This window comes from Mesorhizobium sp. 01N446 (genome assembly GCF_056399285.1).
Genome location: NZ_JBFTRA010000019.1, coordinates 1 through 42955, shown reverse-complemented (window position 1 = coordinate 42955; position 42955 = coordinate 1). Strand labels below are relative to the sequence as shown.

The following is a 42955-nucleotide window of genomic DNA, read 5'->3' as shown; positions in this document are numbered from 1 at the left end:
ACCCGTGAATATCTCAAGCCGTCGAACCGGCTCCTCGTCCCTGGACTTAAGCGTAAGCTCTGAAATCGTCATGTGTCGAAGCCCTCAAAGGCACCGAGCATCGTCGCTCACGACAACGCGCGAAAGGTGCCAACGGGACAGCGCTTACGCTAAACCGCCAATTGGGTACCGATCTCCACGACGCGACCGGTCGGAATCTGGAAGTACTCAGTGGCATCGGCAGCAGTGCGCGCAAGATTGATAAAAAGCTTGTCCTGCCACAGCGGCATTCCGGAATTGGGCGAAGCCTTGAGAGAGCGACGCGATAGGAAGAAAGACGTCGTCATGATGTCGAACTTCCAGCCCTGCTTACGGCAGATCGCCAGGGCGCGCGGAATGTTGGGCTGCTCCATATAGCCGAAGGTCAGGCTGACCCGCATGAACAACTCGTTGACCATTTCCATTCTGACGCGTTCGCTGTCGGGCACGACCGGCTGCGGCGCTGTGACCACAGAAAGGATGACGTTCTGCTCGTGCAGCACCTTGTAGTGCTTCAGGCTGTGCATCAGCGCCGTCGGCGCGCTTTGAGGATCGCTGGTCAGGAATACTGCCGTGCCCGAAACGAGATGAGGCTTTTTCTTCACGAGGTTGCCGGCCAGCAAATCGAGCGGTATTTCGTTCCTGCGGGTCTTGTCAAACAGATAACGGCTGCCGCGTATCCAGGTTGCCATGATCAGTCCCATGATACCGGCAGCGGTGATCGAGACCCAACCCCCCTCGAGGATTTTGGCGACATTGGCGAGGAAAAACCCTGTGTCTATCGTGGCGAAGACAATGATGAGTGCTGCCGCCACCCTGAGCTGCCAGTTCCACATCCATCTCATCACGACGAACAACAGGATGGTCGTCATCAGCATCTCTCCGGTCACCGAGATTCCGTAGGCTGAAGCCAGTGAGCTGGAGCTGCCGAAACCAACCACCAGGACCATAACCGCCATGGCGATGAGCAAGTTGACGCGTGGCATGTAAATCTGCCCCGACTGCATCTCCGAGGTATGTTGGATCTCGATTCTGGGCAAAAGATTGAGTTGCACGGCCTGTCTGGTCAGCGAAAAAGCGCCCGAAATCACCGCCTGGCTGGCGATCACGGTAGCAGCTGTTGCCAATCCGACCATGGGCATTAGCGCCCATTCGGGCAGCATCTGGAAGAACGGGTTGTGGGTCTTCCCGCCATTGGCCAGAACGAATGCGCCTTGCCCGAAGTAGTTCAGCAGAAGGCATGGAAACACAATGGAGAACCAGGCAAGCACGATAGGCCTGCGCCCAAAATGCCCAAGGTCGACGTAAAGGGCTTCGGCGCCCGTCACTGCCAGGAAAACTGCGCCAACCGTCACGAAAACACCTGCCGGCTCGCCGGCCAGATAGGCCACCGCATAGTATGGATTGATTGCCAGCAGTACCGATGGGTCCTCAATGAGATGCGAGAGCCCTGCAACACCAAGGGCTATAAACCAAACCGCGGTCACGGGACCGAACACGGCTGCCACTTTGCCGGTTCCAAAGCGTTGGATCGAAAACAGGATGGCCAGGATGACCAGTGTAATGGGGACGACATAGGCGTCGAGGGCAGGGGTTATCACTTCCAGGCCTTCTACGGCGGACAGTACCGAGATTGCCGGCGTTATGATGGAATCGCCGAAGAAGAGAGCCGCGCCACACAGTCCGATCGCAAGGATGATGCGTGCACCCTTGGGATAAGCACTGCGAGCAAGCGACATCAGCGAAAGCGTTCCGCCTTCGCCCTTGTTGTCGGCGCGCAGCACGAATGCCACATATTTGATTGTCACAATGATCGTCAGCGCCCACACGATAAGCGACAACACACCGAGTACGTCGGCGCGCGATACGGGTCCGTCAGCGGCATGCAGCGCCTCGCGAAACGCATAAATGGGGCTGGTGCCGATATCTCCGTAGACGACGCCGAGGGCTCCCAGCATCAACAGTCTGGTGCTTTGTACCGCAGGTTTGGGCGGGTCGGCGTCTTCTCCTGGTCCCATGCCGTGACCCGTGTTGGCAAAATCCATGAAGTTGGGTCCCTAGCGTTTGGTCGCTGCTCAGAGAGCGGCTGACTGGTCCGGCCATGCGATACGCGGGACTGTTCGCTGTCAACCCATTCTGCACGGTGGCTTCCGCCGAGAAACGCTGTCCACGACCGAGCGTTTGGAGGATGAAGCGGCCGCGCTGCGCCGAACCGCCACCTGCCTCAACTCACCTTGCCATCAATCCCCAAGCTTGAGGTCCTGATGCTTGTTTTGAGTGATAATTCCGAGGATTTGCTCCCTGACGAGTTCGCACGATTCTGGCCGGACGAATGGCATTAGGAGGTCTACGGTTTCCTCCAGCTTCTCACGATCGCCTGCGTGAGGATCGGTCAGGTAATGACCGTGTTCGTAGATATTGTCCGATAGCCTTTTGTTCAGGTCAGAAAAAAATCCCATCACCGTTATCTCCACATCGACTCATGGGTCCGTCCACCCCTACCTAGTCCGTGAGACCATAAAATCCACCGGGCTTGCCAGGCCATAATGGGCAACGAAATTTGCCACGTGCCTAGATGACACGACGGCCTTTGGCCGAAATTCGGAACGTCCTGCAGGTTCTGCGTTGGCCGATGGTCCACGCGTACAAGCAGCCGATGCGGGAGCGGCGATGCTCTCAACAATTCAGTTGTTTTGCGCCTATGCGTACCCCCATTCGATTATCCCCGTCCAAGCCGCAGCCGCAACCGCGCGAGCATTACGATCGATCAGATCGCCGTGCGACAACACAATCCGCTGAAAGTCCCAAGCCAGAATGCGCCGCAGCGATTTCGCCAGTGCCTGGCGATCATTCCAGCCTATCCGGTATTCCGGCGCGGGGCGGGGATTGTCCCACATGCGCAACACATGCTTGAACCAGAACTTCAATGCTGCTCCGGTATGAGGCGTTTCGTCGGTGAAGTTCTCTATGAGGTCAACAAGGATCAGCGTCCTGCTTGCGCGATGAAACATCGCGACCTCACGCATGATGCGCGTGCCTTTCACGAGGACCTGGTCGATTTCACCGACCCAGTCGGCGGGAGCGACGTCACCGAGCAAGCCATCATATTTCAGGCTGGGGTTTTTGCTCTCGATGCCGGGACATATCCATGTCTTCGCACTCGGAAACGCCGCTTGCGCGCTCGTTGCGTACATGTGGTGGAAGTTTCCGGGAGCAACTATGTGAGCAACAGGTCCGAGCGACGAAATTTCTTCGGCAATCGTCGATGTGATGTTGCATGGCGAGTGCAGCATGATCTGGCCAGAGGCGAGGCGCAGCACCGTCATTCGTGCCTCAAACCTCGTACATGCCAATCGGACAGGATATGGGCAGAGCCATATCTGATCTGCGACATAGGGCTTGAGGTGCATCTCTTTCTTTCGGTGGGCCGGTGGCAGAGCCGGGTATGTGCAACGCTACCTGGAGCCGCTCATGTGTGGCCTTCGTTCGCGCACGCCACGACCACAACCGGCAGCCCGTTGGATGCTTGCTGCCGCGCCTGCAAAAGCCACAAATTCCGAAGTTCCTGCGACATGCCTTTCATTGCGGATCGCGCGGCCGCCGTGATTTCGTATGCACCGCAGGTTGCGCATTGGTATTCGACTTTCCGGGGCAAAATGTCGGCCTCGAGCGCCATACCTGCGCAAACCGGGCACGTTGCGGGGTAGTACCTTCTGCCTTTCTCAAATGGCAAAATGTTCATTGGTCGAGCTCCTCCTGCTTCAGGAGAAGTGGACCCTCCAAGTGCCCATTTTGGTATGCGTTCTGAAAAGCAAGCTGTAACTGGCAACCCGAAAGACTTTTGAGGTCCAAGCTGGCGGGCATTCTGCTTCTCCCTTCTCGTCACTATGGTTGCGGCCCCAATCACCCTCTTATCTTGGGTGTGGCGTTCCTGCGTGTAGCGACTTCGATTTCCTTGGCCTCCTTCTCGAGCCGATCGGTCGCGGCAGGCCCCATCAAGGCGTAGGCGGTACCGCCCGATTGCCAGTATACGGTTGGCACGCGGCCGTCCGTGGCGGGCGTGGGAGGAACGGCGTCTTCGCCGCTCATCGCCACGGCCACAAGCGTGATCCGTCCGACGCTTGGCGTGTCGGCCGTCACGACAAGGCTCTGCCTTCCATTCCAGGGCTGAACCTGAACATCTTTCACCACCCAGACCGCTGGGAGGGCCGGCATGCTGATGTTGATGGCGCCGACCAGTCGTTCGATCTTGTCTTGCTTGGGCTCACTGCCCTTTTCCGGGCCGGCATTCAGTTGCGCCACACGTAAGGCATCGCGCGCAGCCAGAATGAAAGTCTGATCCGTGGTCTGACCTCCCTGGCGAAGCGGCAGCGTCAACGAGTTGGCGGACCAACCCAGCAAGACCAGGAGAGCAGCCGCCATTTGCAGTTTGAGTGCGGTGAATAGCCTCCGCCGCCGAAACGCACTCTCCAGCTGTTTTGCCTTGTCCAGGCTCGCACGGGGCGGGAAAAGCCGCTCGGGTTGAGCGACGCGCAAAGCTTCCATGCGCTGGGCTTGCGCAAAAACCTCCGCTGCCAGTTCCGGCTCCAGTGCGAGACGGGCCTGGAGGTCAGACCTTTGAGCCTGGGTCAGTTCGCCATCGAGAAAGCGGCTGATCTCATCCTCGGAAATGCGGTTACTGGGCCACATCACGGCCTCCAACAACTTTCAACTGGGCAGGTGCGCAGTCGCTCATCTTTTCCATACTCGTCTTCAGGGCAGCCCGCGCGCGGCTCAGGCGTGACATCACGGTTCCGTGCGGTACGCCCAGCACCGCCGCGGCATCCGAATAGGTGAAGCCCAGCACGCCAACCAGATGGAGGACTTCGGCCTGCTCGGTCGGCAATACAAGCAGCGCCTTCCGCACATTGGAAAGCTCGGCGCTATGCTCCTGCGATGGCAGCAAGAGAGGATCACACTGCTGTGCATAAGCGGCAAGACGACGCTTCTCGGCGGCCGCGCGAACCGTACTGGTCAGAAACGTGTTCCGCACGATGGTGATCAGCCACGGCATCAGCGGCCGCGACGGATCATAGCTGCGCGCCAGCGTGAGGGCGCGCACAAGCGCCTCCTGCACAAGGTCATCCGCATCCGCGTCGTTGCGCGTCAGCACCCGGCCATAGCGCCACAGGTCCTCCAAATGCGGAGTGACGTCGAAACTCGCTTTCATGCGCCATATACTGACCTTGACACCAAACTATTCCAAGCCGGTCGCTTTTCCCGAGGAGATCGGCCGCGTTTTGGTTGAGGCCTTGATTTGGCCACCCCGGGCTCAGCATCGTAGGCTTGCGACAACGTCCAATAGCGGAAGCAGTCTCAACTGTTGGTGGCGGCCAGTCGCGCCTCAACCCACTCCCGCAACGCCATCCGAATGAGGTCCGATCGACCCATACTCATCTCGGCGGCGATAGCTTCCAAAGCATTTTCTATTGTTGCGTCCAGCGGGATGCTGCCGACATTTCGCAGCATCAAGGCGGCTCGAATATTCGGGCGCGACTCGCCAGCTTCAGGCTCTTCGTCGGCGGATAGCGAAGACATAGAAGGGTCCTTTCCGGGGCAGGGGCCCAGCAGTTAAATGGGACAGGGAACGAGACTGCTGGGCCATGCAGGCAGACAAGGACGTCGAATTCGCCTGCATCACCGTATACTGAACGCGACTTGAAACTATTCCCGGCCCCCCTGAGGTAATCGAAGGGGCAGCAGTCGGAGTCGTCCCTCGGCGCCTTGCTATGGCAGCACATGGCAGGTCAGAGTCGATTGGTGGAGCCGAATGCGCCGACTTTTGCGTGAGGCCGGCGACCGGATTGGCTGCAGCGGGACACGCTAAAAGGATGTCCTCGTTTTTCCCGTATTTGGGGTTGGCATGCAGGGCGCGACGTCGCAAACTGGATACCATGTCCGGTTGCGGGCAGATGAAGTCCCCACGGAGGAAACCATGATACATCAAACCAGAAATCTGTTCACCGTTGGCGCGGTCGCGCTGAGCCTCGGCCTTGGCGCCGCAACCGCCAAGGCCGATGAATTCATCAACGTGCTGACGGGCGGAACCAGTGGGGTCTATTATCCGCTCGGCGCGGCGCTGGCCAAGATATATGGCGAGAAGATCCCTGGGGTGCGCACACAGGTGCAAGCGACCAAAGCTTCTGTTGAGAATCTCAATCTGTTGCAGCAGGGCAAAGGTGAAATTGCATTCGCTCTGGGTGATTCAGTTCGTGATGCGTGGGATGGAAATGAGGAGGCGGGGTTCAAACAGAAACTGGACAAGCTTCGAGCCATAGCCGCGATTTACCCGAACTATATTCAAATTGTCGCTTCCAAGGAGTCTGGCGTGATCGATCTGGCCACGCTGAAAGGCAAGCGGCTGTCAGTCGGTGCACCAAAGTCTGGCACCGAACTCAACGCTCGCGCCATCTTCAAAGCGGCCGGAATGAGTTATGACGATCTCGGCAAGACGGAATATCTGCCGTTCGGCGAGTCGGTTGAGCTGATAAAGAACCGTCAACTGGATGCGACGCTTCAATCCGCAGGATTGGGTGTTGCTTCGATCAAGGATCTGGCGTCGACCCAGCCGATCACGGTGGTGGCGGTACCGGCCGACATTGCTCAAAAGCTTGGCGCACCGTTCCTGGCCGCCACGATCCCTGCGGGCACTTATGATGGCCAAACCACCGATGTGCCGACCGTGGCCATAACCAACATGCTCGTGACCCGCGCCGACGTTTCCGACGAGGAGGCCTATCAGATGACCAAGCAGCTGTTTGAGAACCTTCCTGAACTTGTCGCCGCACATAAGGCAGCCTCGGTCATCAAGCCGGAAAACGGACCAAAGGGCTTGCCGATCCCTCTCCATCCGGGCGCCGAGCGCTATTACAAGGAAAAGGGTCTGCTATAGCCCGGGGCAAGAAAAGACGATCAGGACCCTGGGAGGAGCAATGTCCGACAACGGAGGGGCGCCCGAAGCCGGCGACAACATTTCTGATTCAATTCACGATCCGCTGGCGGAGACATTCCCCGCCACGGCGGRAGGACGTGTGCTGTTCTGGATTGCCGTTGCCTTTTCCGTCTTCCAGCTGGTTACGGCCGCCGGCCTGATCAGCCTGCCAAGCCAGGTCGTTCGCTCGATCCATGTCGGATTCCTGCTGCTTTTGGTGTTTCCGCTGATCGCCGTGCTGCGTGGCTCAAGTCCCTTGTTGAAGGCAATCGGCTGGAGCCTGGGCTTTGTTGGAATGGCGGTTGCCCTCTATCAGTTCGCGGAATATGAACCGCTGATCCAGCGCGCCGGCGAACCGCTTGCGATCGACACGTTTGTCGGCGTGGTATCGCTGGTCACCATATTCATCGCGGCCTACGTCCTTATGGGTCCGGCGCTGCCGATCATCTCGGGTTGCTTCCTCGCCTACTGCCTTTGGGGCGAATATTTGCCTTCTCCCCTCAACCATCGTGGCTATGAATTTTCTCAAGTCATCGACCACATGGCGTTCGGTACTGAAGGCATCTACGGCACGCCGATCTATGTCTCGTCCACCTATATTTTCCTGTTCATTCTATTCGGTTCGTTCCTCGAACGCGCCGGGATGATCCGATTGTTCACGGATGTTTCCATGGGTCTCGTAGGCCATGCTCGCGGCGGTCCGGCCAAGGTCGCGGTTATCTCGTCTGGCTTCATGGGTATGATCTCGGGGTCCGGCGTTGCCAATGTCGTGACTGTTGGGCAATTTACGATCCCTTTGATGAAACGCTTTGGCTATCGTGCCGCCTTTGCTGGCGGTGTCGAGGCGACCGCTTCGATGGGTGGCCAGATCATGCCGCCGGTAATGGGCGCTGTCGCCTTCATCATGGCCGAGACACTGGGCATCGAATATCGCGAGGTGGTGCAGGCGGCGGTCATTCCAGCTGTACTCTACTTCGCGTCCGCCTTCTGGATGGTGCATCTGGAGGCGGGTCGTGCCGGCCTCGTGGGCCTGCCACGTTCGCAACTGCCATCACCAGTCGCCGCGCTTAGAGAGCGCTGGTTCCTGATCCTGCCGCTGGCGGCGCTCGTCTATCTGTTGTTCTCCGGTTACACGCCGCTTTACGCCGGCACCATTGGTTTTGCGATGACGGCGCTGCTGATCCTCGGCGGCTCGGTTGCACTTGGCTTGCCTTCACAGACCTTGCGGGTCATCTTCTGGGTGCTGCTAGGGGTCTTGGCCGCCAGTTTCTTCAAGCTCGGCATCGGCATCGTGCTGGTGACGGCCGCGGCGCTCATCTTCGCGAACCTGTTCGTCAAGGGTGGCACGGACACGCTCAATGCCTGTCGGGATGCATTGGCTGAAGGCGCAAAGTCCGCGCTACCGGTCGGCATCGCCTGCGCCATTGTCGGCATAATCGTCGGCACCATGACGTTGACCGGCATCGCCAACACGTTCGGCGACTACATCGTCTCGGTCGGTCGCAACAGCCTGATCCTGTCGTTGATATTGACGATGATCACCTGCCTCATTCTTGGCATGGGCATTCCGACGATCCCCAACTACATCATCACGTCGACGATTGCCGGACCGGCATTGCTGGCGCTGGGTATTCCGCTGCTGGTCAGTCACATGTTCGTCTTCTATTTCGGGATCATGGCCGACCTCACGCCGCCTGTAGCACTCGCATGCTTCGCCGCGGCACCGATCGCAAAGGAAAGCGGGCTAAAGATTTCGATTGAGGCCATCAAGGTCGCTGCCGCAGGCTTCGTGATTCCCTTTATGGCCGTCTATACACCGGCCCTGATGCTGCAGCCCGGCGGGGCGTTGGCCGACAGCATCGGGTTCTACCCGGCCGTTGTCTACATCGTGTTCAAGACAGCTCTTGCGATCTCGCTTTGGGGCGCTGCAGTCGTCGGCTTCCTGAGGACACGCCTGGCTTGGTGGGAAAGATTTCTTGCAACTGCTGCGGCGTTTGCTCTGGTTGCGGCAATCCCGGTTTCAGATCAACTGGGATTTGCGCTCGCTCTGATCTTCCTCGTCCAGAACTGGTATCGCAACCGGCTAGCCGTCGGGATCGCGCAGCGATGAGCCTGTGCATCCTTGCTGCCGGCAAGATCAAGGTGCTGGCTGTCGCAGCCTTCACCTTGTCATGGACGCATTCGGTGGAAAAGACGCGGTGGGAGGAAGACTGGCGCATAACATCGGCTGGACTTCAAATCGTAGAGGCCCGCATCCAGGGCTCTGGCGCCGGGATGGAGCCGCCAGAAGGGGCGAGGCTGGTGAGGGGCTGGTGGGTCTATGTGCCCGACGTAAAAGCACTGACAAGCATCATGCTCGCAGCATCCGGAGCGACAGGCGAGGGGTGGACGATTTGCGACAAGGGTTCGTGCTTGGTTGTCGGGGCTGCGGCCGATGACGCTGTCGTGTTACGGGCGTGCGAGAACTCGACCCCGTAAAATGCTCGCCGATCTTGCTGGCCGCCTTCACAGAAGTCTTTCACGTCCAATCCGCAAAGGGTGCCGTTGTTTCGATCAGTCGAGAAAATCGGCGCGGTGTGGCGTAAAGCTGTCGACCAGCCGCCCCGCTTCCAGCGCCTTGACGCCGTGAACCAGGCCGGACGGCACGATGAAGCTGCCGCCGGTCTCGAGGATTTCGGTCCGGCCGTCAATGGTCACCTCGAAGCGGCCTTCGGCGACGTAGCTTGCCTGGACATGCGGGTGCGAATGCAATGCGCCGACGCCACCCTTGTCGAAGCCGAATTCGACTAGCATCAGCTCATCGGTGTGCAGGAGAACCCGCCGCCGATTGCCGTCCGGTGTCGGCGTCCAGGCGTCCTCGCCGGTATGCGCGAAAATCTTCGTCATCGTTGTCTCCTCATCGCGCCAGCCAGCCGCCATCCACCGGCACCACCGCGCCATGCATATAGTCGGAAGCCCGCGCCAGCAGGAAGACGGCGGCGTCGCCGATGTCGCCCGGCTCGCCCCAGCGGCCGGCCGGGATGCGCGCCAGGATGGCGGCACTGCGGTCGGGATCGGCGCGCAACGCCTGCGTGTTGTTGGTCTCGATATAGCCGGGCGCGATGGCGTTGACGTTGATGCCTTTTGCCGCCCATTCGCAGGCGAGCAGCCTTGTGATGCCGAGCACGCCATGCTTCGAAGCGGTGTAGGACGCAACGCGGATGCCGCCCTGGAAACTCAGCACCGAAGCGATGTTGACGATCTTGCCGTGGCGTCCACCGGCAAGCGTGCGTCTGGCGAAGCTCTGGCAAAGCAGGAAGGCGGTCTTCAGATTGACGTCCATGACGTCGTCCCAGTCGGTCTCGGTCAGATCGACGGCATCGGCACGCCGGATGATGCCGGCATTGTTGACCAGCCCGTCGAGCGGCCCGCTTTCGTCCCAGACCCGGTCCAGCATCGGACCGGCGGCCGCCGTGTCGGCAAGATCGGCGCTCACCGCCTCGAACCGGCCACCGACGGCCGCGACCTTGCTCGCCGTATCGTCCATCGACGAACGGCCGACGCCGATCACCGCACCGCCGGCACGGGCGATCGAAATCGCGATGCCCTGGCCGATGCCGGTGTTGGCGCCGGTGACCAGAATGCGCTTCCCGGCGAGGCTGAAGGCGGAGAAATCACTCACCGCAACTGTTCCATCGCCACCGGGTCGACGTCGGTGTAGTCGACATTGTCGCCGGCCATCGCCCAGATGAAGGCGTAGTTCGAGGTGCCTGCGCCCGAATGGATCGACCAGCCCGGCGACAGCACTGCCTCCTCGTTGCCCATGACGATATGGCGTGTCTCGCCCGGCTCGCCCATGAAGTGGAAGACGCGCGCCGTCTCGGCCAGGTCGAAATAGAGATAGGCCTCCATGCGCCGGTCATGCACATGGCATGGCATCGTGTTCCACACCGAGCCTTGCGCCAGCTGCGTCATGCCGACGACCAGCTGGCACGTCTTCACGCCCTCGGCATGGATGAATTGGAAGATCGAGCGCTCGTTGCAGCTGTCCTTGCTGCCGAGGTCGAGGCGCTTGGCGTCACCGATGCGGATCAGCCGGTTGGGATGGGCCTGATGCGCCGGCGCGCTGAGCAGATAGAATTTCGCCGGCTCGTTGGAATTTGCGGAGGCAAACGACACGTCCGTCGTGCCCATGCCGAGATAGAGCATGTCGCGCGCCTGCAACTCGAAGGATTGGCCACCTGCCTTCACACTGCCGGGACCGCCGATGTTGACGACGATCAGTTCGCGGCGCTCGAGAAATTCCGTGGTCCCGGTCGGCTTGATCGCCTTCAGCGGCAGCGGCATCGCCACCGGCACGGCGCCGCCGACGATCATACGGTCGTAGTGCGTATAGGTCAGGCTGATGCGGCCGGGCTGAAAAAGATCCTCGATGTGGAAATTATGGCGCAATTCATCGGTTCCCATCGTCGCGGCGGCGGCCGGGTCGATGGCAAAGCGCGATGTGTAGTCGGTATGGTTCTGGCTCATGGCTGTCCTGACTTGAATTGGATCACTCGCCGGCAGCGGCCTTGACCGAACTGGCATAGAAAACCTGCCTTGCATGCAGACGCTCGCGGTAGCGCTGCTGGCTGGCCGAGAGATGCGCGCGCATCGCTTCGCGCGCGGCCTCGGCGTCACCTGAGGTGATCGCATTCAGGATCACCAGATGCTCACGCTGCAGCCCGCGCTGGTACGTGTCGGACTGCACCAGCTCGGTCGACCAGGGCGAGGTCACGTCGCACGGAATGGCGCGCCGGCCGAGTACGTCGAGCATTTCGACATAGAACGGGTTGTTGGTGGCGCTGGCGATGGCGCGGTGGAAGGCAAGATCGGCCGGACCGGTGGGCTCCGAGGCTAGCAGCAGCCGTTCGAATTCGAAGAAGGCTTCCTGGATCGCGGCCTCCTGCGCGGCGTTGCGGCGGGTGGCGGCGAGCCCAGCCGACTCGATCTCGATCGCAAGCCGCACTTCGAGCACGTTGAGCGCGATCGAATCCTTGGCTCCCATGTCGGCGGCCAGCGCCCCGAACATCGTCGAGATGTGCTCGGTGACGAAGACGCCGGCGCCCTGGCGCGGCTCGACGAGACCGTCGGCGGCCAACTTGGCCAGCGCCTCGCGGATGACGGTGCGGCTGACACCAAAAGTCTCGGTCAACTGGCCTTCGGTCGGCAGTTTGTGACCGGGCCGGATCTCGCCCGCCTGCAATTGCTTGCGGATCGCCGCGACCACGGTCTCCGACAGCTTGGGTTTTCTCTCGACCCGGAGGTCGGTTGCGGCAGCGGACACGTGGCAAACTCCTAGTGGAAGAGGCTCGGCAGCCACAATGAGATTTCCGGTACGTAGGTGACAAGCATCAACACGACAAAGGCCGCTCCGTAGAATGGCCATATAGAGCGCATCGCCGTCCAGATCGGGATGCGGGCGATTGCGCAGCTGACGAACAGCACCGCACCGACCGGTGGCGTGCACAGGCCGATGCCGAGATTAAGGATCAGGATGACACCAAAGTGTACGGGGTCGACGCCATAGGCCATGACCACGGGCAGGAAGATCGGCGTGGTGATGATGATCAACGGCGACATGTCCATGAACGTGCCAAGAATGAGCAGGACGATGTTGATCAACAGCAGGATAACCAGCTTGTTGTCGGAGACCGACTGCAGGAACGCGACAAGGGCCGCGGGGACCCTGAGATAGGCCAGCAGCCAGCCAAAAGCAGCCGCGCAGCCGATGATCATCAGCACCATAGCTGTGGTGCGCACGGCCGCGTTTGTGGCGGCGACAAAATCACTCCAGCCCATTGAACGATAGACCAACAGTGTCACCAGGAAGGCGTAGACAATGGCGATGCAGGAGCTTTCCGTGGCGGTGAAGATGCCTGAGCGGACGCCGCCGAAAATGATGCCGATCAGGATGAGGCCGGGAATGGCGGCGACAAGCAATTGCAGCGCCCGCCCAAAGCCGGCGAAGGGCTCCGTCGGATAGCCGCGGCGGCTGGCAACCCAATAGGCTGTGATCATCAGCGATAGTGCCAGCAGCAGGCCCGGTATGATCCCTGCGGTGAATAGGTCGGCGATTGAAATCCGTCCGCCGGCCGAAATCGAATAGATGATCATGTTGTGCGAAGGCGGGATCAGGAGCGCAATGATGGCGCCCACCGAAGTTATATTGACTGCATAATCAACCCCGTAGCCGCGTGCCTTCATCTGAGGGATCATCAGACCTCCGACCGCAGAGGCATCTGCTACCGCCGATCCTGAAATACCGCCGAAAAGGGTCGACGCGGCGATATTGACCTGGCCCAGCCCGCCGCGCAGGTGGCCGACCAGCGAGCCGGCCAACGCCACCAGCCTGGCAGCAATGCCGCCGCGCACCATCAGGTCGCCGGCAAAGATGAAGAATGGAATGGCCATCAGTGAAAAGACGCTGACGCCGGAATTGAGGCGCTGGAACACCACCAGCGGTGGCAGGCCTAGGACCAGAACCGTCGCGAAGCTGGCAACGCCGAGGCAAAACGCGATCGGGGTGCCGATGATGAGGAGGAAGACGAAGGTGCCGAACAGAACCGTCAGCGCCATCACAGATCCTCCTCGCCCGTGGCGTACTGATCGGCGTCCACGGGCAGGCCGGCAAATCGCCCGGCTAACCGCTCGAGCGAAAACAGGCAGACCAGCGCGCCTCCTAAAATAACAGGCAGGAAACTCACGCCGCCCGGGAGTGCGAGAGATGGCATCACAGTGTTCCAGGTCAGCCTCGTGAGCTGGATTCCGTAGACGATCATCCCTGCGCCGAAGGCGAGCACGACGACGTCCGAAATGCTTCGCAGCACAGCCTTGGCGGCTGGGGGCAGGAAATAGAGCAGGACGTCGAAGCCCAGATGGGTGCGCTCGCGAACGCCGACCGCCGCGCCGAGGAAGATGAACCACCCCATCAAGAGCACCGAGAAAGATTCGGTCCAACTCGGCGAGCGGTTGAGGATGTAGCGGGAAAACACCTGCCAGAAGATGATAATCGTCATCAGTGTCAGCCCGGCGCCGCTGACCCACAACGCAAGCCTTGCAAGCCGTGACAACAGTCGCTCTATTGCCAGCCAGAATGGTTTCATGCGCGTCTTCCCCAGGGCGGTGGCGTGGATGATCGCGCCACCGCTGTCGCGGATTACTTGGTTGCCTGGATTTTGGCGGCGAGGTCCTTGAGTTCAGGCGTCGACAGATACTTGTCGTAGACCGGCTTCATGGCATCGATCAGCGGCTGCTTGTCGATCTCGCTGACCTTTACGCCGGCAGCTTCGACGATGTCGCGCGACTTCTTCTCCTGCGCGTCCCACAACTCGCGCATCTTGACGACGCTATCCTTGGCCGCTTGCCGCACGATCGCCTGGTCTTCCGGCGTGAGCTTGTCCCAGCTCGATTTTGACATCACCAGCACTTCCGGAACGATCTGGTGCTCGTCCATCGTGTAATGCTTGGCAACCTCATAGTGCTTGGCGGACTCGAAGCTCGGCCAGTTGTTCTCGGCACCGTCGATGACGCCTGTCTGCAAAGCCGAATAGACCTCGCCATAGGCCATCGGCGTGGCGTTGGCGCCGAGCGCATTGACCATGTCGACGAACACGTCGGACTGGATGACGCGGAACTTCATACCCTTCATGTCGGCCATCGAGGTGATGTCCTTCTTGGTGTTGTAGAAGGAACGGGCACCAGAATCGTAGAAGGCGAGGCCGACCAGGTTATGCGCTTCGAAGGCCTTCAGGATCTGATCGCCGATCGGGCCATCCATCACATGACGCATGTGTTCGACCGAGCGGAAGATGTAAGGCAGCGACGGCACCGCCGTCTCCGGGACGATGCCGTTGAATGGCCCCATTGAAACACGGTCGAGGTCAATGACACCGGATTGGGTCTGCTCGATCGTGTCCTTTTCCTCGCCCAGCTGCGCCGAGTGGTAGACCTCCACCGAATAGCGCCCATTCGTGCGCTGCTTTATCAAGTCGCCCATGTATTTGACCGCTTCAACCGTCGGATAGCCGTCCGGATGCGTATCTGAAGACCGAAGCACGGTTTGCGCGTTGGCGACGCCGATCATCAGTGCACCGAACGCGAACGTGGCTGCCATCAATTTCGAAAAATGCAACATGACTTCCTCCCTTTAAAATCAAGGCGCCCGGCTCAGAGCCGGTACGCCTTCTTGGCAAGCGTGTAGGCAAGCTCCCTGGCCAGCTCGTGCGCCTCGTCCTCGCGCAGCCGATGCTCGGCGACGAGACGCGCCAGGAAGGCGCAATCGACCCGCCGCGCCACGTCGTGACGCGCTGGTATCGATGGAAAGGCGCGGGTGTCGTCGCTGAAGCCAACGGTGTTGTAGAAGCCGGCCGTCTCGGTGGTCATCTCGCGATAGCGGCGCATGCCTTCCGGGCTGTCGTGGAACCACCAGGCCGGTCCGAGCTTCAGTGCTGGGTAAGTGCCGGCCAGCGGCGCCAGTTCGCGCGCATAGCTGGTCTCGTCCAGCGTGAAGAGGATGATCGTCAAATCCCGTTCCAGGCCGACGCAGTCGAGCAACGGCTTCAGCGCCGTCACATAGTCGGTTCGCGTTGGGATATCGAAACCCTTGTCGCGGCCGAACTTCTGGAAAATGGCAGGCGAATGATTGCGCCAGGAGCCAGGATGGATCTGCATCACCAGCCCGTCGTCCCGGCTCATCTTGGCCATCTCGGTCAGCATCTGGGCGCGAAACAGTTTGCGCTCGCGTTCATCGTCCGAGCCTCGACGGATGCGGCTGAACAGCTCTTCTGCCGCCGCATCCGAGAGATTGGCGGTGTCCGCCGTCGGATGGCCATGGTCGGACGAGGTCGCGCCAAAACTCTTGAAGAAGGCGCGCCGCTGGCGATGCGCGTCGAGATAGCCGGCCCAACTGCCGGTGTTGCAGCCGGTGATCTCGCCCAGCCGATCGAGATTGGCCGAAAAACCTTCGAAATCGGGATCGACAACCGCGTCCGGCCGATAGGCGGTGATGACACGGCCTTCCCAGCCGCTGTCGCGGATCATCTTGTGCCATTTGAGATCGTCGAGCGCGCCTTCCGTCGTCGCGATGACCTCGATGTTGAAACGTTCGAAGAGCGCGCGGGGCCGGAAATTCTCCCACTGCAGCAGCGTCGCGATCGTGTCGTAGTGACGGTCGGCGGTGGTGGCGTTCAGCGGTTCGTCGATGCCGAACAGATCGGCGAGCACATGGTCGAACCACAACCGGGTAGGCGTGCCGCGAAACAGGTAATAGTGCTCGGCGAAACGCCGCCAGATCATTCGGCCGTCGGTCTCCACCGGCGCGCCGTCCAGCGTCGCCACACCGAGGTCCTCGAGGCGGATGCCTTGGCTGAACAGCATGCGGAAAATGTAGTGATCGGGCACGATGAGCAATTGCGCCGGATCGGGGAACGGCTCGTTCAGCGCATACCAACGAGGATCGGTGTGGCCGTGCGGGCTGACGATCGGCAGGTCCTTGACGCCGGCATAGAGATCGCGGGCAATCGAGCGGGTCTGAGGCTCGGCGGGAAACAGCAAATCCGCATTGGTCAGTGCCACGATAGTCCTCCCAGGGTTGCTACCGGTAGGGTTGACAACAAATAATGTCAACATACAAAAACTGGATCATTGTATGATGACTAGTCGCACTGTGTCGGGCGGAATTCTTAAGCGAGCGGAGCGCGGAGCTGACGTTCGGACGTCGACGACCGAGATATTGGAAGCTGCGGTATGAGTGTGTTGATTGGTATGTGCGGATCACAGGATCCGCATTCGCGGCGGCTTCCTCGATAGCTCATGATCGTCCCATGTTTCTCAGCCGCCGCAGAGATTCCGCCAGAAGCGGTTCGTGTTTGAGCATTTCGCGCAGGTGATCGGCGGCAAGACTTTCCAGCAGCACAGCGCCTTGGAGAGTCATGGCGACAAGCACGCTGCGACGATCGGAAGGGGACGGTCGGCGTTCGGCCAGACCTGCTTCGACAAGCCTGTCCACGAGTTGCACCGCCCCATTTGGTTGGAGCAAAAGCTGATGAGCAAGATCCTTGATCATCATGGCTTGGTCGGGATGGACCTTGATCGCGAGCAAGGCCTGATATTGTTGGGATGTAATGCCGACCGCTGATGCTGCCACCTCGCTAAAGGCCAGAAACCGACGCAATGCAAATCGGAACCCTGCCAACCCCTTGTAGGCGTCTTCGTCCAGCGGACTTGCCACATCTGGCTCTCTCATGCCCGGCGAACCCTTGGCATTTCGAGGCGACAAGGCAACCTTGGCCGGACCGTCTCCGGAAACCGGAGACGCAGCACCAACTGCGTCTGTTTTCGACACTCTCTTAAGCCCTTCACTTTTATGTCATCTCGTGATGTATATCAGGCCTACGTTCGGTAATCGAGCGGCTCAGCATCTTGTTCTGATTGGTCATGCCTGTCCGAAAATTGCGGTCTGCGCAACTGCCCATGCCAGCAAGCTGTCAGGGCGTTCGGAGGGAAGGGGCCTTATGCAAGATCAAACTGGCGCGAATGAGACAATCTTGATCGTGGAGGATGAGCCTGTCATCCGGTTGAACATCGCCGACTATCTTCGAGTGCAGGGGTTCCGTGTCGTCGAGGCCAATAGCGCTGTGGAGGCTCTCGAGATCGTGCAGAGCGGCGTGGTCCAGGTGGATCTCGTTTTTTCCGACGTGCAGATGCCCGGTGACATGGATGGTTTTGGACTGTCGCATTGGCTGCGGGTCAATAAGCCCGGCATTCCTTTGATCCTTACGTCGGCTTATGCCATCGCCGTTGAAACAGAAGCTATTGTCGACGCGCGGCGTCCATTTGTGGCCAAGCCTTACGATGAGCAGCACGTTGTTCATAGGATCAGATCGCTATTGAGCAATGCGTAGAGCCCGCCGCGTTGAGCCATGTGCCGCCAAGGGCGGCGCAATGTTTCTATGGCAAACAGGAGCCTGATTCATTTTTGCAATGCGCTTTCCGCAACAGGCGCGGAGGTGGTCAAAACCTCCGGCCATCACCTTGATGGGAATTACGCAAAAGTGGCGGAAACAAATTCTGAATGGTTTCAACAGCAGGGGGCCAAAGTTTAGCTGCCAAGGTCGGACCGCTCGTCGTCCTTGAAAAAATGCAACGCCCTGCCAAGAACAGGCAAGTAGAGGCCATTCGGCGCCCGGGCCGGCATTGGCCCTTGGTCTTGAGCCTCTGCATGAGCGGTTGCGTGTGTCCGTTACTGTGGGACCCGTGCGCGAGGGCAAACGGAGAAAACCCAGCCATGATTGCGATCCATGCTTCAAAAGACGCTGGCCAGGGATGCCTTTTGAAGTGGTCGGACCTTGGTGATGAAAACCCGCCGGCATGCACCGGCGGGTTTTGCGTAACACCTCGTTACATCGCCATTTTTTCACATTCGGCTTGAGCCTTCTTGGTGGACGTATCGATCATGTAGGCTTTGCCCTTGGCGTCGGTCATCATCATCATGCAATGCTTGATTGGCTTGGCCATCTTCATCATTTCGGCGCTCATCTTCGCATCCGGCATCATTGTTCCCATGTGGCCATCGGGCATGATTGCCGTCACTTCTCCGCCCTTCATCATCGACATTTTGCCCATCGTGTCTTCGGCAAGAGCTTGCGAGGTGGAAAGACCGATGAGGCCGATAATGGCAACGAGCTTGATCGAGTTCATTCACTTACTCCCGTTTTGGGCACAATCGCCCTTTTTTGAATTCGGAGATTGTGGCCATATAGTTACGCCATCACGAACACGTGACCGTCAGGAAGCGAGCAGAAGTTCAATCCAGCTGGCAGCAGCTCACCGCCCTATTTTCGAGCAGGAAGGTGGCCTGGTCATGTGAGAACGCCCGCTGGATCGCTGCCGGTTTCTGCTGACGCTGTTCTCGTCTTTCGGGCAGACGTTTTTATCGGTCTGTCGGGAAACGAACTTCGTAGTTCCTTCCATCTGTTAGGAGGAGGATTCGGCCTGCTTGACATTGTGGCAACCTTGGCCAGCGCTGCCACCTTGCCGTGGCTTGGGCGCGCGCTCGACCTCATGCCCGCCTGGAAGGTGGTGCGCTTCAGCATGCCCGCGCTCGCAATCGTCTGCGAGACAGCGCGCTCTTCGATGTGGCGATCGATAGCAAGTTGCGCGGCTGCGATGTCGTCAGCGCCGCAGTGCCAGTCGTGACGGATGTCGGCCTTGACGATCGTCAGTTTCGGATGCGGTTTTGCTCGGTGTGCGCCAACGGTTCGCCGGCGAGCCACGGGTCGGGTTTGAATTTCGAGAGCGGCAGGTCGTCCAGCCGCTTGTCGATTTCAATTTCGTGCACGCGGATTCCCTCGCCACCGAACTTTGCCAGTATGTCCTGTGCTTCGGTCTCTCTTTCGGGGTTGCGCACGCGCACCCACAGGACGATGCCGCCTGACATAAGCTGCAGTTCCAAGTCTTCGGCCTGCTTCCTTCCAAGCAGGTGTATGGCCGTCGCGCCGAATCCCGCGCCGACGGTCCCGGCTGCGACTGCTGCAGCGGCGACGAGCGCCAGGCTGCCCCCCGAGGCGATCACGCTCATAGCGGCGCTTGCAGCGCCCAGATAGAACAGAATGCCGGCGACGCCGGCGGTCGCGGTCGTGATATCGTCGCGGGCGATATAGGCGCGCCGCGGCGTTCCTGGAACGTCGGCGATTTCGTCAGACGGCACATAAACTGAGCCCAGTCGCTTCCGAACGGTTTCGATATCGCCCATGACGTCGATATCACCGCGGTCGAACCCGGCTTGGAGCAATGCCTCGATTGCGTTTTCCAGTGTTTCCTGGCTCTGGAAGACCGCTGCCACCTCCCGGACCTTGTGTTGTGCGATGACATTGTCGTTTGGATCCATGGCGGCGTCTCCCAATCAATCGGCGGACTGCCGAGTAAAACTAGCGAACGAGATTACGGCAGCAGCGCGCGGCGCGCTTTGACGGTCGTCATTTTGCTTATGGAAAATTGTCCCAAATCTATCGAGGGACTCCTGGGACTTCGGCGATAAGCGGAAAACCTTCGGATGGACGGTCGCCGGTCCACCGGGGTTGCTCTGTTCGCGGCTACGCGGAGCGGCCGATGCAAAGATTGGCAAATAGCGAGATGGGAAAGGCTTCGGCGCAGATCGCAGCGCTGAGCCCGCGCGAGCGCGACGTTCGAACAGCCGCTTGCCACCGCCATCCCAAAACGGATCGCCTAAGACCTCGTATCAGCGTGCGTATGGTCGAAGTCCACCGCTCACATGATGCGCCGGCTGCGCGTGCGTAGTCTGGCCGCAGGCAGTGACCCTTCTGGTGCTGGCCCGGTTCCGAGGCGAAGAATAGCGTTAACATACCGTTTTATCGGCAGCAGAACAACTGATCACCGATCGACGCGCCGGGTCAGTCTCACCCGCCTCGGGCCTTGCAAGGAAATGGCACCACGCTGCTGTAGCTCCGTAAAAACACGACACACCGTTTCGACGGAGATTCCAAGCAGATCCGCCATGTCGTAGCGCGAGATCGGAAGCGCAACCCCTTCGTTCTGGGCCTTGGAAATCCGTTCGCAGAAATAGATGAGAAAGGCGCGCACCTTTTCCTTGGCGGTCATCGTGCCGACGATCAGCATCTGCTCCTGGAGCCTCTCGATTGCTTCGAAGCTGCGCATCCGAAGCTCACGCGCTAGAGCGGGATTCGCATCGGCAAGCGCCTCGAGACGCTGGCGCGGATAGCACTCTATTGATGTTCCGTCGATTACGGACTGGACCCCGAACCGATGACGGTTGTGGGGGGTGAAACCGAAGAAGTCGCCCGGCAGGTGGATCTCGACGATTTGCCTGCGCCCGTTGGCGTGTATGATATATTTTCGGGCCGCTCCAGACACGATGCGGTACCAGGTGTCGCTCCTATCTTCCTGACTGTAGATTTCCTGCTCGCGCCCAAATCTCCGTACGCGGGCGATGGAAGGAAGCGCCTCCGGCTCGCCAGCGTCGCTCTGCTGCTGGTCCCGCCAAGCGAGTGACTGTCCAGTGTATTCCGAATTTTGGTGCTCAAGCATTACGCGAGTCCCTTTTTGCTTGGCCCTGCGACCCTCAAAGAAGCATCACGATCGGCAATAATCTTTACAAAGGAAATTCGGGGACTTCCCGTATCGTAATATCCCTTAATCCGAGGCGAGCGCCCCGCTGTCCTCCGGCACGAACGCCGGTCAAGGACTCCTCGCGATTGGTCCCTCAGATAACAACATGCTCCTTCGCGGCACATTTCGCGAAAGGGCAGTTTCGTCGGCAAGGCGACGTCGCAGCGCATTTTGAAACATCAGCGACCGTCGCCGGCTTGCTGGGCTCGGCATCGATTAGTATCAGGCTATCGATGGCAGGGCCCCGGAAGCGCAGTACCCCAGTCGAAGCACGTCCAATGGCAAGGAAGTCCGGCATGCCATCAGCGTCGCGTGGTCACCCTCGACCGCAAGATGATCGGCTTTGGCCATCTGTGGCGCGGTGCAGCGTAGGCCGGCACCGAGCTGGTGCTGAAGTGGGGCAAGGACGGCATGGCGATCGACGTTGCGGCCCAAGCAATTGCACTACCGTTCCTTTCGCTGGAACGCGCCGCGGCTTCTTGGCAGCCACAAACTGGCAGGCCCCCTACCTGACGATCGGTCCCAACGCTGCCGGTCCGCTTACGGCCCCGACGCCTCCAAACCGCAATGTGCCTCAAGTCGGTCATAGTCAGGACGATCTGCCCAATCCCGAACCGGACATAGTGATCTGGGCTTCTGAAGATTGAAAGCCGGTGGAGGCCAGTTCGTTCTTACAGCATGGCGCTGATTGACCGTGATGCGCAGGGCACTCATCACAATCTTGTCCAGACGCCTCCTGCAATCGACGAACGAATAGCGGCGTCGATGAAAGCCAGGCCCTTGACGCCATCGTCGACGGTTGGGAACAGCGTTTCGGGCGCAAGCGACCTGCCCGGGCGCATGGCGACGATCGCCTCGGCGACTTCACGATACAAGGTGGCGAAAGCTTCAAGGTAACCTTCAGGATGGCCAGCCGGAACGCGCGAGGCACGTCTGTTTGATTCATCTGCGCCGGCGCCGTTGCGGGTAATGATTTGCCGGTTCTGGTCGAGCGATGACCAGACCAGCTGGTTCGCGTCGCGCTGCGTCCATTCCAACGATCCCTTCGAGCCATAGACGCGAAGACTGACCTCATTCTCGTTGCCGATGGCGACCTGGCTGCACCAGAGACTGCCACGCGCGCCGTTTTCATAGCGCAGCATTATCTGGGCGTTGTCGTCAAGCCGCCGTCCCGCCACGAAGGTGGTAAGCTCGGCACATAATGCGTCAGGCTCGAGCCCGGTAACGAAACCTGCAAGATTGAAAGCATGGGTGCCAACGTCGCCAATTGAGCCGCCCGCGCCCGAGCGTGCTGGATCCGAGCGCCACTCGGCCTGCTTGTTGCCGCCGTCCTCGAGTTTCGTCGCCAGCCAGTCCTGCGCGTATTCGACCTGGACGATGCGGATCTCGCCCAGGTCGCCGTTGCGGACCATGGCACGGGCCTGCCGGAGCATCGGATAACCGGTATAGGTATGGGTCAGCGCCACGACCAGCCCAGAAACCCGCGCGGCCTCCCGTAGCGACAGTGCCTCGGCCAGCGTCGTCGTCAGCGGCTTGTCACAAATGACATGGATGCCGGCGTCCAGAAAGGCGCGGATGGCCGGCGCGTGCATGTGGTTCGGGGTGACAATGGAAACCGCTTCGATGCCGTCGTGGCGGACGGTTTCGCTGCGCACCATGTCAGTGAAATCGGCATAGCTGCGGGTCGCGTCGAGGCCGAGCAGCGCAGCGGATCGTGCCGCGCGCCCCGCGTCCGAGGACAACGCTCCCGCGACCAGGTCGTAGCGGTCGTCGAGGCGGGCGGCGATGCGGTGCACCGCGCCGATGAAGGCTCCTTCGCCGCCGCCTACCATCCCCAGACGGATGCGGCCACGCCTTCCAGCGAAACGGTTGCCGCTCATGGCGCTCTCCATTGCTGGGGTCGACCGGAGACGTGGCTGGGGGCAGACTTTGGCGGCCTCCAGCAGGCCATCACGCAGCCGCGCCCCGTTCGGCGATGATCTTGTCGGCGACGCGCCAGGCATTGGCCATGATGGTCAGCGTGGGGTTGGCGCCTGTGCCTGTCGGGAAAGGCGATCCGTCCACTGCGTAGAGGTTCTCGACTTCGTGCGCCCGGCACCATCTGTTGAGCACCGACGTTGCCGCGTCATCGCCCATACGTGCCGTGCCGTGCTGGTGCGAGCAATTGCCGGTGACGCGGTCGGCATAGACCTTGCGGATGGTCAAAGCGCCACTGGCCTCCAGAATGTCGGCACCGCGATCGATCAGGTAGCGTCCTTGGTCGAGATCGTTCTGGTGCGGCTTCAGTGTCACGCGCGCGACCGGCAGCCCCCAGGCGTCGACCACCGTTTCGTCGAGGTCTATGCGATTGTCGTGCTGGGGCATGTCATGCAGCACCATGGCAATCGCCAGCGAATGGCTGAAGTGGTCGCGGTCGTTCTTCTTGGCCTCAGCGCCCCAGGATGGCGTGCCCGGCATGCGCCAGTTGATCGGCAGCGGGATGCCGACGCCCGCCACCGCAATGTGCCCGCCGGAGACGAAGCCGCGCGATGCGTCGTGCTCGTAATGTTGAAAGGTCGAAGCGCTGACATAGCCGCCGCCGGCCCAGGCATAGACCGGATCATCATAGGTCCCGACCGCAGCCGAGTATTCGTGAAAGGTAACGTTGCGCCCGACCATGTCGCTGCCATTGGCAACGCCGGTCGGGAAGCGTCCGGACTTCGACAGCAGCATCAGGCGTGCGGTTTCCATTGCGCCGCAGGCAAGGATGAAGAGATCGGCCTCCTGCTCTATCGTGTCGCCATCGGCGTCCTGGTAGATCGCTGCCTTGATGTTGCCTTGGCTGTCCAGAGTGAGTTCGCGAACCACGCAGTCCGGCCGCAGCTCGAAATTGCCGGTTGCAACGGCGTCCGGAATGAAGACGTTGAGCGCCGACGAGCGCGTTCCGGTCGGGTCTCCGTGCTGCTGTGCAAAAGCGCTAACCACCGTCGCCTTGCGACCGTTGAAAGGGCGCGACAAGGCGGCCTGCGGCGTCGGGAAGGCGTTCCAGCCAAGCGCGTTGCAGCCCTTGATGAACTTCTGTGCATAGCGCGACATCGGCATTGGCGGACACGGATAGCCGCCCGAGCGGTGCGACTCGAATTTGTTGGCGCCGGGCTGGCCGGACACGCCAAATGCCCATTCAACTTTGAGATAGTAAGGCTCGAGCTCGCGGTAGGTGATCGGCCAGTCGGCAAGGCTGGTGCCCGGCAGGTCGCCGGCCACGGTGCGCAGGCGGAAATCGTTCTCGGTGAAGCGCGGCAACCAACCCTGCCAGTGGACGGTGCCGCCGCCAACCATCTGCGGCACCGGGCAGAACATTTCGGAACGCGCGTCGTCTGAGGCGGTCTCGCGCCACGTGCGCGGATTGAGGATCGGGTCCGGCCAAAGATTGTAGCGATTGATGTTGGCGAGTTCGTCACCGCCAAAGCTTTCCTTCTTCCGCCACGGCCCCTTTTCGAGGGCCACGACCTTGATACCGGCTTCGCAAAGCACCTTTGCTGCGGCGGCGCCGGACGCGCCGGCGCCAATGATCACGACGTCGGTTCTCGCGGGTTTAGTCTTATAGGCCATCGTGGAACTCCCTGACCTTATCGGCTTCGCCTTCGGCGAAATACTGCAGCGTGGTGTAGCGGCCCGTGTGGACATCTTTCAGCGAGGCGGGGCCAGGAAAGCCGATTACCTCCCAGCCGATCCGGTTCCTGTTGCCGCCATAGATGGGGTCGGCATAAAAACCCTGGCGCGTGTGGGTGACCAGCAGCGGCAGGAAATCGAGGTCGACCTCTGTCGAGGTCTGCTGCAGCGCGGGTTGGGGCGAAACCGGGCCAGCGAGCGCGTCGTTGACGGCGAGCGTCGTCGGCGCACCCGTGCCGGCCTGCTCCAGTTCGTGGAGGATATCGTCCTGCTGCTGTGCCGCCAGCGCGACGAAGTCGGCCGAGAATCTCTCGTGGGCACGGGCATCGAGGTCGAGCAGTCCGGCGACATAGCGTTCGCGCATGATTTCGATGCGCTGCATCCACGCCTTGGCCGATGCGCCTTCGAGAACTTCGAAGCCTGAGCCGTCGGGCTTGGCGAAGATGTAGCCGATACCGGAGAGATAGCGGTCAACGAAGTCCACGCAGCCGGCTTCGCGTGCGCCCGGCGTGTCGTCGGTTGGAATTATGCGGGCCATAGCGGCCTCCACCGTGGCGCGCTGATGCGGATTGAAGAAGGTGTCAGACATAGCATGTCCCTTGCTGCAATTATCTTTTCGGGCCGACACGTCCGGCCAGCGCGCCACAAGCTTGCTGCCTGGCAAAGCCCGCCTGCGTTCTTCCGCACTCCGCCTAACGCTTGCGCGTTTGGCTGATGGCGACTGCGATGATGATGATGGCGCCGCGGGCGATCAGCTGCTGGCTGAATTCCAGTCCCATCAGCACGAGGCCGTTGTTGATCAGGCCGATCATCAGCGCGCCCATGATAGAGCCGACCACCGTGCCGGCACCGCCGAACAGGCTGGTGCCGCCAAGCACGGCCGCGGCGATCACCGAAAGCTCGTCGCCTTCGCCGAACTGGAAGCGGCCGGAATGGAGACGGCCCGCATAGAGCATGCCGGCAAAGGCGGCCGCCACGGACGACAGCATCAACACGCGGAACTTGATAGAGGCGGTGTTGACCCCGGAGTAGCGTGCCGATGTCTCGTTGCCGCCGGTGGCCAGCACGCGCCGCCCGAACGTGGTGCGTCGAAGCACGATGTGGCCGGCGATGCCGATGATTGCCACCCAAATCAACAGGCTTGGTATCGGGCCGAGGTTACCGGCGCCGAAGATCGCCGCGTAGGGCTTGCTCAGTATGGGGATCGCCGCCGTGCCGCTGATCCACATGGCGACGCCGCGTGCGATGCCCATCATGGCCAGCGTGGTGAGGAACGAGGGAATTCCGATGCCGGTGGTCAGCCAGCCATTGACGGCGCCGACGACGACGCCGGTGCCCAGGCCGTAAAGGATGCCGCCGGGGATGCCGAACTGGTCGATGCCTATTGCAGTGGCGACGGAAGCGAGGCCTGCGACTGCCCCGACCGACAGGTCGATCTCGCCGGTGCTGAGCACAAAGGTCATCGTCACCGAGACCACGGCGATGATCGCGGTCTGACGGATAATGTTCAACAGGTTGTTGGGGTCGAGAAAGCCCCTGTCGCCCAGCGTAGCGGCAAAGACGAGGAAGATAACCACGAAGCCGATATAGATGATGTATTCACGCCAGTTGGCCAGTGCCGAGAATTTGCTCGCTGATGCGGCCGTGTCGGTCATTGGATAATTCCTCCGCGGGCTTCCTGCATGAATTTGTTGAGTTTCTGTTCGGCGTGCTGAAGACTGTCGATCGAGTCTACCTTGGCGGCGTCGTCGAGATCGTGACGGGCGATGTCGCGCACGATGCGGCCTTCCGACATCACCAGGATTCGATCGCAAGCGGCGAGCAGTTCCTGCAACTCCGACGACAGCACCAGGATTGCCTTGCCGGATTTGGCGAGGTTGCGGATCAGCGTCACGATCTCCGATTTCGAACCGATGTCGATGCCGGCGGTTGGTTCGTCGAGGATCAGCACCTCCGGTTCGGTCGCCAGCCATTTGGCGATGACGACCTTCTGCGCATTGCCGCCCGACAGCGTCCTGATGGTCGCTTTGCGCGAGTCGGTTTTGATGCGCAGGCGCTGGATCGAGCTTTCCGCCAGTGCCGCCGACTTGGCGCGATCGACCCATGTCTTCGTCGAAAGGCGATCAAGGTTGGGTAGGTCGATGTTGCTTTCCACCGAATGGAAGGCGACGAACCCCTGACGGGCGCGGTCTTCCGGCACCAGCGCAATGCCGGCGTCGATGGCATCTCGCGGCTTGGCGATCGAAACCGCCTTGCCTTTGATCCGGATCTCGCCACTAGTCATCGGCTGGACCCCGGCCAGCACGCGCGCCAGCGACGAGCGGCCACTGCCCAGCAGGCCAGCGACGCCGACCACTTCACCGCGGCGAAGCGTCAGATCGATACCGATCGGCTTGCCGGAGCCCGAAAGGCCGCGTGTTTCGAGCAGCACTTCGCCGATAGTCGCCGTCTCACGCACCACGTCGGAGAAGCCGCGAGAGCGTCGGCCGATGATATGGGCGATCATCGATTCCAGCGTGAATTCCGACATCGGCGCGGTGATGATGTGCTTGCCGTCGCGCAAGATGGTAGCGCGGTCGGCTATGCGGAAGATCTCGTCCATGCGGTGCGAGACATAAACGATGGCGACGCCCTGGCCGCGAAGCTGGCGCACATATTCGAACAGCCGCTCGACTTCGTTCTGCGACAGCGCAGTGGTTGGCTCGTCCAACACCAACACCTTGCACGGTTGCGAGGTCGCCTTGACGATCTCGGTAAGCTGTCGGTGTCCAGCCGGAATGTCGGAGACCTTGGCGTTGGGGTCGATCTCGACGCCCATGCGCGCGAAAAGCTTTCGCGATTCGGCCGCCGCGGTTCTGTCGTCGATGAGCCCGGAGTTGGTCCTGATCTCACGGTTGAGGAAGACATTCTGCGCCACCGTCAGCGTCGGAATCAGGCTCATTTCCTGGAACGCCATAGCGACACCGGCATTGCGCGCTGCCTCGGCGGTGAAGGTGGCTAGCGGCACGCCGCCGATCTCGACCGTGCCGGAGCTTGGCGGTTGCACGCCGCGCAGAATCTTCAGGATTGTCGACTTGCCGGCGCCGTTCTCACCGAGCAGTGCGTGCACTTCGCCCGGGCTAACGTCGAGATGAACGTCGTCAAGCGCCCGGACACCGCCGAAACGCATGCTGACATTTCGCATTCGGACGGCTTCGGCTGCGTTGGCAGTGTTCATGACAACACCTAGGGCAAAACAAAGGTTGCGTCGGGTGGGACGAATGGTTCGGCCTGCCGGACAGAAACGTTGCGCTTCTGCTCGAACTCGGCCGAACCCATCTCCACCGGGAGGACCTGTCTGCGAAGCCTACTGCATGCTTTGCTTGATCTTGTCGGTGACCGGCTTGTGGTAGACCTGCTGCCAGGCATCGGCGAGATTGGCCTTGGTTACCGGCAGTGCCGGCAGCGCGACATAGGCCGGCGCCTGCTTGCCAAGCAAACCGTAGCCGGCCAGCATTGCCTCGGTCACGCCCTGGTCGTAGGGCCGCTGCGCTGACAGGCCCTTAACCGGACCGCCGCTCGCCATGTTGATGGCGACGTTTTCGCCGAGGTCGCAATTGACAATTACCAGGTCGTCCCGGCCATTGGTGAGAGCGGCGGAGATGACGCCTTCTGCGGGCACATCCCACACTGCCCAGATACCCTTGATGCTGGGATTGGCGACGAGCAGGGCGCCTGCCGCCTTCTCGGCATCGCCTGAGAAGTCGGGACCGCCGATGCCTTGCTCGGCGACGACGTGGATGTCCGGATAGTTCTCGGCCAGCGTCTTCTTGACGGCGTCGTAGCGCTGTTTGGTGACGAAGAAATCGGCTGCATGGAAGATCAGTCCGACATCGCCCTTGCCGCCAAGAGCCTGTGCCAGCAGGTGCGCGGTGGCGACGCCGTTGCCGTAGTTGTCAGCCGAGACGGAGCTGACGTAGTCCTTGCCGGCTACGAAGCCTTTCGGCACGTTGTCCATGAAGACGAGCTTGGCGCCTGCGTCGGCCGCCGCTTTGTAGGCCGCTGCGGTCGCGACCGGGTCGGTCGGAATCGACACGATGATATTGGGCTTCTGGGCCATTACGGTCTCGAGGTCGGACACCTGCTTGTCGGGCTTGAAGCCCGCGTCGGTAACGGCGACGACTTCGATACCCATGGTAGCGAACTGCGCCTTTAGGCCTTCGATTTGCGCCTGCGACCAGTCGTTGCCGGCATAGTGCATGACAATGGCGGCCTTTGCGTGCATGTCCTTGATCTTGGCGAGTTCCTCATCGGTGAACTTCACGCTCGAGGCGGCTTCCGGCTTCTCGCCGTTAGGTCCGAGGCTCATCACATGCTGGCCGATCTCAGTCAGCGCCTGGGCAGGATCGATGGCATAGGCGGCGTTCGAGGCGAGGCCCAGGCCGAGCGTCAGACAGATTGCCGTCGACCGAAGCAAGGTTTTCATGCGCATGGTGTTTTCTCCCTGATATTGTTTGGTTTTCGTTATTGCAGTTACAGACGCCTCCCGGCGGCAACGCCGGTCGGCAAATTCAGACTTTCGCCAGTTCCGCTTGCACAAAGGCGTGGCTTTCCCGCGCTCCGGCGGCAGGATCGGCCCAGGCGTCGAGTTCGTTGCAGATCCAACCCGTGTAACTGATGTCCTTCAGGGCCCGGATCACGGCGCCATTGTCGCAATCGCCCCGGCCGACCGGCACGAAGGCGAACGGGTCGCGCTGCCATCCCTTGAGGTGGACGTAGGAAATGCGTGACGCGTGCTCGCGCACCATAGCTGCCACGTCGCCTCCGGCAGCGGCCAGATGCGCGGTATCCGGACAGAACCCGATCGCGGTCTTGCCGAAGATCGTCCGAACCTCGTCCGGGTTCTCGACGATGGTGGAAAGGTGGGGGTGGTAGTGAGCTTTCAGGCCGTGCTGCGCAGCGATTGCCATCACCTTGTCGAGCGCCGATGCCAAAGCATCGTAGTCGCTTTGGCGCGTCCCGTCGTGGCGCCGCGCGCCGCCGCCAACAACCAAATGCTCGGCGCCGAGCGCCCGCGCTGCGTCCGCCGCCTTGGTGACGCGCGCCAGTTCTTCGTCAAGGATGTCCGTGAAGATGAAGTTGCCGCCGGCATAGATCGAGACAAGCGACAGGCCGGTGTCGGCGAGGATATTGCGCATGGCGGCGTAATCGTCGCCTTCGTTTTCGACGACATTGCCGTCGAAGAACTCAATACCATCATAGCCCGCTGCTGCAATATCGCGCGCGGCCTCTGCCATGTCCCCGAACGTCCGGTAGGCCAAACGGTTGATGGAGGTCACACCAACGGCGTCGCCCCCAAGCGGACCCCAGCAATTGGCGTGATAGGCCAGCTTCCAAGCAGTCATGGCGTCTCCTCCCGACACGGCCCAAATGCTTTTGTATTTGCAAACGTATCTTTAGTTGATAAAATGCAAAAGTCAATTAAGTTTTCTGTGTCAGCGACAAAATAGGCATTGCGTCTTCCGAAAACGCTCGTCCATGGTGGACAAGAAGGAGCAATCGGCCGTGGCAAGGACTGGTTTGGGAGGCACCGCAGTTGCGGATGCAGATCGATCCGGGGAGACTGGTTCTCCAGCGGCGGCCGACCGCGTGAGGGCCCTTGAAGCCGAACGCCAGAGTCTTGTTTCGCTTCTTAACATTCTGCGCTCCAGTGAACCTTGCACGCGTCTCGACCTCGAACGAGAGGCCCGGCTCGGCCGCGCCGTGGTCACGGACCGGCTGTCGACGCTTGCTGCCTTCGGCCTTGTTGACGAAGGCGGTGTCGGGCGCTCAATAGGCGGGCGCGCGCCGCGTCTGGTGCGGTTCCGATCGGAGGCCGCGCGCATTCTGGTCGCCAACATCGACGGCGACACCATCGGCCTTGGTCTCGCCGATCTGGACGGGCGGCTCATCCTTGAGCACTACGAGGATTTCGACGCCGCTTCCCCAGCGCAGGCACTGTTCGATCGGCTCGAGGCGCTGTTCAACTGGTCGCTCGGCAAGGATGGTGCTCCGCTGTGGGCGATTGGTCTGGGAGTGCCGGGCGCGGTAGAGCAGAAGGACTCGAACAGCCTCGCGATCCCTAAGCTTGGCGCTATGCCTGCGTGGGACGAGGCGAAGCTTCTGGAGCGTTTGATACAGAGGTTTCAAGCGCCAGTCTGGGTGCGGGGCGCCGTGCAGATGGAGACGATGGGGGAACTAAGCGCCCTGTCAGCGGAATCCGGGCGCGACATGCTCTATGTCGACCTTGGCTCGGATATCACCGCCGGCATCGTCGTCGACGGCCGCCTGCATCGTGGCGCGCAAGGCATAGCCGGACAGATAGGGCATGTTTACGCCGGCGAGCCGCACAAACGCATTTGCGGTTGCGGCAATGTTGGCTGCCTGCAAACCGTCGCCGGCTGCGATGCCATTGCTCAGGCCGGCCTGCTAGCGGCAGAACAGGGGCAAAGTCGCCTTCTCGGTGAAACGCTCGCCGCTACCGGGACGGTGACGGCTGCCGACATTGGCACAGCGGCGCGCCTTGGCGACCCGTTCTCGGCCGATCTGTTGGCGCAATCCGGACGGCTGATCGGCACCGTCCTGGCGACGCTGGCCAATATCCTCAACCCGTCGATGATCGTTCTTGGCGGCGAACTGTCCCAGACGGGAGACATCTGCCTGGCTGCGATCCGCGAGGGAATATACGGGCACGCGCAGCCTCTCATCAGCCGCGATATCCGTATTGTCCATTCGCGCATGGGGCGGTCGGCTGGACTTGTCGGCGCCGCAGCTGTCGCCGTGACTGAACTGTTCGCCCCCGCGTTCCTCGGTGAATGGATCGTATCGGGCACGCCGCTAGCCCACGCCGGAGTCACCAACTTGCTGGCTGCTGTCGAGAAGACGGCGACAACAGGCAGTTGAGCGTGCAGCCCACCCGACTGGCTGTCGCGCGGTCGCCGCGATCAGCCGCGGCGCTTGCAAACCCCAACCCCTGCGGTAGGTTGATTCAATACAGCTGCCCGCAGAGGTGGCGGGCGGGAGGAGCAACGGGATGCTGAGAACTGATGTGGCAATGCCACCCGGATGTGTGTTGCCGGTTTCGTCCATCGCGCGTCCGCTGGTGGCAGGCCTGGGGCCACATGGCGAACGGCCGGCATCTCCCGAATTGCTGCGCCTGTCTGCCGACATGCTGGAGCGCGCCAGGGAAAGAGCCTTCCGCGTGGCGATCGTGCTGCATACGACCGCTTCGGACTGGGCCCAGCGTCAGATCGCGGGCATCAAGGCAGGCTTGGAGCAGGCGGGCGCCATCGTCGTCGACATCGTCGATTGCGGCTACGACGCAGCCGCCCAGATCGCAGCGATCGAACGGCTGGTGCAATCGAAGCCCGATGCCGTGATCAGCATCCCCGTCGGAAGCACGGCCGTGGCCGCAGCTTTCCGCAAACTGGCGGCTGCCGGGATCAAGCTCGTCCTACTCGACAACGCGCCCTCCGGCCTGCTTCAGGAGACCGACTATGTAAGCGTCATATCGTCGGACAATTTCGGCCTCGGCCAGATCGCCGCCAGTCTGATTTCGCCACACATCCGGCGTAACGGCACAGTCTGCGTGGTCGCCTACAATGAAGACTTCTTCGCGACGGCGCAGCGCGAGATCGCTTTCGGCAAGTGGATGCGGCACGAGCGCCCGGACATCACGCTGACGCAGCTGAAATTCGAGGTGCCGGCAAATGCCGGAAGCGCAGTTGGCCCGTACCTCGATGCCAATCCCGATCTTGACGGAATGTTCGTCGTCTGGGACGAGCCAGCAGTTGCATCGCTACCGGCTTTTTCTGGCCGCTCCCGGATCCCGGTCATGACCACGGTTGATCTCGGTAGCGCGATCGCTGAGGCCCTTCTCGGAGGAAAGATCGTCAAGGGAGTTGCCGCGCAACGCCCTTTCGAACAGGGCGAGATCGCGGCCATGGCCGCGATTGTCGGGCTCAGCGGCAATGCTGTGCCGCCGTGGATTGTGCTGCCGGGGGTAGCCGTGACCTCTGGTAATGTCGCGGAAGTCTACAAGCATGTTGGCGGCGCTCCCAATTTCTATTGAGCCGACGTTACGAGAGGTTAAACGAACGCCTCATGCAACCCTGTCGATGGCCTGAAAGATCATATCGATGCAGGCGCGGTTGGATGGTTTTCGACGTCTGGCACTTCGTCGGGAGCAAATCCGACCTTGGGTGTCGAGAACAATTTCCGTCGGCACTGGATCCATTCCGGCCACCTACGACGGGCCGCTTGAACTCCAGCCTAGTGTACCCGTCAAGGCAAGTTGCTATGATCGCAAGTTCCCCGGTGACGGCGAGTTCCCGAACGCACCCATTGTTTCCGTACTGGCGCCCAATGATGGCCTGAACCAGATCAGGCACGAGGTCTTCTCGGCCATACTGGCGGATGAGTGCGGAACAGGTCAGCCGCATCAGTGCGGGCTACTCTGAGCGCGGCTGGCCCTAATATGCCCGCGATGGCATTGCCATGACCACTATCCCCGCCTATGCGCGATTGTGGTAGCTGCGCTTCTGTTGGCGGTGCCTGGCATCCGCTGTGCCGCTGTCGTAATTGCAAGGGAAGCGTGCATCAGGGCGGCAAGGCCTCGGTAGCAGCGCATGGTTCCAAAAACCCTTGTGAAACTTTTGCGGTCATTGAGTCGGATGAGATCGGATATTTGAGAAGGGCGCGGTCTGGATGGCGGCTTTCTAAGCGACCTAGCCAAAAGCCGTCCGTCTGAAGTCGGCCCCATAGCTGCCCGTCAGGAAAGCGCCTTATGTAGGACGTTAAGTCCCATTTCGGCGTTGTCCAAAAGCAGACCTTACGAGTGCCTAGCGCCAGATTAAGATCTCGACTCATGTCGGCCATAGCCTACCGTTGCATCGCACACGAGCAGCTCCGGGTTCGACCGGATAGCAAATCCTCAAGTTACATGCTGAGGGGTTCTGTCCCGCCTGGCTCATCTGAGAGAGCGAGCCGCAACGAATGGTCTAACTTCTCCTTGGAATAAGGTTTGGCGATAATCGTCGATCCTCTCGCGAAGTCTGCCGCACCATTTCCGTATCCGGTGGCGCACACAATCGGAATGCCTCGCAACCGTAGTGCGTCGGCAACGCGGTCGCTCCGCTCCCCACGAATGTTCAAATCCAAGACAGCCGCGTCGATTTCGTGGGTTTCGATCATCGCAATCGCGCCGTCGATGGTAGTGGCGGGCCCGATAACAGTGACCCCAAGCTCAATCAAAAAATCCTCGGCCAGCATGGCAATGAGGGATTCGTCTTCTACTATCAGAACGCGTCGGCCTGACAGTGCTGTCATTGGGGAAGCCCCCCCTCTGCCAAGGGGGCATCGATAACGCAGACGAGGCCCTGAGGTTGGAAATCCATCGCGACCTCAGCCTCGAGATCTGCGGCCAAGCCGCGCTCAAGGAGGCGAGAGCCAAAGCCTCGCCGGGCCGGAGTTGAAACTATGGGGCCACCGAGTTCGCTCCAAACCAGCTTGAGCCTCGGCTTGGGTTTTTCGGTACGAAACCACTCCACGGAAATCTTTCCGGCCTCGTTTGAAAGGGCGCCGTACTTCACTGCGTTGGTCAGCAATTCATGGAAGGCAAGCGCTAGGGAAAGAGCTTGGTTGGGCTGCAATCGAATTGCAGGTCCAGTTGTCGAAACCCGGTTGGAAAACGCGCCGCGAATTTGAAGGCTGTCGCAAACAAGTTGGTTCAATGATGCATGTTCCCAACTGGTCTGCGTCAGGATGTTGTGTGCCGCCGAAAGGGCCATGAGGCGGCCTTCGAACGCGGCATGAGCATCAGTGGCCTCCGTTCCTCTGAATGTCTGATGAGCAATGCCCTGAACTACCGCCAGAGTGTTCTTCACACGATGGTTGAGCTCGGCCATCAGCAGTTCTCTTTGTGCCTCCGACCGTCGTCGCTCGCTGATATCCACCACAGAGGCGAGCGCCATCATTCCTTCGCTCGTCTGAATTGGGCTGAGCCCAATCTCAACCGGCACCTCTTTTCCATCTTTCCGTCGGGCATAGAGATCCCTGCCAGCACCCATTGGGCGCGCCTGCGGGAAACTCCCATACCCGCGGCGAAAAACCGGGTGCGAGCTACGATAGCGATCGGGGACCAGCATCTCGATACCTTGCCCGACCATCTCCTCCCGCCCATAGCCGAATAGAGCTTCTGCATGAAGATTGACGAGGACAATGCGCCCGTCCTCGTCTGTCATCACCATGCCACTTGGAGCCGCCTCTACAGCCGATCGAAACCGCTCCTCACTGTGGCGCATCGCGATCTCTGCCCGGTCACGTTCCGTGACGTCGACATTTACCCCGATCAACCCGCGAAATATCCCACTTGGGGAGAAGTGAGGACGAGCAGTTGTGAGGAGAACCCGGTACTCCCCCTTGCAATTTCTGTAGCGACCCTGAACTGATACGGCTGATTGTGTAGCCAATGCTTGCATCATTCGGGCACCAATATCGGCGGCATCATCAGGATGAATGGTTGGGTGCCAATTGAACGTCGGGACATCCTCGGTCTCGACGCCCCAGAACTCCCGAAGCATGATGTTCAGATTTGTGCATTTGCCCAAGGCGTCACAGGTCCAGATCATGACCGGAGCGTGTTCCGACATAAGACGAAACTGTTGCTCTGATCCTCGCAACTCATCTTCGGCAACTCTTCGGGCCTGTTCTGCTCGCGTCCGCTCGAGATAAAAACCAATTTGTCTGGCAATTGTCGTAGCGAGATCGATCTCGTGGCTCGCAAAAGCATGCCTTTGTTCATAGTAAGTCATGAATTTCCCCACCACTTCACCCTGGACCGTCAAGGGAATGAACGCCAAGCCTACGATGCCTTCGCTGGCAATCGTCTCTTTGACGGCCTCAGGTTCATGCGTTTCAGCAATGTGTGAAACAAAAATAGCCTCGGGGTTGCGTTCGCCGACAACCCAGGGCGAGTGCCCTTCCAGCGCCTTTCTGTAGCTCTCGGATAAGCCGCGCCAGGCTGCGAAGCGCATCACGCCTGCTTCATCGAAGAGCAACATGGAAGCGCGACGGCAGCCTAGACCGTCACGAATGGCATCGAGGCCGGCTTCAAAAGCTTCGTGGCTCGACTTTGCCCGGTATAGTCGATCCGTCAGCACGTAAAGTGCGCTGAGTTCGTCCAACCTCTCTGTGAGCTTCTCGCTGCCCCCGCTTAACTGCAACGCCGACCCTCCCTTTGGCGAATAGTTATTAGCAACGATGCATAGAACGCCAACGGATCATTTTCGTTCCGATCGCTTAACTCGGCAGTTCGTCGTAGGCGACTACCGAGTAGATTCCCAATCGCGCCTGCAGGCCGCAACGTCGATCTAGCCACGGCTGCCATCATTCTCTGGCATGCCAACCGGAGCGGTGGGTCCAGCAATTTCACAGAACATCCTCGACCGTCCTCTGGTGCCATATCGACCGGGAGCAACTTCAAAATTTCCGGCCTCTTCGAGATTTGTGGCATAGTAGGCGCATGCAGATCTCGGGCATTGGAAGGATCATCTTCTGGTCTGGCGGAAGTATTTGGATCGGGCAGGCAGTTGGCCCGATTGAGCGTCACGCCCACCATGCCATTCAGGTCAGCATGGGCCTGTTTGATCGCGTGCAGTTCCGAACGAGCGATGCGGCAGATTGGGTATCCTATGGCGCGGCTTACATTTCGTCCGACTTGCCCCACTTGTTCCAGGCACCTGGGAAGACAGTTGCCAATCTCTTTTGCGAGCCGCCGCGACGATCAAGCGGACACATCTGGAACTTGGAGGGAAGGCGCCGGTCATCGTTTACAACGATGCAGATCTCGAGGCCGTGGTGCAAAGCATACGTACTTTTGGCTTTTATAACGCGGGACAGGACTGCACGGCCCCGCGTCGCATCTATGTGCAGGACGGGGCGTATGAAAACTTCGTCACAGATTTAACTGCGGCGGTTTCTACCATCCGTTACAATCAGGCCGACGACACCAGCAACGGAGCGCCAACGGGACCGAGTCGCAAGTTTCGTTGAGCGTGCGGGCGAGCAAAAGCACATCGAGATCACCACCGGTGGTGCCCGCGGTGGGAAAGAGGGTTTTTTCTACCAGCCTACCGTCATTGCCGGTGCGACCCAGGAAGACGAGATTGTACGGCGCGAGGTCTTTGGGCCAGTCGTTTCAGTTACCCGTTTCACGGACGACGAACAGGCCGTGGATTGGGCCAACGACAGTCACTACGGACTGGCGTCCTCGGTTTGGACGAGGGACATCTCCAAAGCGATGAGTGCCGAGTCACGGCTTCAGTATGGCTGTACCTGGATCAACGCTCACTTCATGCTCGCGACAGAAATGCCCCACGGCGGTGTTAAGCAATCCGGATACGGCAAGGACATGTCGATTTATGCGCTGGAGGACTACACCTCAGTGCGCCATGAGATGATTAATGCCGCGCCGGGAACCGAGCGGGCGTCCTGAAGCAAGACAGGATCTGTTTTTCATCCGTTATGCTGCACGCCTGTGGCTAGGAATAGCAACTGGTCTATGCATTTGGGATTACGAGCGCTGGTTGTCGCGAACGTCGGCTATCGGGCAGCGAAAGGGGTTACTGAGAGGTGGCTTCTGGTCAGACCACGACGATGCCACACCAAACCTGAATGTCAGCTGTTGCATTTTCCCAGCCCGAAGCTGCCGGTCTACTCTCGGCCCAATTTCGGTCATTCACTACTAGGGAGTTCCTGGCGACCTGCGGCTACATCGGCGATATCTCGAGCCTGAATTACTCGCGGTCATCATCCTTAGGTTCGCCAGACCATACGAGAGAATACGAAGGAAACGGCCTGGCGAACCATCCGCTAACGTATTGATTTTCTGTAAAAAACGCTGACCCTCCGGGCCCACCATAACCATTGATTTTGTTGGTAAAAACGTGGGTTTGCCCACAGGTCGCGCGAACTGCCTGAATGCGACCAAAGGCGCCTCCCTTATTCGTTCCGGGGGTCCTTTCTCACCGTACGATCCGCAACTTCGCCCGCCGCCTCATCTGATCGCGCTTTTCCTCACGCTCGTTGATCGCTCTCGCGATATCGACAGCGATCTGCGCGGTCTATCGGACGCTGCCATCCTTCGACTGCTCAAGCGGCTCCAGGTCATCGCCAACTTGTCCACGGTCGAATGAACATCTTCCTTCCGAGCGCTCGAAACAGCGATGTCGTCAACCTGACCCGGTATGAGCCTGCCCTTGACCTTCTCAAGCTTCTGCGAAAACGCGCCATATTCAGTATAGACCTGAAGCTCCTCTTCAGTGCTGACGCGCTCGCGCGCATCCATCACCGTTCCTTTGCCGGTTTTGCGTGTCAGCATGGAATAGATGTTCGGATAGGGATTGGGATGACAAACCGGTGAATCGCTGCCGGTGGCCGGTTTGAACCCGAGATCCTTCCAGGTCTTAAGCGGATAGCTTGAAAGTGCCCGTTCGCCGCCAAGAACGGATATGTAGGCGTCGCCGAAGTCATGGATGAACACCTGCTGTGGGCATGGATAGAGCCCGGCCCGTTTCATCCGCTCATGCTGTTCGGGTGTGGGAAAGCCGCAGTGTTCGATGCGGTGTCTCCGATCCTGATCGGGATGCACCGCCAGCGCCTTCTCATAGGCCGTGATGAGCTGCCCGATCACGGCGTCGCCAATCGCATAATCGCTCGCCGGCAGCACCCATGCCAAATTGGTTTTCCGTCCAGTTGAGGGCCTCGGCGTCAAACTGCAGACGTCGATAGCAACGGCGGGAGAGCCGACCCGTCCGTCCGGCGTCCGGTTCCTGGCGACCGCAGTTTCCTGTTTGAACGGTGAGGCCGGTCGGAAAGAGGCGTCCCTGCCGATGGCATTGCTGTAGCGGGCACAAAGAGGACTGCACTCATGATCGCCGCGGCGATGGCGCAGGAGCAGGGCTCGCGAAGAAGCCACGCAATTTTGCGCCCTGCCAGGCTTCAGCTGCTTGTCACGATCTGGCTCATCAGCCACGCGACAAAATGCTGGCTCGTCGCCGAGGGCGTCTTCGCTTCCGGCAGCACGACGTAGTAACTGTTCTCCGTTTCCATGGGCAGGTCGAGAACGACCTGCAACTCGCCGGATTGCAGCTCCTGCTCGATCAGGTAGCGAGGAAGTAGTGCATAGCCCATCCCCGCGACCGCGGCTTCGATGATCATTGAAAACTGGTCGAAGCGGTGCCCCCTGTAAACGGACTCGCCGGACAGTCCGGACCATTCCAGCCATTGCGACCAAAGCCGCGGACGCGTCGCCAGATGAAGCAGCGGTTGGTGGAGCAGATCGGCCGGCGTCAACCTGGCCCCGGACTCCAGGAGCGCGCCACCGGCCACCGGCAGGATCGATTCACTGCAGAGATAGGTGCAGGTCGCTCGCGCCCAGACCGGCTGCCCGTAGTGGATCGCCATTTCGAAGCTCTCGTCCTCGAAGTCGAATGGCGCCGACCGCGAGCCGACATTGAGGATCACGCCGGGGTGCTGGCGCAAGAAATCAGGCAACCGAGGACTGAGCCAGCGACTGCCGAATGTTGGCAGGGTGGCTATGCTCAGGCTCGATTTTGCATCGGCTGACGACATCGCCCGCAGCATTGTCTCTTCGGATTGCTGCAGAAGTCTTCTTGCTTCCGGCAGAAAGCGCCTGCCATCTTCTGAAAGCACCACGCGCTGGCGGATGCGCTCGAATAGCAGCGTGCCGAGATGGTTCTCCAACTCCTTGACCTGACGGCTGACCGCACTCTGGGTCAGGTTGAGCTCCCGGCCGGCGCGCGTGAAGCTTGCATGTCTTGCCGCGCATTCGAACGCCTGTATCGCGATAAGGTCGGGTATCAGCTTTCTGCTCAAGATCATGCGTACCTCGCATCAACTTAGTCGAAATCATCGTGATCTTAGTCCTGAGAAATCCGGTATCACTATTTTCAGGAATGATCTCCACTTTTTGGAAAGCGAGACCGCACCGTGCAAAACGCTGTTTTCGTTTCATCCGACGACCTTCGTTCCGCCTTCTCGGCGGCCATGTCGGCCATGTATCGGGACGAGGTTCCAGCCTACGGCACGCTGATGGAGCTGGTCGCCGAGGTGAATGCCGAAGTGCTGGGTGCCATGCCGGCGCTGCGCCGGCGGCTGGAGGAGACGGATTCGCTTGAGCGCATTTCGCAGGAGCGGCATGGCGCGATCCGGTTGGGGACACCGGCTGAACTTTCCATGATGCGGCGCGTCTTCGCGGTGATGGGCATGCATCCAGTCGGCTACTACGACCTCAGCGTTGCCGGCGTGCCTGTCAATGCGACGGCTTTTCGCCCGGTGGGCGCCTATCCGCTCAGCCGCAATCCGTTCCGCGTCTTCACCTCCTTGCTCAGGATCGACTTGATTGGCGACAGCGTTTTGCGGGCTGAAGCGGAAGCTATCTTGGCCGCCCGCAAGATTTTTACCGATGGCGCCGTGGAACTGATCGAAAAGGCCGAAAGGCAAGGCGGCTTGCTTCGGCAGGATGCCGGGCGGTTTGTAGCCGAAGTACTTGAGACGTTCCGCTGGCACGATCAGGCCTGTGTCAGCATCGGCATGTATGAGAGGCTGCATCGACAGCATCGGCTGGTTGCCGATGTGGTTTCCTTCAAAGGTCCCCACATCAACCATCTGACACCGCGCACGCTCGACATTGACGCGGTGCAGGCCGGCATGCCGGGGCGTGGCATCGAGCCCAAGGCGGTCGTCGAAGGTCCTCCCACGCGCCAATGCCCTATCCTGCTTCGGCAGACATCGTTCAAGGCGCTGGACGAACCGGTCTCGTTCAAATCCGATACCGGCGCCTGGACCGCTGGCTCGCACACGGCCCGCTTCGGCGAGATCGAACAGCGCGGCATTGCGCTGACGCCGAAGGGCAGGGCGCTCTACGACCGCCTTTTGGAGACCACGCGCGAGGTTGTCAGGCCAGCAGCCGACGGATCGAATGCCGCTGCCTATGTCGAGGCGTTGACGCAGACGTTCCAGCGGTTTCCCGACACATGGGATGGCATTCGCGCCGCTGGCCTTGGCTACTTCAGCTATTCATTGACAGAGCGAGGGCGCGAAGCCGGCGGGGTCGGTGAAAAGGACGTCGCTCAGCTGGTGGCGGAAGGTTTTGTCGATTTCGACCCGATCGTCTACGAGGATTTTCTTCCCGTCAGCGCAGCTGGCATCTTCCAGTCCAACCTGGGCGATGAGGCGACTGATGACTTCGTCGCCAGCCCCAATCAACGTCGCTTCGAAGCTGCTCTCGGCGCTGCCGTGCTCGACGAATTCGAGCATTACGCCGCTATCGAGCAGGCGTCGATCGAGCATTGCCGGCATTTGTTGCGCAACCTGCAGGCAGCGGAGTAGGCGGTCGGCATGATCGGCGAGCGGCACAAGGCGGCGTTGGTCGAAATCCTCGGCGACAAAGGTGTTGTCGAGGATTCTGCCGGCATGGCCGGCTATGAGAGCGGTGCCCGGTATGACCAGGGCCGTGCAGCGCTCGTGTTGCGTCCGCAAACCACGGCCGAGGTGTCGGCTTGCGTTGGCTACTGCGTTCGAGAGGGCATTCCCTTCGTTCCGCAGTCAGGCAATACCGGCCTGGTCTGCGGCTCGACGCCGGACGCCAGCGGCGCGCAAATCGTGCTCAGTCTCGATCGGATGACGCGACTTTTCGAATTGGACGCCGACAACCGCTCGCTGCATGTCGATGCCGGCACGAGGCTGTCGGACATCAATGGGCGACTTGCCCGCAGTGGACTGTTCTTTCCGATCGACCTTGGTGCCGATCCGTGCATCGGCGGCATGCTGGCGACCAACACCGGCGGCTCGCGCTTCCTCCGCTATGGCGATGTGCGCAAGAACACGCTTGGCTTGAAGGTGGTCTTGGCGGATGAGGCAGGCACGATCGTCGATCTGATGTCGGGGCTGCGCAAGAACAACACCGGCGTCGACTGGAAACAGCTTTTCGTCGGAACCTCCGGCGCTTTCGGTATTGTCACCGAATGCGTGCTCAACCTGGAGCGCCTGCCACGGCAGGTCTCGACCGCCTACCTGGTACCGCGAGCCGGCGCCGCCGTTATGCCCCTGCTGCGCGTGATGGAGGAACGGCTCGGTTCCTATCTGTCGGCATTCGAAGGCATGTCGAGGAATGCGATCGGCGCCGCGTTCGACCATGTGCCGTCGCTGCGCAATCCGTTCCACAACGGCGCTGTCCCCGACTATGTTATCCTCGCCGAAATCTCACGAAGCTGGGCGCCGCGCGCGGACGAGCAGCCGCTGGATGGCGTCCTCGAAACGGTGCTGGCCGACATCTGGGAAGAGGACGGCGCACCGCTGGCCGACGCCTTTGTCGGCCCAGCTCACGAAATGTGGGCGCTGCGCCACGCTCTGTCGGAGGGCGTCACGCACGCGGGCCGGCTGGTGGCTTTCGACCTGTCGTTTCGCAGGGCCGACGTGATGGCGTTCCGCGACTGGATGAGGGTTGAATTGCCTCGGCAATTTTCCGGCGTTGATATTTTCGACTTCGGCCATATCGGCGATGGCGGTGTGCATTTCAATCTGGTGGCGGGCAAGACCAGCCCGGCCGATGCCGTTTTCGAGCAGCGGCTGCGCGACTGGGTCTATTCGGCGGCTGTCGACCGGTTCGGCGGCAGCTTCAGCGCCGAACACGGCATTGGCCGCAAGAACCAGGCCTATTACGATCGCTACACCCAGCAAAAGAACAAGGACCTTGCCGCTGGCCTGAAGCGACTGACGTCGCCAGGCAATCTCGGCTCGGTGTCTTTTGGATAATCAGGAAACAGGAGCTCCTCATATGAATATTGCAGTTAAGTCGTTGGATGTGGCCAAGGAAACGGCCGAGCTTCTGGCGAAACTGGGTGTGGCCAAGGACACGCTTGTCGGCGGCGACCTGATCGTGCGCAGCCCGGTGACCGGTGAGCAGATTGCGGCGCTGAAGACCATTTCGCCCGCCGATGCGGCCAAGACCATCGATGCCGCGCACAAGGCATTCCAGTCCTGGCGGCTGGTGCCCGGCCCGAAGCGCGGCGAACTGGTGCGGCTGCTCGGCGAGGAATTGCGTGCCCACAA

At 60.5% G+C, this 42955-nt stretch carries 38 protein-coding genes and 2 pseudogenes; 10 read left to right on the top strand and 30 right to left on the bottom strand.

The window, feature by feature from the left end:
• Positions 1–149: 149 nt before the first annotated feature.
• The 7 genes from AC1DPX_RS34740 to AC1DPX_RS34710 all read right to left on the bottom strand — a co-directional run bounded on the left by AC1DPX_RS34740 (position 150) and on the right by AC1DPX_RS34710 (position 5595).
• Positions 150–2036 carry a potassium transporter Kup gene (locus AC1DPX_RS34740; RefSeq protein WP_477242515.1) on the bottom strand — a complete coding sequence of 629 codons (1887 nt, stop codon included), beginning with the start codon at positions 2034–2036 and terminating at the stop codon, positions 150–152.
• A 222-nt stretch (positions 2037–2258) separates the two neighbouring features.
• Complete coding sequence (locus AC1DPX_RS34735) at positions 2259–2477, bottom strand: hypothetical protein (protein ID WP_477242513.1); 219 nt, start codon at positions 2475–2477, stop codon at positions 2259–2261.
• Between the two features lie 240 nt (positions 2478–2717).
• Positions 2718–3428, bottom strand: coding sequence for a DUF4336 domain-containing protein (locus AC1DPX_RS34730; RefSeq protein ID WP_477242507.1), 711 nt, complete (start codon positions 3426–3428; stop codon positions 2718–2720).
• Between the two features lie 59 nt (positions 3429–3487).
• Positions 3488–3760: a hypothetical protein gene (locus tag AC1DPX_RS34725; protein WP_477242505.1), complete on the bottom strand. Its 273-nt coding sequence runs from the start codon at positions 3758–3760 to the stop codon at positions 3488–3490.
• A gap of 161 nt (positions 3761–3921) precedes the next feature.
• The gene (locus tag AC1DPX_RS34720) at positions 3922–4707 is read right to left on the bottom strand and encodes an anti-sigma factor family protein (RefSeq protein WP_477242503.1); all 786 of its coding nucleotides are present in this window, start codon (positions 4705–4707) and stop codon (positions 3922–3924) included.
• A complete protein-coding gene (locus AC1DPX_RS34715; protein ID WP_477242501.1) occupies positions 4694–5227 on the bottom strand; it encodes a sigma-70 family RNA polymerase sigma factor in 534 nt (177 codons plus the stop codon). The genes AC1DPX_RS34720 and AC1DPX_RS34715 overlap by 14 nt, the downstream gene beginning before the upstream one ends.
• A 146-nt stretch (positions 5228–5373) precedes the next feature.
• Positions 5374–5595, bottom strand: a complete 222-nt coding sequence (locus AC1DPX_RS34710) for a hypothetical protein (RefSeq protein ID WP_477242499.1) — start codon at positions 5593–5595, stop codon at positions 5374–5376.
• A gap of 397 nt (positions 5596–5992) precedes the next feature.
• On the opposite strand from AC1DPX_RS34710, the gene AC1DPX_RS34705 reads away from it, so the two are divergent.
• Genes AC1DPX_RS34705 through AC1DPX_RS34695 form a run of 3 tightly spaced genes read left to right on the top strand, consistent with a single transcriptional unit; the run spans position 5993 to position 9466 of the window.
• Positions 5993–6949: a TAXI family TRAP transporter solute-binding subunit gene (locus AC1DPX_RS34705; protein WP_477242497.1), complete on the top strand. Its 957-nt coding sequence runs from the start codon at positions 5993–5995 to the stop codon at positions 6947–6949.
• A 40-nt stretch (positions 6950–6989) separates the two neighbouring features.
• Complete coding sequence (locus AC1DPX_RS34700; protein WP_477242511.1) at positions 6990–9098, top strand: TRAP transporter permease; 2109 nt, start codon at positions 6990–6992, stop codon at positions 9096–9098.
• Complete coding sequence (locus AC1DPX_RS34695; protein ID WP_477242495.1) at positions 9095–9466, top strand: DUF1850 domain-containing protein; 372 nt, start codon at positions 9095–9097, stop codon at positions 9464–9466. The genes AC1DPX_RS34700 and AC1DPX_RS34695 overlap by 4 nt, the downstream gene beginning before the upstream one ends.
• 75 nt (positions 9467–9541) lie before the next feature.
• On the opposite strand, the gene AC1DPX_RS34690 is transcribed toward AC1DPX_RS34695, so the two are convergent.
• The 9 genes from AC1DPX_RS34690 to AC1DPX_RS34650 form a co-directional block, all read right to left on the bottom strand.
• Positions 9542–9874 (bottom strand): cupin domain-containing protein, encoded by a 333-nt coding sequence (locus tag AC1DPX_RS34690; protein ID WP_477242493.1) that lies wholly within the window; start codon positions 9872–9874, stop codon positions 9542–9544.
• Between the two features lie 10 nt (positions 9875–9884).
• Positions 9885–10649, bottom strand: a complete 765-nt coding sequence (kduD, locus tag AC1DPX_RS34685; RefSeq protein WP_477242491.1) for a 2-dehydro-3-deoxy-D-gluconate 5-dehydrogenase KduD — start codon at positions 10647–10649, stop codon at positions 9885–9887.
• Complete coding sequence (gene kduI / locus AC1DPX_RS34680) at positions 10646–11497, bottom strand: 5-dehydro-4-deoxy-D-glucuronate isomerase (protein ID WP_477242489.1); 852 nt, start codon at positions 11495–11497, stop codon at positions 10646–10648. The genes kduD and kduI overlap by 4 nt, the downstream gene beginning before the upstream one ends.
• 22 nt (positions 11498–11519) lie before the next feature.
• Positions 11520–12293 (bottom strand): FadR/GntR family transcriptional regulator, encoded by a 774-nt coding sequence (locus tag AC1DPX_RS34675; RefSeq protein ID WP_477242487.1) that lies wholly within the window; start codon positions 12291–12293, stop codon positions 11520–11522.
• Positions 12294–12304: 11 nt separating this feature from the next.
• The gene (locus AC1DPX_RS34670; protein WP_477242485.1) at positions 12305–13585 is read right to left on the bottom strand and encodes a TRAP transporter large permease; all 1281 of its coding nucleotides are present in this window, start codon (positions 13583–13585) and stop codon (positions 12305–12307) included.
• Positions 13585–14112, bottom strand: coding sequence for a TRAP transporter small permease (locus AC1DPX_RS34665; RefSeq protein ID WP_477242483.1), 528 nt, complete (start codon positions 14110–14112; stop codon positions 13585–13587). The genes AC1DPX_RS34670 and AC1DPX_RS34665 overlap by 1 nt, the downstream gene beginning before the upstream one ends.
• Positions 14113–14165: 53 nt before the next feature.
• On the bottom strand, positions 14166–15143 hold the full coding sequence (locus tag AC1DPX_RS34660; protein ID WP_477242481.1) for a TRAP transporter substrate-binding protein: 978 nt from the start codon (positions 15141–15143) through the stop codon (positions 14166–14168).
• Between the two features lie 32 nt (positions 15144–15175).
• Entirely contained in the window at positions 15176–16636 is a 1461-nt protein-coding gene (gene uxaC / locus AC1DPX_RS34655) for a glucuronate isomerase (protein ID WP_477242479.1), read from the bottom strand.
• A gap of 181 nt (positions 16637–16817) precedes the next feature.
• Positions 16818–17252: a MarR family winged helix-turn-helix transcriptional regulator gene (locus tag AC1DPX_RS34650; protein WP_477242477.1), complete on the bottom strand. Its 435-nt coding sequence runs from the start codon at positions 17250–17252 to the stop codon at positions 16818–16820.
• Between the two features lie 307 nt (positions 17253–17559).
• Between AC1DPX_RS34650 and AC1DPX_RS34645 the strand changes: the two genes are divergently transcribed.
• A complete protein-coding gene (locus AC1DPX_RS34645) occupies positions 17560–17910 on the top strand; it encodes a response regulator (protein WP_477242509.1) in 351 nt (116 codons plus the stop codon).
• 496 nt (positions 17911–18406) lie between these two features.
• Here the strand turns inward: AC1DPX_RS34645 and AC1DPX_RS34640 are convergent, their stop codons facing one another.
• The 10 genes from AC1DPX_RS34640 to AC1DPX_RS34595 form a co-directional block, all read right to left on the bottom strand.
• Complete coding sequence (locus AC1DPX_RS34640; RefSeq protein ID WP_477242475.1) at positions 18407–18706, bottom strand: hypothetical protein; 300 nt, start codon at positions 18704–18706, stop codon at positions 18407–18409.
• Positions 18707–19226: 520 nt separating this feature from the next.
• Positions 19227–19895, bottom strand: a complete 669-nt coding sequence (locus tag AC1DPX_RS34635; RefSeq protein ID WP_477242473.1) for a hypothetical protein — start codon at positions 19893–19895, stop codon at positions 19227–19229.
• Between the two features lie 503 nt (positions 19896–20398).
• Entirely contained in the window at positions 20399–21073 is a 675-nt protein-coding gene (locus tag AC1DPX_RS34630; RefSeq protein WP_477242471.1) for a helix-turn-helix domain-containing protein, read from the bottom strand.
• Positions 21074–21867: 794 nt separating this feature from the next.
• Positions 21868–23034 (bottom strand): Gfo/Idh/MocA family protein, encoded by a 1167-nt coding sequence (locus AC1DPX_RS34625; protein ID WP_477242469.1) that lies wholly within the window; start codon positions 23032–23034, stop codon positions 21868–21870.
• A gap of 70 nt (positions 23035–23104) precedes the next feature.
• Positions 23105–24745: a GMC family oxidoreductase gene (locus AC1DPX_RS34620; protein ID WP_477242467.1), complete on the bottom strand. Its 1641-nt coding sequence runs from the start codon at positions 24743–24745 to the stop codon at positions 23105–23107.
• The gene (locus tag AC1DPX_RS34615) at positions 24735–25394 is read right to left on the bottom strand and encodes a gluconate 2-dehydrogenase subunit 3 family protein (RefSeq protein WP_202358447.1); all 660 of its coding nucleotides are present in this window, start codon (positions 25392–25394) and stop codon (positions 24735–24737) included. The genes AC1DPX_RS34620 and AC1DPX_RS34615 overlap by 11 nt, the downstream gene beginning before the upstream one ends.
• 103 nt (positions 25395–25497) lie before the next feature.
• Entirely contained in the window at positions 25498–26460 is a 963-nt protein-coding gene (locus AC1DPX_RS34610) for an ABC transporter permease (RefSeq protein ID WP_477242465.1), read from the bottom strand.
• On the bottom strand, positions 26457–27989 hold the full coding sequence (locus AC1DPX_RS34605; RefSeq protein ID WP_244730765.1) for a sugar ABC transporter ATP-binding protein: 1533 nt from the start codon (positions 27987–27989) through the stop codon (positions 26457–26459). The genes AC1DPX_RS34610 and AC1DPX_RS34605 overlap by 4 nt, the downstream gene beginning before the upstream one ends.
• A 162-nt stretch (positions 27990–28151) precedes the next feature.
• Positions 28152–29276, bottom strand: a complete 1125-nt coding sequence (locus tag AC1DPX_RS34600; RefSeq protein WP_477242463.1) for a substrate-binding domain-containing protein — start codon at positions 29274–29276, stop codon at positions 28152–28154.
• 79 nt (positions 29277–29355) lie between these two features.
• A complete protein-coding gene (locus AC1DPX_RS34595) occupies positions 29356–30189 on the bottom strand; it encodes a sugar phosphate isomerase/epimerase family protein (protein ID WP_202358449.1) in 834 nt (277 codons plus the stop codon).
• A gap of 133 nt (positions 30190–30322) precedes the next feature.
• Between AC1DPX_RS34595 and AC1DPX_RS34590 the strand changes: the two genes are divergently transcribed.
• Positions 30323–31726 carry an ROK family transcriptional regulator gene (locus AC1DPX_RS34590; RefSeq protein WP_202358450.1) on the top strand — a complete coding sequence of 468 codons (1404 nt, stop codon included), beginning with the start codon at positions 30323–30325 and terminating at the stop codon, positions 31724–31726.
• 298 nt (positions 31727–32024) lie between these two features.
• Positions 32025–32894 carry a substrate-binding domain-containing protein gene (locus AC1DPX_RS34585; protein ID WP_202358451.1) on the top strand — a complete coding sequence of 290 codons (870 nt, stop codon included), beginning with the start codon at positions 32025–32027 and terminating at the stop codon, positions 32892–32894.
• 866 nt (positions 32895–33760) lie between these two features.
• Here the strand turns inward: AC1DPX_RS34585 and AC1DPX_RS34580 are convergent.
• Complete coding sequence (locus AC1DPX_RS34580; RefSeq protein ID WP_477242461.1) at positions 33761–34150, bottom strand: response regulator; 390 nt, start codon at positions 34148–34150, stop codon at positions 33761–33763.
• On the bottom strand, positions 34147–36006 hold the full coding sequence (locus AC1DPX_RS34575; RefSeq protein WP_477242459.1) for a PAS domain S-box protein: 1860 nt from the start codon (positions 36004–36006) through the stop codon (positions 34147–34149). The genes AC1DPX_RS34580 and AC1DPX_RS34575 overlap by 4 nt, the downstream gene beginning before the upstream one ends.
• 577 nt (positions 36007–36583) lie before the next feature.
• Here AC1DPX_RS34575 and AC1DPX_RS34570 point away from each other — a divergent pair.
• Positions 36584–37316: pseudogene (locus AC1DPX_RS34570) on the top strand (aldehyde dehydrogenase family protein); the annotation flags it as partial.
• Positions 37317–37877: 561 nt separating this feature from the next.
• Here the strand turns inward: AC1DPX_RS34570 and AC1DPX_RS34565 are convergent.
• Positions 37878–38531: pseudogene (locus tag AC1DPX_RS34565) on the bottom strand (amidohydrolase family protein); the annotation flags it as partial.
• A 290-nt stretch (positions 38532–38821) separates the two neighbouring features.
• On the bottom strand, positions 38822–39724 hold the full coding sequence (locus AC1DPX_RS34560; protein ID WP_477242457.1) for a LysR family transcriptional regulator: 903 nt from the start codon (positions 39722–39724) through the stop codon (positions 38822–38824).
• 108 nt (positions 39725–39832) lie between these two features.
• Here AC1DPX_RS34560 and hglS point away from each other — a divergent pair, with 108 nt between their 5' ends.
• From hglS to AC1DPX_RS34545, 3 genes are all read left to right on the top strand, one after another.
• Positions 39833–41233: a 2-oxoadipate dioxygenase/decarboxylase HglS gene (hglS, locus tag AC1DPX_RS34555; protein ID WP_477242455.1), complete on the top strand. Its 1401-nt coding sequence runs from the start codon at positions 39833–39835 to the stop codon at positions 41231–41233.
• A 9-nt stretch (positions 41234–41242) separates the two neighbouring features.
• Complete coding sequence (locus AC1DPX_RS34550; RefSeq protein ID WP_477242453.1) at positions 41243–42658, top strand: FAD-binding oxidoreductase; 1416 nt, start codon at positions 41243–41245, stop codon at positions 42656–42658.
• Positions 42659–42680: 22 nt separating this feature from the next.
• The coding region (locus tag AC1DPX_RS34545) for an aldehyde dehydrogenase family protein (protein WP_477242451.1) at positions 42681–42955 on the top strand (275 nt) is incomplete at its 3' end.

Excerpts from the sequence above, each read along its gene's own strand:
- AC1DPX_RS34740 (WP_477242515.1), bottom strand. The coding sequence starts at position 2,036 with ATGGGACCAGGAGAAGACGCCGACCCGCCCAAACCTGCGGTACAAAGC.
- AC1DPX_RS34735 (WP_477242513.1), bottom strand. The coding sequence starts at position 2,477 with ATGGGATTTTTTTCTGACCTGAACAAAAGGCTATCGGACAATATCTAC.
- AC1DPX_RS34730 (WP_477242507.1), bottom strand. The coding sequence starts at position 3,428 with ATGCACCTCAAGCCCTATGTCGCAGATCAGATATGGCTCTGCCCATAT.
- AC1DPX_RS34725 (WP_477242505.1), bottom strand. The coding sequence starts at position 3,760 with ATGAACATTTTGCCATTTGAGAAAGGCAGAAGGTACTACCCCGCAACG.
- AC1DPX_RS34720 (WP_477242503.1), bottom strand. The coding sequence starts at position 4,707 with ATGTGGCCCAGTAACCGCATTTCCGAGGATGAGATCAGCCGCTTTCTC.
- AC1DPX_RS34715 (WP_477242501.1), bottom strand. The coding sequence starts at position 5,227 with ATGAAAGCGAGTTTCGACGTCACTCCGCATTTGGAGGACCTGTGGCGC.
- AC1DPX_RS34710 (WP_477242499.1), bottom strand. The coding sequence starts at position 5,595 with ATGTCTTCGCTATCCGCCGACGAAGAGCCTGAAGCTGGCGAGTCGCGC.
- AC1DPX_RS34705 (WP_477242497.1), top strand. The coding sequence starts at position 5,993 with ATGATACATCAAACCAGAAATCTGTTCACCGTTGGCGCGGTCGCGCTG.
- AC1DPX_RS34695 (WP_477242495.1), top strand. The coding sequence starts at position 9,095 with ATGAGCCTGTGCATCCTTGCTGCCGGCAAGATCAAGGTGCTGGCTGTC.
- AC1DPX_RS34690 (WP_477242493.1), bottom strand. The coding sequence starts at position 9,874 with ATGACGAAGATTTTCGCGCATACCGGCGAGGACGCCTGGACGCCGACA.
- kduI (WP_477242489.1), bottom strand. The coding sequence starts at position 11,497 with ATGAGCCAGAACCATACCGACTACACATCGCGCTTTGCCATCGACCCG.
- AC1DPX_RS34670 (WP_477242485.1), bottom strand. The coding sequence starts at position 13,585 with ATGGCGCTGACGGTTCTGTTCGGCACCTTCGTCTTCCTCCTCATCATC.
- AC1DPX_RS34665 (WP_477242483.1), bottom strand. The coding sequence starts at position 14,112 with ATGAAACCATTCTGGCTGGCAATAGAGCGACTGTTGTCACGGCTTGCA.
- AC1DPX_RS34660 (WP_477242481.1), bottom strand. The coding sequence starts at position 15,143 with ATGTTGCATTTTTCGAAATTGATGGCAGCCACGTTCGCGTTCGGTGCA.
- uxaC (WP_477242479.1), bottom strand. The coding sequence starts at position 16,636 with ATGTTGACATTATTTGTTGTCAACCCTACCGGTAGCAACCCTGGGAGG.
- AC1DPX_RS34650 (WP_477242477.1), bottom strand. The coding sequence starts at position 17,252 with ATGAGAGAGCCAGATGTGGCAAGTCCGCTGGACGAAGACGCCTACAAG.
- AC1DPX_RS34640 (WP_477242475.1), bottom strand. The coding sequence starts at position 18,706 with ATGAACTCGATCAAGCTCGTTGCCATTATCGGCCTCATCGGTCTTTCC.
- AC1DPX_RS34635 (WP_477242473.1), bottom strand. The coding sequence starts at position 19,895 with ATGGATCCAAACGACAATGTCATCGCACAACACAAGGTCCGGGAGGTG.
- AC1DPX_RS34630 (WP_477242471.1), bottom strand. The coding sequence starts at position 21,073 with ATGCTTGAGCACCAAAATTCGGAATACACTGGACAGTCACTCGCTTGG.
- AC1DPX_RS34625 (WP_477242469.1), bottom strand. The coding sequence starts at position 23,034 with ATGAGCGGCAACCGTTTCGCTGGAAGGCGTGGCCGCATCCGTCTGGGG.
- AC1DPX_RS34620 (WP_477242467.1), bottom strand. The coding sequence starts at position 24,745 with ATGGCCTATAAGACTAAACCCGCGAGAACCGACGTCGTGATCATTGGC.
- AC1DPX_RS34615 (WP_202358447.1), bottom strand. The coding sequence starts at position 25,394 with ATGTCTGACACCTTCTTCAATCCGCATCAGCGCGCCACGGTGGAGGCC.
- AC1DPX_RS34610 (WP_477242465.1), bottom strand. The coding sequence starts at position 26,460 with ATGACCGACACGGCCGCATCAGCGAGCAAATTCTCGGCACTGGCCAAC.
- AC1DPX_RS34605 (WP_244730765.1), bottom strand. The coding sequence starts at position 27,989 with ATGCGAAATGTCAGCATGCGTTTCGGCGGTGTCCGGGCGCTTGACGAC.
- AC1DPX_RS34600 (WP_477242463.1), bottom strand. The coding sequence starts at position 29,276 with ATGCGCATGAAAACCTTGCTTCGGTCGACGGCAATCTGTCTGACGCTC.
- AC1DPX_RS34595 (WP_202358449.1), bottom strand. The coding sequence starts at position 30,189 with ATGACTGCTTGGAAGCTGGCCTATCACGCCAATTGCTGGGGTCCGCTT.
- AC1DPX_RS34590 (WP_202358450.1), top strand. The coding sequence starts at position 30,323 with ATGGTGGACAAGAAGGAGCAATCGGCCGTGGCAAGGACTGGTTTGGGA.
- AC1DPX_RS34580 (WP_477242461.1), bottom strand. The coding sequence starts at position 34,150 with ATGACAGCACTGTCAGGCCGACGCGTTCTGATAGTAGAAGACGAATCC.
- AC1DPX_RS34560 (WP_477242457.1), bottom strand. The coding sequence starts at position 39,724 with ATGATCTTGAGCAGAAAGCTGATACCCGACCTTATCGCGATACAGGCG.
- AC1DPX_RS34550 (WP_477242453.1), top strand. The coding sequence starts at position 41,243 with ATGATCGGCGAGCGGCACAAGGCGGCGTTGGTCGAAATCCTCGGCGAC.